A 56,897-nucleotide genomic window follows, 5' to 3' on the forward strand; every position below is an offset into this window, starting at 1 on the left:
GCCTTTCGTCGAACTTCACCCGCGCGATGCGATGGAGGCGGGGATCAGACACGCCGATCTGGTGGAGGTGGAAAGCCCCTTGGGTAAAGTCATCCTTCGCGCGCTGGTCACTGACCGGCAGGCGCGCGGCAGCGTCTTTGCACCCATGCACTGGAATGACCAGTTCGCCGCGAATGCCCGCATCGACCGGCTCGTTCCTTCGGTTACCGACCCGTTTTCCGGCCAGCCAGCCTCAAAAAATGTCGGCGTCAGCGCGAGACGTTTCAACGCCAAGGCCTATGCTTTCGCGGTCAGCGCTCAAGTGCCGCAGACACCGGATTGCGCCTATTGGGCGCTGGCAAAAGGTGACGGTGGCTACCGGCTGGAACTTGCATTCGACGAAACCCCGGAAAACTGGATCGATTGGGCGCGCGCACTCTTTGGAGCTCCTCCAGACATCGAACCACTGGGTTACGCCGATACGCGCTCCGGCGATGTTCGGCTTGCCTTTTTCGATGGTGACAGATTGCTCGGCGCGCTTTTCATTGCATCCAGCCCCGTGGCCGTTGCCAGAAACTGGGCCATTTCGCAGCTTTCCGTCGAACACGCGGATTTGCGAACCCGCTATGCTCTCGTGGCCGGACGTCCCGGCGCGGATAAGCCGGACCCGGGCGCAACGGTCTGCTCCTGCTTCAGTGTCGGCATCAACCAGATCACGGCGGCCATCCGTGACGGGTGCCACACGGTGGAGGCGGTGGGAAAATGCCTGAATGCCGGAACGAATTGCGGTTCCTGTCGCGCAGAAATCCGCGCCATCATCGACGGCTGTCTCAAGACTGCGGCAGAATAGGCTTTTACGTTTCATGCTTTGCATCCGAACCGAACAATCCGATTATCACGTCGTATCGGGTTCATAAATCGACTTGCCTCCCAATCATAATATGAATTTAATGTGAGCTATTATCAGTTAGCCGCGTCTAAACTGGCGTGGATGCTGAACACGTAAAGGGAAGAGACGTGAAAATAGCGATTGTTGGGTGCGGATCCCGCCACAAGATGTTCCGCGATTCCGTGACGGAAGATTATCCGGACAAGCATGAAATCGTTGCGCTTTGCGACAGCAACGCCCACCGCTTGGGAGAAGCGGCGCGGGCAATTTCCAAGCCGGGCACCAATGGTGTCGCCACTTATCTGGCAGAAAATTTCGACCAGCTGATCGAGGAGCAGCGCCCGGATACTGTCGTGGTAGCGACACCGGATTTTCTTCACTCGGAATACATCGTACGAGCGTTCGAAGCCGGTTGTGACGTCATCTGCGAGAAGCCACTGACCATCGATCTTTCCAGACTGAAGCAGATTGTCGATGCTCAGGCCCGCACGGGCCGCAAGGTCATGGTCACGTTCAATTACCGTTATTCCCCCGCCCGCACGCAGATCAAGGAAATGCTGGCCTCCGGCGTGATAGGCACCATAACCGCCGTCGATTTTCGCTGGCATCTGGATCGCGTCCATGGTGCGGATTACTTTCGCCGCTGGCACCGCCAGAAAGAAAATTCAGGCGGCCTTCTGGTGCACAAATCCACGCATCATTTCGATCTTCTCAACTGGTGGCTCGCCTCCGCCCCGACAGATGTCTATGCCTCAGGCAAGCGCGCCTTCTATCGCCCGGAGACGGCGGTTGAACTGGGGCTGGCCGAGCACGGCCCACGTTGCGCAGACTGTCCGGTGGCGGAGAGATGCGCGTTTCGTCTCGATCTTTCCGCCGATGAACAGCTCCGTGCGCTTTATCTGGACGCGGAAGATGAGGACGGCTATTTCCGCGACCGCTGCGTCTTCGATGCGGAGATCGGCATCGAAGACACGATGCAGGCCCATATTCGCTACGCCTCCGGCGCAACGGCCAATTACACCCTGACCGCCTATTCCCCATGGGAAGGTCTGGAAATTCGCTTTCAGGGCACGAAAGGCGAGATCACCCACAAGCACATCGAAGTCCACGGCGTATTCGGCGGCGTTCGCGACCATGCGGATGAGGAAGCGATTACGACGGAGCTTCATCTCGCAGGCGAGGTTCCGCGAATGATCGACGTCGCGCGCGGAAAAGGCAGCCATGGCGGCGCTGACCCCGTTATGCTGGGTTACATTTTCGACCCGGATTCAATGGAGCCGGACCGTTACAACCGTGCATCCGACCACGTCTCCGGCGCATGGTCCATCCTCACCGGCATCGCGGCCAATGCTTCCATCGAAACAGGTTCGGCGGTGAATATTCAGACCATGTTGAGATCGCGAGACATCAGGATTTAATCGGACGCGCTGACAGTCAGCGATAGCTAGAGCGCTTCCTTGTTAAAGGGAAACAATTATGTTGGTTCAAACGGCTCACCTGCTTGTGCGGGCGGCGCGTGTCGCAGCCATAGCATACGGCCAAGCCGTCCGTGCAAGCAGGTGAGCCGTTTCAACCAACAGAATGTTTCCATTTAACAAGGAAACGCTCTAACAGGCGCGAGACTTAATCTCGCGTCACGCCGCTTCTGCAAAATCATGTCGGGGAAAAACAAGGTCGCTAAAAAGGAAAAAGCCTGCCGCGGGAGGAGGTGCGGCAGGCTTTAAACTTGATCGACAACTGGGAGGAGGAGTGTTGCCGATCCACATCTCGCGACGCTGGGAGGAGGAGTGCGTCGCTTCGATGATTTGAATATAGCGATCCTGACGATTTTTAACAGAGCAACTCTCGCAATGCAGCAATGCAGATTTGCATAGCTTGAAAGAGACTGCCCTGTTTTTCAGCACTCGCGCATTATCGGCGACTCAAACGTCGCGATGTACCTGAAAGCCTGCAAAGGACTGGTTCACCGGCATCATCTCGATGCTATTGATATTCACGTGCTTCGGCTGCGACACGACCCAGTGAATGGTGTTGGCAATGTCTTCCGGAACGATTGGGTTGACGCCTTTGTAGAGATTGTCGGATGCATTCTGATCGCCGCCGGTGCGAACGACGGTAAACTCCGTTTCGCACATGCCCGGTTCGATCGAGGTAATGCGAACGCCTTTTCCGTGCAGATCTGCCCGCAAGCCCAGCGAGAACTGATGGAGAAACGCCTTCGTGCCAGCATAGACATTGCCGCCTGCATAGGGCCAATGTGCCGCAACAGACGAGAGATTGACGACGATACCGCGACGCTCGATGAGCGTTGGAAGCAGATGATGCGTGATGTTCAACAGGCCGGTAATGTTGGTGTTGACCATGGTGTGCCAGTCGCTCAGCGGCACATCGGGTGCGGGCTTGGTGCCAAGCGCAAGGCCTGCATTGTTAACCAGCACATCGATATTCCTGAATTCCGCAGGAAGCGCCGCGAAAGCCGCACGCATGCCGGTTTCATCGGTGATATCGAACACCATGCCGTGGAAGGATGCACCGAGCTCCTCTTTTAAAGCGTCCAGACGCTCCGCACGCCGACCCGTGCCAATCACCTTCCAGCCATGGCTTGCGAAAAGCTTCGCGGTGGAAAATCCAAAGCCGGATGTGGCGCCCGTGATGAGAATCGTACCTGTCATGTCAAATGCTCCGCTCGTATTTCATGTTCAAAGAAGCTTTGCCGCGGCCAAGACCAGGCATTCCCTGAATGCCGTGAGGACCGTATATAGGTCCTGTGGCTGCGCATCGCCAACCACGACACTGCCGCCGCGGCGAAGAATGCCACCATGCAGCATCAGATTGTCGACCATGTCGAAATTTTCCACGGAAAGCCCATCTGGACCGCGATAACGACCATCCTCGCCCAGGGTGACTGCGCCCACATAATGGTCGCGGATGCGCGAAAAGTGGTTCGCGGCGATATTGGTATAGGCAAAAACGGGCTTGCCTAGCGCGCACATAAAGCCAAGTTCGTAGCTCGTGCCGGTATCGGCAGCTATTCCCCGGAAAGGCGTCAGATTGGCAATAACCGCGTCTGCCTCCAGCATCATCTGCTCATCGATGGCGTTGATGTTGCAGCCATGGCCCACCTTGGTATCTGCCGGCGGAATTTGCAAATCCCCCGGAGAGAGCGGGATGAAACCGGCTTCACGAGCGAGTAAGGCCTTGGCATCGAGCATTTCACGGGCGTTCGGGAGAAAAACTTCCGGTCCGGCGAGATAAATTTTCTTTGTCATGAATAATTGGCATTCGGTTAAGAGAATTTCGTGTCCGCCAACGTAGACCGTCATTATCGCGCAAGGCAAGGCCACAGCGTGGCGAAAGCGGTATCGCCGGAAGAGACTTTGCGCTATAGCCGGGGAAGTAAAACGCGTAACCGGAGTACCCGATGGCTGCCAAGATCCGTTATCACGAAGGCGATATTTCCGCGAGCGATGCCGCTCGCTACACGGGCGCCATCGCGGTCGATACGGAGACATTGGGGCTGGTGCCGCGGCGCGACAGGCTTTGCGTGGTCCAGCTTTCTCCCGGTGACGGGACAGCCGATGTCGTGCGCATCGCAGCCGGTCAGAAGGCAGCGCCGAACCTGACCGCCATGTTAGAGGACCCGGCGCGAGAGAAGATTTTCCACTATGGGCGCTTCGATATCGCCGTCCTGTTTTACACTTTCGGCGTTACCACCACGCCCGTCTTCTGCACCAAGATCGCCTCGCGGCTGTGCCGCACCTATACGGATCGCCACGGGCTGAAGGACAATTTGAAGGAGATGCTGGAAATCGATATCTCCAAGGCGCAGCAATCTTCCGACTGGGCGGCGGAAACGCTTTCGCAGGCGCAATTGGAATATGCGGCGTCCGACGTTCTGCATCTACACGCGTTGCGCGACAAGCTTACCCAGCGCCTGATCCGCGATGGTCGCTACGATCACGCGACAGCCTGTTTCGCCTTCCTTCCCACCCGCTCGAAGCTTGATCTTCTTGGCTGGGAAGATACGGATATTTTTGCTCATAGCTAAATTGAGAAGTGCTGCCAGACGCGGAACATGTTTAACAGCCCGCTAAACATGGTTAGCGGTGCGTTAATCTTTAGCCGCCATTCTTGTTGTCGATGATTCTATTGTCGCTGCTGCCTTGTTGCTTGCAGCCACGATCATCCGCCGCATGAGCGGACGAAATAGCACCTGTGTCGTCATGGGCTCTACCTGAGGAACGTGAGCCATTTCAAACCCGATGAAGCGCTGAGATGTGAGCAGCACGCACCGGGTGAAAGGGATCGTTTCATGCTGCCGCCTGTCACTGCCGTCTCAGCGGGGGATTTCTCCTTTTCGGCTGCGGCTCCGCGTTCGGAGCCGACGAACACTGCCGTCACTGTGCCGAGCCTCCCTCAAGTCACACAGGATACATCTGCCTCCTCTCCCGCGGCTGTGGCGCGTGCCCTATCCGGCGAGCTGCAACTTCAGCAGGGCGGCACGATTTTGGCCGAGACGCTCGGCAAGCTGTTGAACATCGCGCGTATGGATGGCGAAACCGCAGACGCCTATGTGGGCCGCCTTGTGGCAACCATGCAGGCGCTGCCCGCCGACCAGTTGGCCTCACTTGAAAAGCAGCTCGGCTCACTTCTCAAGGGGATGACGGTTTCAATTCTGATAGAGGCGCTGAAAAATGCCTCCGGGCCGGATGCCGCCAGACTGGCCGCGCTGTTTGAAATCGCGCGCGCCACACAAACCGGCGATGGCGCGAAACCAGCCCTGCCCGCCTATTTGCAGGACATCCAGCCGGATGAGCCAGCCCTCATTTTCCGCCCCGCCACCGCAGGTCAACCGCAGGCACCAGCATCAAGCCCACTGAGCGTTGCACCAGCTGCCCAGCAAGTTGAGCAAGCACAAGGCAATAGTGTTGCGGCAGCAGCAAAACCGCCCATTACGCCGATTGAGGGTGAAACACACAAGCCAAGCCCGCAGCTGACAACATCGGCAGCTCAACCGAATACCACCGCTCAAAACCTCGCAAAGCCACTTGCACCTGCGCTCCCCGTACAGACGACGAGCTTACCGGAAAAAATGCCGCTGCCGGCTGGCAGTCCAGCTGGTTCCGGCGTGTACAAAGCCGCTGAACCAGCCGCACCTGTACCGACTGCTCCAATTGCGGCGCAGGCAAAGCCAGCTGTCATTGTTCAAAACACCGCATTGCCCGCAGCTGAGATCGATGAGGCCAATCCCATTGCAGCGAAGCTCATCGCGGCGGGCGCGCCACTGGCTGCGGCGAACGCCTTTATCACCGCCGAGCAGTTTCGCGGTGCAAGCCCGCAGGACATGGAAAAGCTGTTGCTGGCCGTTCTGCTTGGCAAGCTGCCGCAAAGCGCAGAGACGCCGCCTACCGCTTCCCCATTGACATCACAGCTTCCGCAACCGGAACCCCATGCCGAGCAGGCGCCCAAGCACAATCCCGCATCTGCCTCTCCGGCTCCGGCAGGCGCCGATGCCGCGCAGGCCGAGACACAAGAGGCGGCATCGGCATTGCGGCAGGACATGCATCTCGCCGCAAGAGCAGCGACGGCGGCGGACGCCAAAACGGCGATCCTCGACCAGCCGCTATTGCAATCAGCCGTCGCATCCCTTGTGACTAAGGAAGCCACGCCACTTCCTTTCGTCAACTACCCAATCGAGAAGGAAGAGGAAGAGTCCGACGCTCCGCACCGTGGCAGATGGCCTTCTTCTGAAAGCGAAGCCGAGGGCGAGCAGGGCTATCCTGAAGATCAGCATGCCGAAGACGAGGCACAACAGGAAGAACGAACCGCTGCCAATGATGCGAATGTCGATCAGTCGCTCTCAGACGGGGCACACGAGGATGGCCGCGTGGGTGACGCCGAATCCTATTATCTGCGAATGAGCAACTTCGCCTGAAGTGTCGCACTTCCACAATATCAAATAAAAAACCCGCCGGATCGCTCCGGCGGGTTCTTCAATTCATAGAGGCTGACGATTACTCTCCGCGGTTCTTCAGAGCCGCGCCAAGGATATCGCCGAGGGAAGCGCCGCTGTCGGACGAACCGAACTGAGCAACAGCTTCCTTCTCTTCTGCGATTTCCAGAGCCTTGATCGAAAGCATGACCTTGCGATCCTTCTTGGAGAAGTTGACGACGCGTGCGTCGACAGTCTGGCCAACCGAGAAGCGCTCAGGACGCTGCTCATCACGGTCGCGAGACAGGTCAGCGCGACGGATGAACGAGGTCAGGTCTTCGTGGTTGACGAGCTTCACTTCGATACCGCCTTCGTTCACGCCGATAACTTCAGCGGAAACAACGGCGTTCTTGCGCAGTTCGCCAGATGTTGCGGCTTCGCCGACAGCATCCTTGCCGAGCTGCTTGATACCGAGCGAGATACGCTCCTTCTCGACGTCAACATCCAGAACGACAGCCTTGACGACATCGCCCTTGTTGTACTCTTCGATGACCTGTTCGCCCGGACGGTTCCAGTCCAGATCGGACAGGTGAACCATGCCGTCGACATCGCCTTCGAGGCCAATGAACAGGCCGAATTCGGTCTTGTTCTTGACTTCGCCTTCAACTTCAGTGCCGGCCGGATGGCTGTAGGCAAATGCCTGCCATGGGTTTTCCAGCGTCTGCTTGAGGCCGAGCGAGATACGGCGCTTGGACGGATCGACTTCGAGAACGACAACGTCGACTTCCTGGCTCGTGGACAGGATCTTGCCGGGATGTACGTTCTTCTTGGTCCAGGACATTTCGGAAATGTGGATCAGGCCTTCGATGCCCGGCTCCAGCTCTACGAATGCACCGTAGTCGGTGATGTTCGTAACGGTACCGGAGATCTTCTTGCCAACCGGGTACTTGGCGGAGATGCCATCCCATGGATCCGACTCGAGCTGCTTCATGCCGAGCGAGATGCGGTGGGTTTCCTGGTTGATGCGGATGATCTGAACCTTGACCTGCTGGCCAATGTTGAGGATTTCCGAAGGATGGTTGACGCGGCGCCATGCCATGTCGGTAACGTGCAGCAGGCCGTCGATGCCGCCGAGGTCAACGAACGCACCGTAATCGGTGATGTTCTTGACGACGCCGTCAACAACCTGACCTTCTTCCAGGTTCTGAACGATTTCAGAACGCTGTTCTGCACGGGACTCTTCCAGAACCGTACGACGGGAAACGACGATGTTGCCACGGCGCTTGTCCATCTTGAGGATTTCGAAGGGCTGCGGGTTGTGCATCAGAGGCGTTACGTCGCGGATCGGGCGGATGTCCACCTGAGAGCGCGGAAGGAAGGCAACAGCGCCGTCCAGATCGACGGTGAAACCACCCTTGACCTGGTTGAAGATAACGCCTTCGACGCGCTCGCCAGCTTCGAACTTGGCTTCGAGCTTGACCCAGCTCTCTTCGCGGCGAGCCTTCTCGCGCGACAGAACGGCTTCGCCCAGAGCGTTTTCGATGCGCTCGACATAGACTTCGACTTCGTCGCCGACTTTCAGCGTGCCGTCCTTGGACTTGGCACCGAATTCCTTCAGCGGAACGCGGCCTTCGACCTTGAGGCCAACGTCAACGATCGCGACATCCTTTTCGATGGCCGTTACGATGCCCTTGGCAACGTAGCCTTCGGCCAGATCGTTGGAAGCAAAGGACTCTTCGAGCAGGGCTGCGAAATCGTCGCGCGTGGGGGTAGCTACTGACATTAAATCTCCTGAAGTGTTCACGAAGGAACACACAAGCGCCGGGGTTTGCGTTGATCACTCCCAAAATCCATGCCCGCCTCATATTTCAGGAGGCTTTCGGCGCAGGGCATGCTTTCGGGATATTCCAAAACGAAAACCGGATCGACCGGTTCCCGAGAATTCTCATTTCTTCAAGGCAGCGTCGATAATGGCTTTCGCTGCCTGAAACGCCGCCTCTATACTCATTTCCGACGTATCAAGCAAGTGCGCGTCTTCTGCTGGTTTCAAAGGACTATCAGCACGACCCATATCGCGCTCATCACGCTTCTTCACATCTGCGAAAACCGCCTCGTAATCCGCCTGCCCGCCACCGGCGATAATCTCATCGAAACGACGTCTCGCGCGAACCTCGGGCGAGGCCGTCACATAGAGCTTCACCGGAGCATCCGGGCACACCACCGTTCCGATATCGCGGCCATCCAGCACCGAACCGGGCTCGCGCTGGGAAAATTTGCGCTGCGCCTCCACCAGTGCCCGTCGCACCGCGGGCATGACAGCGACTTTCGAGGCGGCCTCACCGACCTCATGTCTGGCAAGAACAGTGCGGTCAAGCCCGCCGAGATCGAGGTGACGCGCTGTCGCCTCGGCAATGTCTTCATCATCCAGCGGCTGCCCTGCATCGAGCAAGGCGTTTGCCGTGGCGCGATAGGTCAGGCCGGTATCGAGGTGATGAAAGCCGTAGACTTCGGCAAGTCTCCGCGAAAGCGTGCCTTTTCCTGCGGCTGCCGGACCATCGATGGCGATAATAAATGTCATGGGAACGAAATCTCGAATGGACGTTGCCTTAGGTGCGGGGCATTATCATAAAGAATGCGCGCATTCACCCCGCAGGCGGCAAAAACTTCAACGCCGCCCTTCATTGCAGTTTATCTTTGACAGGCAACACCGCAACGATTAAGGGGACCGGCTAGAAATTTACCGTCTACTGCCGGTTTCACGGCGTTAAGACCGAACTCATTCAAAAATTCGAGGCTTTGACAGTGGCAAAAGCGGAACTTGGAACCAAGCGTACCGACCCGGATACCGGCAAGAAATTCTACGACCTGAACCGCGATCCGGTCGTTTCCCCTTACACCGGCAAATCCTGGCCGCTTTCCTTCTTCGAGGAAACCACGGCTCAGGCCAAGATGGAACAGGCCGAGGAAGAGGACGTCCAGGAAGTCGATACCGAAAACACGGACGTCGAACTCGTTTCGCTGGAAGACGCTGACGGCGACAACAGCGGCGACGACATTCCGGACATGGGCGATGACGACGACGTCGAAATCGACGATGACGACGACACCTTCCTCGAAGCAGACGAAGATGAAGACGACGACGACGTTTCCGGCATCATCGGCGTCGGCGGCGACGACGACGAGTCCTGATTTCGTTACATTTTTTCGCCCGGCCACAAAAAAATGTCGCCGGGCGAATTTTTCGGCTTGCCATCTTCATCCTGCAGAAGTATCAAGCCGCCACCGAACGGAACAACCGCTTCGGTTCCCGGAACCGGATCAAGAAATACCGGAACCCTTTATGGGGCTATAGCTCAGCTGGGAGAGCGCTTGCATGGCATGCAAGAGGTCAGCGGTTCGATCCCGCTTAGCTCCACCAAATCTTCTTCACTCATATTCTTGATGATACATCAATAATTTGATGCTTAGATGACGACCCGTCACAGCGTGTACTTCTGCTTTTAAGGACATGTCGACAGGCGTGCCGTCGCGGAAATCCCCAGGTCCCTCGGAGTGCTGATTCGTCGCTACGCTCGAAACTCCCCGACTTTCCACACCCTCCGGGCCGTTCCGATGCGTCATCTCTTGCATCCTGCGCACAGCAAGGGCAAATAGCGTTCAGCTTCCACGCGCCCGGTCGATTATCGATCACGGCTACAGAACAAAACGGTACTGCAAATCATGAAAGATTTTCCAGAATACCTTCTCAACGGCTACAAGAACTTCATGAATGGCCGCTATGTCGATGAGCGCGAAAGATATCGCGTTCTGGCGGAGACGGGCCAGAAGCCGCAAACGCTTTTCATTGCCTGTTGTGATTCCCGCTCCGCGCCGGAGACGATCTTCGATTGCGGTCCGGGTGAGCTTTTCGTGGTGAGAAACGTGGCCAACATGGTGCCGCCTTTCGAGCCGGATGGACAGTTCCACGCCACCTCAGCGGCTATTGAATATGCCGTTCAGGTTCTGAAGGTGAAGGACATCGTGGTCATGGGCCATGGCCGCTGTGGCGGTATTCAGGCAGCGCTCGATCCGAATTTCGAATCGCTCTCTCCGGGCGATTTCATCGGTCGCTGGATGAACCTCGTAAAGTCGGCCGCGGAACAAATCCAGAGCAATGATGTGATGACGGCTGGAGAGCGCCAGACCGCGCTGGAGCGCGTTTCCATCCGCAACTCCATCAACAACCTGCGCGGCTTCCCCTTCGTCAAGGCGCAGGAGGCCGCAGGCAAGGTCAAGCTGCACGGCGCGTGGTTCGATATTTCGACCGGCGAATTGTGGGTGATGGACAAGTCCGGCGATTTCCGCCGCCCCACAGTGTAAGCTTACGCATCATCGGTAGATGAAAAAGACAAAGCCCGAAGATCGGTTTCGATCTTCGGGCTTTTGCTTGAATTAGAGCGTAATGCGCCGTGACGGCACGCCGAGCTTATTGGCCGTCGATTGCCTTGCCGATGTAAGCGATGGACTGCTGGTAGACGCTTGCCGCGTTCCAGCCCTGAATGGCTGAAAAATTCGTCTGGCCCTGCTGGTAGCCTGCACCGCGCTGCCAGCCGTGACCGACGAGGAAGTTCGCCGTCGAAGCAAGTGCATCGGCGCGCGAACCGACGAGATCGATACGTCCATCGCGGTCGAAGTCCACACCGTAACGAACTACGTTGAGAGGCAGGAACTGCGTCTGGCCGATTTCGCCATGGGCAGCACCCTTGGCGTTGACGTTGAGCGAGCCGTTACCGACGAGCTTCAGAGCGGCATAGAGCTGCTCGGTGAAATAATCCGAACGACGGCAATCGTAAGACAGCGTTGCGACGGCGGAGAGCGTATGCTGGTTGCCCATGAAGCCGCCAAAGCCGGTTTCCATGCCCCAGATCGCAAGCAGCGGACCGGCAGGAACACCGTAAGCGCGTTCGATATTGGCAAACAGCGCGGCGTTGTTCTTCTTCATTGCCTTGCCGCGCGAAATGATGGCCTGGCCACCGCGCTTCTGCATGAACTGGTCGAAGGAGAGCTTGAAGCTGTGCTGACCACGGTCGGCGCGAATGGTTGCCTGATTATAGGAGACACCAGAGAAGGCACGATCCAGAACCGAAGCGCTGACGCCGCGACCGACGGCCTCCTGCTTGAACGACTGCAACCAGTTGCCAAAACCTGCCGAGGTATTGCCGCACTGGGCTGCCATAACCGGCGCTGCCGCCAGAAATGCACTCGCTGCCGCGCCGATGGATAATGCCTTTATTGCCCGCATCAGAGTCTGCCTTTGATATATTGAGGGGGTTTGCCCTAGCCCTATTCGCCTTGTCAGCGAGAATTGAAGAGGCTCAAATTGCCTATCGTCTCTATAACCAGCAAATAAACTGGCCGTGATAAGCATCAAAATTATAAACCCGTCCATTCTCGAATGTAACGGACGGGTTATAGTTAAGTTTTGTTAAAAAAGCGTATCAGGCAGCAGCCTTGCGCGGCTTGATGAGGCCACGATTGACGAGCAGCTCTGCAATCTGGATGGCGTTCAGCGCGGCACCCTTGCGCAGGTTGTCGGAAACCACCCAGATGTTGAGACCGTTTTCGACAGTCGCGTCTTCGCGGATACGCGAAATATAGGTCGCATCTTCACCAGCGGATTCGACCGGCGTGATGTAGCCACCGTTTTCATGCTTGTCGATGACGAGGCAGCCCGGTGCTTCGCGAAGGATATCGCGCGCCTGATCCGCGGTGATCTCGTTTTCGAACTCGATGTTGACGGATTCAGAGTGGCCGATGAAAACCGGAACGCGAACAGCCGTGCAGGTTACCTTGATCTTCGGGTCCAGCATCTTCTTGGTTTCTGCCAGAACCTTCCACTCTTCCTTCGTGTAGCCGTCTTCCATGAACACGTCGATGTGCGGAATGACGTTGAAGGCGATGCGCTTGGTGAACTTCTTGGATTCGACCGGGTCAGCCACGAAGACGGCGCGGGTCTGCTGGAACAGCTCGTCCATGCCTTCCTTGCCGGCACCGGACACGGACTGGTAGGTGGAAACGACGACGCGCTTGATCTTGGCGGCATCATGCAGCGGCTTGAGCGCTACAACGAGCTGCGCCGTGGAGCAATTCGGGTTGGCAATGATGTTCTTCTTGGTGAAGCCTTCGACGGCATCAGCATTGACTTCCGGCACGATCAGCGGAACGTCCTGATCGTAGCGCCATGCAGACGAGTTATCGATGACGACGCAGCCCTGCGCGCCGATCTTCGGGGACCACTTCTTGGAGACATCGCCACCAGCCGACATCAGGCAGATATCGGTATCGGAGAAATCGTAATTCTCCATGTTGGAGACCTTCAGCGTGCGGTCGCCGTAAGAAACTTCCGTGCCCTGGCTGCGGGCAGAGGCCAGCGCTACGACTTCGTCGGCGGGAAAGCCGCGTTCAGCCAGAATGTTCAGCATTTCGCGACCGACATTACCGGTGGCGCCTGCGATTGCTACTTTGAAACCCATGATCAAGCTCTCTTTCTGCCTCTCCTCTTTTTGGTGAGGGGAACCCGCAAGACTGCGGCTTCCTTCTTCCCCGACCATACCGGGGAGAGAGCGGCGGGCCAGAGACGTTAGACGGTTTTAATCGTCGTTTTGGCCGTAATTCGGGTAAAATGAGAAAAGCACGATGGCTCACCGGCACGCTCTGCCGGATTATGCATGACAACCATGTCCTGGACATGTCCGATCAAGATCGTGCTCCTTTTCAGGCGAAAGCTATTATGGTGTTTGGCTTTTCTGTCAAGCGCAAAGGCGAGGGAAATCCGTACTGCTTCCCCCGAATGTCGCGCGCGCGTGAAATTTCCGGCATCGAAAACATTAGACTAAAGTCATAAGCCGAAAGCATCGCTCTTCCTTTCGTTAATTTTCTGTCACTCTGCCATCAGGTGCATCGCGCCTTTTTGCATGGTCCGGGGGGAGCTGGGCCGTTGCGATGTGTCATCTCGATATCTGTGGAGGACAGACAATGGCAAACATAGCAGCGACGGGAGCGGAAAAAGCCCGCCCCATGACGGGGGAGGAGAAGAAGGTCATCTTCGCGTCTTCCCTCGGTACGGTTTTCGAGTGGTACGATTTCTATCTCTACGGTTCGCTGGCCATCTATATCGGCGCGAACTTCTTCAGCCAGTATCCTGAAACGACGCGAAACATCTTCGCGCTTCTCGCTTTTGCAGCGGGCTTCCTCGTTCGCCCGTTCGGCGCGCTGGTTTTCGGTCGTCTCGGCGATATCGTCGGTCGTAAATATACCTTCCTCGTCACCATTCTGATCATGGGCTTTTCGACCTTCGTGGTCGGCATTCTGCCCGGTGCCCAGCAGATCGGCATCGCGGCCCCGATCATCCTCATCATCCTGCGCATGCTTCAGGGCCTTGCACTCGGTGGTGAATATGGCGGTGCGGCAACCTATGTAGCCGAACATGCCCCGAATGGCCGTCGCGGTTATTACACCTCATGGATCCAGACCACGGCAACGCTCGGTCTGTTCCTGTCGCTCGTCGTCATTCTCGGTGTTCAGTTTGCCGTCGGCAAGGAAGCATTCGCTGCCTGGGGCTGGCGCATTCCGTTCCTGCTGTCCGTGATTCTGCTCGGCGTTTCCGTCTGGATTCGTCTGAAGATGAACGAATCCCCTGCCTTCAAGAAGATGAAGGAAGAAGGCAAAACCTCCAAGGCGCCGCTCAGCGAAGCTTTCGGCCAGTGGAAAAATGCCAAGATCGCGATCATCGCGCTCGTCGGCGCCGTCATTGGTCAGGCTGTCGTCTGGTACACGGGCCAGTTCTACGCGCTGTTCTTCCTGCAGAGCATTCTGAAGGTGGATGGTCAGTCGGCCAACATCATGGTTGCCTGCGCGCTTCTGCTCGGCACCGGCTTCTTTCTTCTCTTCGGCTGGCTCTCCGATAAGGTCGGTCGCAAGCCGATCATCATGGCCGGCCTCGTACTAGCGATGCTGACCTATTTCCCGCTGTTCAAGGCGCTGACATGGGCAGGTAACCCTGCTCTTGCGCAGGCTCAGGCTTCGGTTCGTGCGACCGTGACTGCGGCACCGGGCGATTGCAAATTCCAGTTCAACCCGACAGGCACGGCGAAATTCACTACGTCCTGCGATATCGCTACATCCTTCCTGACCAGAAACTCCGTTCCTTACGACGTCGTCGAAGGCCCGGCAGGACAGCCAGCAACGGTGAAAATCGGTAACGACACCGTCACCAGCTATGACGCTACGACCGCAGGCGCGGACGCAGCCGCCAAGGATCGCGCTTTCCAGAAGCAGATCAACATTGCCCTGCATGATGGGGGTTATCCGCTGGTGCGCGGTGCGGCCCAGGTGCCTGCCGCGAAACTCGATGCGTTCGTCGCGGCTAACCCGGAACTTGGCCTCAATGCCGATGCGGTTCGTGCCACGCCAGCCAAGACAGTTCCGGTGGACAAGCTGGTGGCAGACAAGCTGCTGACACCTGCCGAGGCCAATGGCGCAACGGAAATGGCAGTCTACACGGTTGCAGGCGGCGGCACCTTCGCCATGGTTGCCGACCCGGCAGCCGTGAACTGGATCGTCATCATCGCCGTGCTCACCGTTCTCGTCATCTATGTGACGATGGTCTACGGCCCGATAGCAGCGCTTCTGGTCGAATTGTTCCCGACCCGTATCCGCTACTCCGGCATGTCCCTGCCCTACCACATCGGTAACGGCTGGTTCGGCGGCCTTCTGCCTGCAACGGCCTTCGCGATGAGCGCCGCCAAGGGCGATATCTATTACGGCCTCTGGTACCCGATCATCTTCGCAGGCATCACGCTGGTCATCGGCCTGCTGTTCCTGCCGGAAACGAAGGACCGGGACATCCATAAGATGGACTGAGGTTCGACACTATAAAAATGAAAAACCCGGCGAGATGATCGCCGGGTTTTTTGTTACGTTTCTAGACAAAGGTCAGAAGCGAAGTCGCTTGAGCTCCTTATTCACCAGATCGCGCCACGCTCTGTTCTGAACAAGGGCAGGAAGAAACAGCCCATCGACTTCAAAGAATGCCGCCGAAGGATCTTTCGAATCCACCCTGCCTGCCGCCGCCAGTATTTCATCCCGGCGTGGGTCGTTTAAATCGCCCCGCTTATGAATAGAGGCGATCCAGAGTGCGACAGCGTAGGCGAATTCCGCCGCATCCCCTCCCGCTTCCAGCGTTTCCGCAGTCGCAGCCAGAATGCGCTGGGGCACCTTCTGGCTGGTGTCCATGGCGATTTGTACCGTGCGATGCGCAATGGTCGGGTTGGCGAAACGCTCGATCAACTCATCCATATAGGCTGGCAAGTCGATGCCCGGAACTGGATCGAGCGTCTTCACCGCCGCCTGCATGTGGCGCTTCACCTTGGCGACGAAATCCGGGACGGCCATGACATCGCGGACGAACTCCAGATCGTGCAGAATGCCGAGATGGGCGATCATCGTGTGCGGACCGTTGAGAAGCCGCAGCTTCATCTTCTCATAGGGCTCGACGGCCTCCGCAAAAACCGCACCGCCCGCTTCCCATGCTGGACGACCGGACACGAAATCGTCCTCGATCACCCACTGCATGAAGGGTTCCGTTTCGATGGACAAAGTATCGTCCACACCAAGCAGAGCCTTGGCGCGCGCGCGGCTCTCATTCGCCGCAGCCGGTACGATACGGTCCACCATGCTGCATGGGAATTTTCCGTTCTCGGCAATCCAATGCGCAAGGTCCGGGTCGCGCCGCTCTGCCATCTCAAGCACCAGCCTGCGCACCACATGGCCGTTTGACGGCAGATTATCGCAGCATAGAACCGTGTAAGGCGGCAGACCGTTCTCACGACGCCGCGCCAGACCTTCTACCAGAAAACCCACGGCACCTACGGGCGCATGCGGATTTGCAAGGTCGGCGGCAATGGATGGATGTTTGAGATCGAGGCCGCCCGTTACGGGGTCGAGCCCGTAGGCTTTTTCGCTGACCGTCAGCGTCACGATACGGATATCTTCGCGCCCAAGATAATCCAGAACATCTGCGCCACGCTCTGCTGCGCAAAGCCAATCGACGGTTGAGCCAATGACTTCCGCCGTATCCCCATCGGCGCTTCTGACGATGACGGAATAGAGCCCGTCCTGTTCGGCAAGCGCCTGCACCGGCTCCGGCGAGCGGAGATTGACCGCGACGATGCCCCAAGCGCCGAAGTTCTGCGACAGTGCCCGCTGCGTATAGACCGCCTGATGCGCGCGGTGAAACGCACCGAGCCCCATATGCAGGATGCCGGGCTTCAGCTGGCTCCGTTCATAGCTTGGGCGCGCAACATGGTCAGGCAGCACGGTGGAGGAAGACAATCTGCTCATAATCAAACACGTCCATATTGCGGATGAAGAAGTGCGCGTTCGATACCGCGAAGCTCGGCCAGGCCCTTGAGACGTCCGATAGCCGGGTAACCCGGCTGCGCTCCGCGTGTAATATCGTCAAGAATTTCCTGTCCGTGATCGGGACGCATGGGTATCTGGTGATCGGAGAGGCCAGCCTCCTTACGGCGCTTTTCCTCTGCCAGAAGCGCCGCAATAACAGCGACCATATCCGTACCGCCCTCCAAATGCTCGTCCTCGAAGAAGGAGCACGGCACCGTGTCCGTGTCACGCGTGACATTGCGCAGGTGAACGAAATGAATGCGTTCGGCAAAACGCTTGGCGATGAAAGGCAGGTCATTATCCTGTCGCGCGCCGAGCGAGCCGGTGCACAGCGTTACGCCATTGGCGCGGCTATCGACCTGGCTCAGCATATGCGCATAGTCCTCTTCCGTGGAGAGAATGCGCGGCAGGCCGAGCAGCGGCCAGGGCGGATCGTCTCCATGGGCGCAGAGATTGATGCCCACCTCTTCCGCCACCGGCACGACTTCGCTCAGAAAATCCACGAGGTTCTGCTGAAGTCTGGCGCGGTCGATGCCGTGATAGGTTCGGAGCTTTTCCAGTAGTTGATCGAGCGTATATCCATCGGCGGAGCCCGGCAGGCCAGCGCCGATATTCCGGCCAAGTGCCGCAATCTTCGCATCCGGCATTTCGGCAAAACGCCTCGCGGCCTCCTCCACCAGCCATTCGGGATAATCCGATGCTGCATCGGGCCGTTTCAGGATGTGAATATCGAAAGCCACAAAGTCCGTCAGATCGAAGCGCATGGCTTTTGCGCCATGGCGGGTTTCCCAGCGCAGATCGGTGCGCGTCCAATCCAGCACCGGCATGAAATTGTAGCAGACGGTGCGAATACCGCTGGCGGAGAGGCGGCGCAGCGTCTCTTTCCAGTTGGTGATGTGCTGTTTCCAGTCCCCAGTCTGCGTCTTGATGTCCTCCGACATCCACGCGCTCTCCACCACATCCCAGTAGAGGCCGCCCGCCTCGATTTCCTCATGCCGTTTCTGGATTTCATCGACCGGCCAGACATCGCCTGTCGGGATATGGTGCAGCGCGCTGACGATGCCAACCGCACCAGCCTGCGCCGCATCCCGAACCGTTACCCTGTCCACCGGCCCGAACCAGCGCCATGTATGTCTCATGCTTTTATCCTCTGAAAATCAATTCTGATCGCCGAAGGTGATCTGCACCTTGCAGGCCACGGAGCGATCTCCGGCCTGCTCGAAGGCTGCGACTGCATCTTCAAGCGGGAAATGGTGGGAGATAATCGGGCGCACATCGATGGCCCGCGATGAAATCAGCGAAACGGCCTCGCCAAATTCCGTGTCGAAACGCTGCGAACCGCGCCAGATGATTTCTTTGCCGACCAGCATATTGAGCGGAATGGTCATATCGCCTGTCACGCCCACCTGTACCACGGTTCCGCGCGGCTTGACGGCAGCGAAGGCCGCACGAAGCGCCGGGCCTGCCGCCGAGCAATCGAACACCACATCGAAAGTGCCTTTGGCTTGCTGATAGGGCGCGAGCCCCTGCACATCGGTCGCGACATTGATCGTCCTGGCTGCGCCCATGGCAGGGGCGCGTGCCAATGCGGCATCCGCCAGGTCGGTCACGACGATTTCTCCGGCACCTGCTTGACGCGCGGCAGCGACGGTCAAAAGTCCGATTGGGCCCGCCCCCGTCACCAGCACGCTTTTGCCGTCGAGATCGCCAGCCTGAGCAACCGCGTGAAGGCACACCGCCAACGGCTCCGCGCAGGCAGCCTCATGAGGTGTTACACCTTCTGCAAAGCTGAAGCATTGCTTCGCAGGAACGACGAGATGATCGCGAAACATGCCCTGTTCGTGCGGCAGGCGCATCGCGCTTCCCATGAAACGCATGTCGAGGCAATGGATCGGCTGGCCGATCTGGCAGTAATGGCACTTTCCGCAGGGCTGCGAAGGATTGACGGCGACGAGCGCCCCAAGCGTCAACCCACTCACCCCTGCCCCCAGCTTCTCCACATAACCGGATGCCTCATGGCCAGAGATGATCGGCTCGCGCACCTGAACTGGCCCGAAACCGCCGTCCTGATAATAATGCAGGTCCGAGCCGCAAATGCCGCCGGATGCCATGCGCAGCAAAACCTCGCCTTCATCCGGCTCCGAGTAATTCTGGCTTTCGACCTTGAGGTCCCGTTTGCCGTAAAGACGCGCGACGCGTGTCAGCATTTTCAAATCGGCTTTCTGTTTTATTGAGATCAAGTAGGTCCGCGCGACATCCGCCGCGCGGACTGGTGTGGCTTAGCGGATCAGTCCCATTTGTGCGGGAAGCCACATGGTCAGCGCCGGAATGAAGGTGATCAGAATGAGCGCGATGAACAGGGGTATCATCCATGGCAGGATTGCGAGTGTCGTTCGTTCCACCGACATTTTCGAAATGCGGGAGAGGACGAAGAGCACCATGCCGACCGGCGGCGTCAGAAGCCCGATCATCAGGTTCAGCGTCACGATGATACCGAGATGGACCGGATCGATGCCATAACGCGCGGCGACCGGCATCAGGATAGGCACAAGAATGCTGATGGCCGCAATCGTATCCAGAAACGCACCGACGATCAGCAGCAGGACATTGACGAGGATGAGGAAGGTCCACCAATTGTCGGTCAGGCTAAAGATGAAGTCGGAGAAGAGCTGCGCCGCCTGACTGACCGTCAGCAACCAGGCGAAAATCGATGCTGCCGTTACGATGAACAGCACCGAGGCCGTCGTTTCAATCGTGTCGAAGGACGCTTTGGCCAGCGTCTTCATCGTCATGGTGCGGTAGCGCACAAGACCGAGGAACATCGACCACATAACGGCAGCGACAGCCGCCTCGGTCGGTGTAAACCAGCCCATCGTCATGCCGCCAATCAACAGGACGGGCGTCATAAGCGCCATCACTGCCGAGAAATCGAAGTACCAATCCAGAGCGACGAGCGCGACGAGGCCGATGAGAACGGCGACATTGATTGACAGTCCTGCCAGCACGAGCAGATAAACGGCAGCGGGAAAGCAGAGGACGATAACCACTTCTAGCGAAGCGCCCATCAGTTGCTTCAGCTCGAAAGGCGTGTCCGAACCCCAGCCTTTTCGGCGTGCAAAGACGTAGACCGTCATCATCATCAGCACTGTCATGACGACGCCTGGAATGATGCCCGCCATGAACAGTGCGCCGATGGAGGCATTGGCCATCATGCCGTAAATCACGAATGGCAGGGACGGCGGAAAGATTGGGCCAAGCGTGGCAGATGCGGCGGTGACGCCGACTGCGGCCTCCACCGGGTAACCATGGTCCTTCATCGCCTTGATTTCGATGGTGCCGATACCGGCGGCATCGGCTAGTGCGGTGCCGGACATGCCGGAAAAGACGACGGAGCCGATGATGTTGACCTGCGCCAGACCACCCCTCATCCAGCCGACGAGGGAGAGCGCGAAATGGTAGATACGCCCCGTCACCCCGGCAATATTCATGAGATTGCCAGCGAGAATGAAGAAGGGAACGGCAATCAGCGGAAAGCTTTCCACACCGGCAATCATGCGCTGTGCAGCAATGATATCAGGCGCGACGCCGTAAAGAACGAGGTAAAGAAGCGAAGAGACCGCCATGGAAACGGCAACAGGCGTGCCGATAATCATGAGCAGCAGAAACGAACCGATCAAAAGCAGCATGCTCAAATTCCCTGTGTATTGATGGCTTCGCTCGCCTGTTCACGCACCGTCTGCTTGCCCGTCATGTCCTTGATGAAGTTCTGCACTGCACGAAGGAACATCAGGACGAAACCAGCAAACACGGTGTAGAACACGATGCCGCGTGGAAGATCGACGGTGACCATGCGCTCATCGCCGACGATTTCGAGATACCGCCACATTAGCCAAGTGATGTAGGCAAAGAAGCTGATGTTGATGAGGTCCACGATCATTTCCAGCACGCGGCCTACGCGTTTTGAGAGGAAGCGATAGATCAGGTCCACCTGAATGTGGCGCATCTGGCGCACGCACATGACGGAGCCCAGAAACACCACCACGACGAGGCAGTTCGCCGCAATTTCTTCTGTCCAGGCCAGACTGTTATTAAGGGCATAGCGGGTGAAGAATTGGAGAAAAACGCTCGCCGCCATTCCCCAGAACACCAGCAACGTCAGCCAGTCCTCGAAGGAATAATTGGAAAGATCGACCTCTACGACCTCATCCTCGAAGGCATGCGCCATCTCATCCACGCTGATGGGCGCGTTCTTTTGGTCTGTCATGCAGATAGCTCCAGTAAACAGGGCAGAGTAACCCGGCGCCATCCCGGCGCCGGGTGGATGCGGGATGGTTACTGGATAGCGCGGATCGCTTCCCAATCGGCCTTGTCGTAGCCGAAGTCCTCGAACTTCACCTTCTCGAGCACGTTCTTTTCGAAGTCCGCCTTGTCGACTTCCGTCACCGTCAGGCCACGCTTCTTGAAGTCCTCGACCAGCGCCTTTTCGCGCTCCTCGATGATCTTGGTGGTTTTGGTTGCCGCTTCCTGCATCACCTCCACGAAGATTTTCTTGTCTTCGTCAGACAGGCTCGCCCAGCGCGACTTGGAAATCACCGTGTTGAGATGGTCCACGATATGGCCGGTCAGGACGATGTTCTTCTGCACTTCGAAGAACTTCTTCGCCTCGATGGTCGTCAGCGGGTTTTCCTGCGCGTCCACGGTGCCGTTCTGAAGCGCGAGATAGACTTCCGCAAATGCAATCGGCGTCGTGTTCGCGCCGCAGGCGCGGGGCATCGCAAGATAGGCCGGAACATCCGGCACGCGCATCTTCACGCCCGCCAGATCGCTGCATTTTTCAATCGGCTTGTTGGATGTCGTGTGGCGTGTTCCGTAATAGCTGACGGCGGTGATGACATTGCCGGTCTTGTCTTCATACCCCTTGGCCAAACGCTTGAAGACATCGCTCTTGGTATAGGCGATCAGGTGTTCAGGATTGCGGAAGATATAGGGGAAATAGGTCACGCCAATCGGCTTGGAATCGCGCGCGGCGAAGCTGGAGCCGGAAATGATCATATCGACAGTGCCGAGTTTCAGTCCCTGATTGATATCGGCTTCCTTACCAAGCTGCGAAGCCGGGAACACGTCGATCTTGTAGCGGCCCTCGGTCCGCTTTTCGATTTCCTTTGCCGCCCAGACGGATTCTGTATGGAATGGCTCGGTCGTCTCGTAAACATGCGCCCATTTCAGCGCCGTCTGTGCCTGTGCGGAAAGCGCCGAGGCCACGATCATGGCCGTTGCGCCGAGCAGGCTGGTCAATCTGAACGTCATTTCTTATCTCCTCCCGAAATAGTGTCAGATTTTCATTCTCATCACCGCTCGTGGCTCAAGCGGCGCAGTCCCTCCCTCAAGCCTCCTCTCCGAAGCTTTCAGAAAATCTCTTTTGCGAAAGCGTCAGATGCCGCCGCATGGCCTCCCTTGCCGCTGCGGGATCGTTCTTAGCAATCGCATTGCGAATGGCGGTGTGCTCCTCCAGAGCAAGACGCCATGTGTGCGGTCCCTCGAAATGGCTGGCCAGACGCTCGAAATAAGGCGTCATGCGCCGGTCGAAGATGTGGCCGGTAAAGCGATGCAGCGTGGCGTTGCCGATGATATCGGTAATCGCCGTGTGAAAGGCGCGGTCATGCACCAGCATTTTCACCGCATCACCGATGGCCGCTTCCATACGGCCCAGATTCTCATCCAGCAGCACGATATGTTCAGGCTTTGCCAACCGCGCCGCTTCCTCTGCAATGGCGCTTTCGATGATGCTGCGGGCCTGAAGGATTTCGAACGGGCCATCGCTATCATCCACCGGAAGGATCGACGGCGACTTCGGGCGCTGGCTGACATAGACGCCGGAACCCATCCTGATCTGAATGTAGCCTTCCACTTCCAGCACGATCAGGGCTTCCCGAACGGTGGGGCGCGACACGGCAAAGCGCTCGGCAAGATCCCGTTCCGCCGGAAGCTTCGCGCCATCGCGCAGCTCACCCGTTTCGATCAATGCCCGGATCTGATCCGCAACCTGCCTGTGAAGGCGTCGCGGCTCCAATGCCACAAACATCAAGTTCCTCCCAAGATGCCGCATATTATTGGTAAAGTGGTCTTACCAGTTACTTTAGTAACGCTGATTATTTCTTGATGTCAATCGTGCACTCGGATTTGAGTGCAATTTCGTCTAGCGTCTCAGGCAAATGGCGCGGAAACTCCGAAACGCTCTGAAAGCGCGGCAAATGCCTCCCGTGTTGCCGGATCGAGTGAAACACCATTGCGCTCCCGCTCTGCGGCAACTTCCCACTCACGATCCCCGGGGGCCATAACGCGCGCATTTTCTCGCGGCGGAGAATCGCGCAGGACTTGCAGGTATCGCTTCATGCCAGCATCAAAGGCCCGCTTTTCCAGAAAGGCTTCGGGCTTCAAGGCCATAACGAAAGCGCCCATTCCTCGCGGCGTGGAAAAATCCGGCCCGCCCATGGGCGCGATATCGAAGCTGAGCTTCATGCCCGTCAGCACCGCGCTGAAGATTTCCGCAACGCCAGCAAGCGCCGCACCCTTGAAACCGAACTCGCCACCAAGCGGCGCCAGCATAGCGGCAGCGTCCGCATCACGCGTGTCCAGACCCGCCTCGTCGGAAGCCGTGGCCTGCGGCAGCGGCACTCCAAGGCTGCGATAAAGCAGGACGCGGTTATAGGGAATAGAACTTGTCGCCATATCCAGCAGCCATGGATCATCCCCATCCACTGGCACGCCGATGGCAATCGGGTTGGTGCCATGAAAGCGCATCGCGCCATCATGCAGGCGCACGAAGCTATCGGAATTACAGAATGTTATGCCGATGAAGCCCTGCTTTGCCGCTTCCAGAGAATAGGCTCCTGCCGGGCCGAAATGCGATGTATTGCGAATGGCGACGGCACCTATGCCGAAGGTTCCGGCAAGCTGCGTGGCATGGGACATAGCCGTATAGGCAGCAAGCGCGCCATGGGCGTTATCCGCATCCAGCGTTTCGATTGCACCGAACCCCGCGACTTTTCTGAGGTTCGGCGCGCGGTTTATGCGACCGCCCTGCATGGCTGTGACGTAATGATCCAGAAGACGAACGCCGTGGCTATCCACGCCGTAGCGCGTGCCATGCATCATGGCACGGGTCGCAGCATCTCCCGTTGCCGCGTCCGCACCACAGGCTGCGAATACGGCACGGCAAAACCGGTCAAGCGTGGTGAGAGGCACATTCGCATGTGCTTCATCCTGCAACATTCCGGCTCCTCCCTCCAAAAATGTCTTATGCATACACTAGACATCATTTTGCGGACGTGCAATCCCTGTCTCGACGAATAAGAGACATCCGTTCGAAACCGAACCTCGTGGGACATGGCATGAAGAGCGCAACGACCGGCATTGCTCCGCGTCTTTACAGGCGGGCCTGCGAAATTCTCGCCGCGGACATTGCCAATGGCGTCATTGCTCAGGGCGCACGCCTGACCGAAACCACGGTCGCCACGCGCTTCGGCATAAGCCGCGCTCCCGCACGCCAGGCGCTTGCAGAACTGGAGCGGCTCCACCTCGTGCGCAAATCAGAAACGCGCGGCTATGATGTGATTGGCAAAAGCAGATCGACGCTGGACGGCTTGAATGATGAGGGCCCCACAAGCATCGCCGAAACCCCGTATATTCAATCCCAATCCAGCTGGGAGCTGATCTACGACAATATCGAAATCGAGATCGTTTCGCGCACATCGCTTGCCAGCTGGCGGATCAACGAGGCGGTTCTTGCCAAGCACTATGGCGTCAGCCGCACGGTGGCGCGCGATGTGGTTGCCCGCCTTCAGCAACGCGGCATAGTGCGCAAGGATGATAGCGGACGCTGGTACGCTCCTGCTCTGACGGCAAGGCACATCGAAGAACTTTACGAGCTTCGCTGGCTGCTGGAGCCCGCAGCACTGGAAAAGGCGGCTCCAAATCTTCCCCCTGGGCTTCTGCAATCTCTGCGCAAGAACGTGGAGGACGCCATTCAAACCGTCGATACCATAGACGGGGAAACGCTGGATGCGCTGGAGCAGCAGCTGCATGTGCAGCTTCTGGGCTATTGCGGAAACGAGTCGCTGATGCGCGCCATCAGCCTGCCGCAGGCGCTGCTTGTCGCGCATCATTTTCTCTACCACTGGACCATGGGCCTGTTCGCCACCGAGCCATTTCTCCCGGAGCATCTGGCGATTTTCGATTGCCTTCTGGCAGGCGATATCGAAGGCGCGAAGGCCGAGCTGGTTCGCCATCTGCAGATTTCCAGAAGCCGCGCAATGATGCGCATTCAGGCGGTGGCAGAGGTCATTTCACCCGATGAACTGCCCTACCTCGAGAGGCTGGAGGGCTGACGAGGGGTCAGGAAAATCGATAATCGGAGGAGGATTATCCATCATGAAAATCGCATCTGTTCACCCATTCATTCTGCATCTGCCGCTGACATCGGACTCGATCTCCGATTCCACCCACAGCATCACCCATTGGGGCGTCGTCGGCACAAAAATCGTGACCACGGATGGGCTGGAAGGTTACGGCTTTACCGGAACGCACGCCCACCTTGCATCCGATAGGCTGATCACCGCCTGCATTCGCGATTGCTATGCACCGCTTCTGATCGGCGAGGATGCGAATGATCATACGCGGCTCTGGACAAAGCTTGCCCGTTATCCTTCGCTTCAATGGGTCGGGCGCGCAGGAATCACCCATCTGGCCCTCGCTGCCGTGGATGTCGCGCTTTGGGACTTGAAGGCGAAGAAGGCCGGATTGCCGCTCTGGAGCTATCTCGGCGGCGCGCGCACCGACAGGCTGGAAGCTTACAACACCGATATTGGCTGGCTGTCTTTTTCCAAACAGGCTCTGCTCGATGGCGCAGCTAAAGCCATCGAGGAGGATGGCTTTAGCCGGGTAAAGATCAAAGTCGGCCACGACGATCCGAATATCGACATCGAGCGCCTGAGCGCGACGCGCGAGCGCCTCGGCTCATCCATCCGCATCGCAATCGATGGCAATGGCAAGTGGGATTTGCCGACATGCCAGCGCTTCTGCGCTCTCGCCCGCGATCTCGATATATACTGGTTCGAAGAGCCGTTATGGTATGATGATGTCGCAAGCCACGCGACCCTTGCCCGCAACACATCGATCCCGATTGCGCTCGGCGAACAACTCTACACGCTCGATGCCTTCCGCTCCTTCATCTCCGCCGGAGCAGTGGCCTATGTGCAGCCCGACGTGACGCGGCTTGGCGGGATTACCGAATATATTCAGGTAGCCGATCTTGCGCTTGCACACCGGCTACCCGTCGTGCCCCATGCAGGCGAAATGAGCCAGGTGCATGTGCACCTAAGCTACTGGCATCCCGCCTCCACCATTCTCGAATATATCCCTTGGATCAAGGATCACTTCGAAGAACCGGCGGATGTGGAGGACGGCGTCTATAAGCGCCCACAGAAACCGGGCGCCGGAACGACAGTGCTTGAGGAAAGCTTCGCCCGCTTCGGCAAAAGCATCGATTGAGGATTAAAGCTTGCGGTAGCTACGCTTGAAGTAGATCAGCGCTTCTTCGCCTTCTCCAATAACAGTATCCACCACGTCGCAGATGATGATGTCGTGGGTGCTGCCATCATGGATGGTGCGCACGCGGCAATCGAAAGAGGCGAGCGCACCTTTCAGAACCGGTGCGCCGGTTTCCAGCGTCGACCATTCCGCAGCGGCAAAGCGCTCTTCGATAGGCGTCTTGCCACCAAAAAGCTGGCTGAGTTTTTCCTGGTCTCCGCCAAGCGTATTGACGCAGATGACGCCGTTTTCGAACAGAAAACGGTGAGCCGATGAACTACGGTTGATGCAGACGAGAAGTGTCGGCGGATTGTCCGAAACGCTGCAAACAGCCGTTGCGGCAAAGCCTGCCCTTCCGGCAGCACCATCCGTGGTGACGATATTGACCGCACCGGCAAGCTGCGACATCGCGTTTCTGTAGTCGAGGCTGCGTGTCTCCGCAGTCTTGATCTCCATTGCGGCTTCCTTTTCAAGACACATCATGTGCATCTAACTCTGCCTTTCCTAACAAGTCATCAAGCAAGCGCCCGGTTGCCTGCAACGAGAAACGCTTCCACCACGTCGTTGAACTGATCTGCATAGGTAATGTTCATTGCATGTGCGCCGAATTCGAAGACCGAAAGCTCTGCATTTCCCAATCCTTCGGCAAGGCGGATCGATCGCGTATAGGGCACCAGAAGATCGTCCTTCGCCGCGATTACCAGCGTTTCAGCTTTAATCTTTGCGAGATCAGCATCCACATCGAATGCCCTGAGCGCTGCGATGCGTCGCAACACATTCGTCTTCCCCTGAAAATGCGCCACACCATGCGCATCGTCCTTCGCAAGGCGTTCAGCATTTTCAGACATCCAGACAGCCGGGTAAAGAAAAAGCGGCTGCGCCTTGACGAAAGCCTGGACGCCCGAATTTTCAAGCAAGGCAATGCGCGCATCGAAGCACCGACCCGAATGCGGATCGGCCCTGCTCCAGGCGTTGATCAGCACGAGGCGGTCGATCAGCTCCGGTCGGCGCAATGCGATATCGAGGCCGATCAAGCCACCAAGCGCGTGGCCCATGAGGTGAAAACGGCTGACGCCAAGCGCCTCGGCGATGCGGATGACATCATCCGCCATGGCGGAGATCCCGCCATGTTCCGGCACCTCGCCCCCGGTTCTGCCCGTGCCCTGATGATCATAGGTCACCACCCGAAAATGCTTCTCGAGCATTTCCATTTGCGGTGCCCAATAGGCGCCGGAACCGCCAAGACCGGACGACAGGATAATCGTCTCGGCCCCGGCATCGCTTCTGCCAGTCACATCGAAATAGACCATGATCGCGCTCGATCACGCGCCGATATGGGCGACGGTGGCTATTTCCACCAGCGCATCCGGCTTTACCAGCCCGCACTGAATGCAATAGCGCGCGGGCTTGTCACCCGGAAAATACTCGGCATAGACCGTGTTGATCGCCTGATAGTTCGCCCAGTCGGTAATGAAGATGTGGTTCATCGTCACATCATCCATGGTGCCACCGGCCTTTTCGATCACGGATTTGATCGTATCCAACACGTGCCGGGTTTGCGCTGCCGCGTCACCCACATGCACCACGTCATTGTTCTTGTCGAAGGGCAGCGTGCCGGACACATAGACCACGCCGTCTGCCAGCGTGCCGGGCGAGAAAGGAGCGATGGGTTTGGCTGTGCCTTCAGGCACGATAATCGTCTTAGGCATTGTCGTTCTCCTCTGTAAAAATTGCTAGTCTTCAACCGGCGCAGCCTGAGAGATGACGGCACAGAAATCATTGACCGTCGCCACCCAGCCGAAGAACTTTTCGACATTGTAGACGGTGGCCTGCTGAATGAATTCCGGCCCCAGATGATGCGTCGCGTCTTCCAGCATCACGCCAAAATATTCGAGGTGAAAGGCATCGCGCAGCGAGCTTTCGACGCAGACATTGGTGGCAATGCCGACGAAGACCAGATTGCGGATGCCCCGCGCGCGCAAAACGCTATCCATATTGGTGTTGAAAAAGCCGCTATAGCGGGTCTTTGGCACCAGAATATCGCCCGGCTGTGGCTGCAACTCATCCACGATGGCATAATCCCATGTCCCCTTCGCCAGAAGCTTGCCCTGATGCTCCGGGTTGGCGCGCATATGCTTCAGCGCGTTGGATTTATGCCAGTTCGGCGAACCCGGACCACCTGCCTCGACATAGTCCTTATCCCAGCCATTCTGGAAATAGACGACGAGAACGCCTGCGGCTCGCGCCGCATCCAGCGTCTTTTTGATGTTGGAAATGGTGGATTTCGCGCCCGAAATATCGAACCCCGCCAGATCGACATATCCGCCTTCGGTGGAATAGGCGTTCTGCATATCCACCACCACGACTGCGGTCTCGGATGGTTTCAGCGAAATCGGTTCGGGGCGGGCGGGGAGTGTTACGCTTTCCGAACGGCTCTTGGGAGCCGTGTAACCTGCAACGATGGTATCGCTCATTCCGCAGCCTCCAGCGCCGGCTTTATGTGAGCGCGGCTTTTCATCAGCGGCTGAACGAACTTGCCGAACTTTTCCACACCCTCAAGGAAATCATCGAAGGTGAGCATTGCGCCGCCGGTTCCCGGCACCTCCGCCATCTCATCCAGCATCGCCGCCACTTCCTCATAGGAACCGATCAGCGTACCCATGTTAATGTTGACCGCGGAAACCGGATTGGACATGTGGCGGACATTGGTATCGGAGCCCGATTTCGTATCGACAGCGCTTTGCAGGCCGAGCCACTTGATGGCCTCCTGATCGGCACCGGCCTTGTAATGCTCCCATTTGGCCCACGCGTCTTCGGCTTTCTCCTCGGCAATCACCATTGTCAGCACGAAGGATTTCACATCGCGCCCGGTCTTTTCGGTTGCCGCCAAAAGCCGCTCATTCGTTGGTGCGAATGCCTTTGGCGTGTTGACGCCCACGCCGAAGCAGAAACTGTAATCGGCAAATTTCGCCGAAAACGCCATGCCCTTGTCGGATGAACCAGCGCAGATAAGCTTCACATGCCCTTCCGGCACAGGCTTCATGCGGCAGTCATCCATGGTGAAATATTTGCCCTTCAGGTCAGACTGACCCTCGGTCAGCAATTCCTGCAAAACCGTCGTATATTCCCCGAGATATTCGTAACGGTCGCCGAAATAATCATCTCCCGGCCACAGTCCCATCTGGCTGTATTCCGGTCGCTGCCATCCCGTTACCAGATTAACGCCGAAGCGGCCGCCGGAGATGCTGTCGATTGTCGTTGCCATGCGCGCGACAATGGCCGGAGGCATAACAATGGTTGCCGCCGTGGCGAAGAGCTTTATCTTGGACGTGACCGCCGCAAGACCGGCCATGAGGGTGAAGGACTCCAGATTATAATCCCAGAACTCCGTCTTGCCCCCGAAGCCCCGCAGCTTGATCATGGACAGCGCAAAATCGAAACCGTATTTCTCGGCCTTCAGCGTGATTTCCTTGTTCAGCTGAAAGCTCGGCTTGTATTGGGGCGAGTTTTCCGAAAGCAGCCAGCCATTGTTTCCGATTGGAATGAAAACACCAATTTCCATTTCATCCTCCAGTTCTGTTCCCTTGGTTGAACCTTTTGAGGGAATGGAAGCAGCTTTCGTGCCACTCTGAAAATGCAAATGAAATCAATAGGTCTGGTATATCGGCGCTTCAATTATTTTATCAAACGATAAAAATTTTATCGTTTGATAAAATTTTGCTTCTTTTCTCGGCAGTCCTAGTGAGATGTTTATATGCAGCCTTTGCCCTTCGCGCCTGTGCGGCTAAGGTCTGTTGGAATCGCATATGAGGAGGAGACATGTCCGTTCAACTATTCAATTTTATCCGGCAAGACCGCACTGATCACCGGGTCTTCTCAAGGCATCGGCTTTGCATTGGCGCGCGGGCTTGCAGCCGCAGGCGCAAAGGTCGTGCTGAACGGAAGAGACAAGGCCAAGCTTGAGGCCGCTACGAAGGAAATCGACGGCGCGACGTTTCTGGCCTTCGATGCAACGGATTATGACGGTGTGAAAGCAGCTGTCGATGGTTTTGAAAGCGAGCATGGCCCGATCGACGTTCTGGTCAACAATGCCGGTATGCAGCACCGGGCGCCGCTGGAGGAATTTCCTGCGCAGGCCTTCGAGACACTTCTGAGAGCCAATATTTCGACCGTCTTCAATGTCGGTCAGGCGGTCGCACGTCACATGATACAGCGCGGAAAGGGAAAGATCGTCAACATTGCCAGCGTGCAATCCGCACTCGCCCGGCCCGGAATCGCGCCCTACACAACCACCAAAGGCGCGGTTGCCAATCTGACCAAGGGCATGGCCACCGACTGGGCCAGGCATGGCCTGCAATGCAATGCCATCGCGCCCGGTTATTTCGATACGCCTTTGAATGCCGCTCTTGTTGCCGACCCGAATTTTACCGATTGGCTGCAAAAGCGCACACCCGCCGGGCGCTGGGGCAATGTGGAAGAACTCGTCGGTGCCTGCATCTTTCTTGCGTCCGACGCGTCCTCCTTCGTCAACGGTCACGTGCTTTATGTGGATGGCGGCATCACCGTGTCGCTCTAAGGCGCCCCACCGCGTCGTCCCACGAGACGCGGTGAGTTTTGAAATGCCATCAGTCCATCTGGACGTTCGCGTCCTTTACCACCGGAGCCCATTTGGCGATTTCTTCCGACACATGGGTTTTCAGTTCTTCCGGCGAAGATGCCACGATCTTTGCGCTAAACTCCGCCATGCGTCCGGCAACACCCGGATCGGCAAGTGCCTTCTTTGCCGCCTCGTTGAGCTTGTTGACTGCTTCATCCGGCGTCCCCGCCGGTGCAAAAAGAGCGTTCCAGGTGTAGGTTTCATAGCCTGGTACCGTTTCGGCAATGGTCGGAACATCCGGGAAGGAGGAAGCGCGCTCCGCCGTCGTGACGCCCAACGCCTTCAATGTGCCCGACTTGATGTGACCGGAAGAGGACGGCAAGTTATCGAACATGATCGATATCTGGTTGCCCAGAAGATCATTTAAGGCAGGGCCCGAACCTTTGTAGGGCACATGCTGCATGTCGACACCCGCCATGCTTTTGAACAACTCTCCCGAAAGGTGAAGCGGCGTGCCGTTGCCGGATGAGGCATAGGCATGTTTCTCCGGCTCGGCCTTCAAAAGTGCGACAAGCTCCGCGACATTATTCACCGGAAGCTGCGGGTTTACGACCAGTACATTGGGCACCACCACGAGCAGCGAAACCGGTGCGAAATCCTTTTCCGGATCATAAGGCTTGGTCTTGAGGATCAAGGGGTTGAGCGCGTGTGTCGCGACCGTACCCATCAAGATCGTGTAGCCATCTGGCTCGGCGCGTGCCACGCGGTCTGCCCCCAGATTGCCGCCTGCGCCTGCAATATTTTCGACAACGATCTGTTGACCCAGCCCCTCGCCCATTTTCTGCGCAATCACGCGCGCAACGACATCCGTGGAGCCGCCAGCGGCAAACGGCACGACAAGTGTAATCGGTCGCTCAGGATAGGTCTGGGCGCTGGCAACTCCATTCATGGACAGGATAGCTGCAGCCGACGCTGCCAGCATGAGTGCTGCGCGGCGTTTGAAAAGTCGCATAGTCATAAAACCTCCTCCGGGCGGCCTCCGTGCCGCTTGCGGCATAGTACCGAAACCCGGATGGAGAGCAACCTGGACATGGTATTTCAGCTTGAAACAGACCCTTTCAGCAAAATGACACGCTCAGGTAGCTTTGATGCGATGTTTAGTTTTCGTTAATAAAAAACCCGCCTCGTGAGGCGGGTCTCATTTCTTATAAAGCCAATGAAACTGGCTTAAGCGCGCAGAACGCCACCGGTCGTTTTCTCGACATTGCCAACGATCTTCGCCGTCAGCGCTTCGAAATCCTCGTCCGTCAACGTTTTATCGAGCGGCTGGATTTGGACCTCGATGGCAACCGACTTCTTGTTTTCACCCAGCGATACACCTTCGAAGACGTCGAAGACATTAACGCCCGTGACCAGCTTTCGGTCGGCACTCGTCGCGGCCTTGATGATCGCGCCCGCTTCAACAGACTTGTCGACCACGAATGCGAAATCGCGCTTCACCGCCTGGAAAGGCGAAAGCTCAAGCGCTGGCTTGGTGCGTGTTGCCTTCTTCTTCGGTTCCGCCATGGCGTCGAGATAGATTTCGAAGCCGCAATAAGCACCGGAAACGTCGAGTTCACCAAGCGTCTTCGGATGAAACTCGCCGAAATAGCCGAGGATGACCTTCGGTCCCATCTTGATCGTGCCGGAGCGTCCAGGATGGTACCAGCCAGGGGCACCGGCTTCGATTTGGACGTTCGCCATCGGCAGGCCGCAGGCTTCGATCACGGCCAGAGCATCGGCCTTGGCATCATAGACATCGACCGCCTTGCCGCCACCCTTGGCAGCATTGGACCACATGCGACCGGAACCGGCAAGCGATGCCGTTCCACGGCGAACGCCACCAGCCACGCGACGCTGCGCTTCCGGGGTGTCACCTTCATAGGTTCCGGAAACCTCGAAGATCGCGACATCGCCGTAGCCCTTGTCGGCATTGCGCTGCGCCGCCGTCAAAAGGCCCGGCAGAAGCGAAGGCCGCATATCGGACATGTCGGCAGCGATGGGGTTCGCAAGCTTCAGCGCGGACGAACCACCGCCGAAAAGCTTGGCCTGCGCTTCGGGAATGAATGACCAGGTTACGGCTTCCAGCATACCACGGCTTGCGAGCGCGCGGCGCGCAATGCGCGTACGAATTTGCAGCGTCGTCAGAATACGACCATTGACGGCACCGAAGCTTTCCAGCGGTTCCGGCTTGATATTATCGACGCCATGGATGCGCATGACTTCTTCCACGAGATCGGCTTTGCCATCCACATCAGGACGCCACGATGGAACCGAGACGGAGACGCGTTCGCCCGAACCTTCCACGCCAAAGCCGAGACTCTTGAGGATGGAAAGGCTTTCCTCAGCGGAAATATCGATACCTGTCAGGCGCTTCACTTCGGACAGCGGGAAATCGATCCATTTCGGTTCGAAGCCCTTGTAACCGACAACCTTCGCTTCACCGGCAACACCGCCGCAAAGCTCCAGCACCAGTTCCGTCGTGCGCTGGAGGCCCGGCACCATATAGTCTGGATCGACGCCGCGCTCAAAGCGGTAGCGCGCATCTGTGATGATACCGAGCGAACGGCCGGTCTTGGCAATGTTGATCGGGTCCCACAAAGCGGATTCGATCAGCACATCGACCGTGCTTTCGTCGCAGCCGGAATGCTCGCCGCCCATGACGCCGCCAATGGATTCGACGCCGTTGTCGTCGGAAATGACAACGTTGTTCGGGCCGAGCTTGTACTCACGCTGGTCGAGCGCCAGAACGGTTTCACCGTCCTGCGCACGGCGAACCGTGAGATCGCCCTTGACCTTTGCCGCGTCGAAGACGTGCATCGGGCGACCCTGATCGAAGGTCATGTAATTGGTGATGTCCACCAGCGCATTGATGGGGCGAAGGCCGATGGCCATCAGGCGCTGCTGCATCCACTTCGGGCTCGGGCCGTTTTTCACGCCGCGCACGATGCGCAGCGAAAAGCCGGGGCAGAGCGCCGGATCGTCCAATTCCAGCTTCACGTCGACAGGCGTTGCGCCTTCGACCTTGAAGCTCGGCGCAGCCTTGGTCTTCAGCTTGCCGAGACCGGAGGCAGCGAGATCGCGGGCGATGCCATAGATCGAGGTGCAGTCGGGACGGTTCGGCGTCAGGTTGATCTCGATGACAGGATCATCCAGACCGGCATAGGATGCGAAGGACGTACCGACAGGAGCATCTTCCGGCAGGTCGATGATACCGTCATGGCTGTCGGAAATGTTCAGCTCCTTCTCGGAGCACATCATGCCATGGCTTTCGACACCGCGGATTTTGCCGACCGACAGCGTGACATCGATGCCCGGAACATAGGTGCCCGGACGCGCCAGCGCGCCGACGAGACCGGCGCGTGCATTCGGCGCACCACAGACGATCTGCACCGGCTTGCCGTCACCTGCATCAACGGACAGAACCTTCAGGCGGTCCGCCTCGGGATGCTTTTCAGCCGACAGGACCTTGGCGATAACGAACGGCTTGTACGCCGCCTTGTCATCTACATCTTCGACTTCGAGACCAATCGCGGTCAGGCGCTCGCAAATCTGGTCCAGAGACGCATCCGTATCGAGATGCTCTTTCAGCCAGGAGAGTGTGAATTTCATTTGTGTCTATTCCTAACGGTATTTTCTCTTCTGGACCGGCGATCTCAAGTAAATGCGATCCTACAGGTCACGCAGCTTTTGACGGCGCCTTGGCACCTGGTGCTTTCCAACCAAGAAGCATCGATTTCACGGAAACGCCATCATCCATGTCTGGCCACCAAACGCCCGAAAACTGCAACTCGACATTCGTTCGTTGCTCCGGTGCAGCGTTGCTCAAAAACGGATACCACCAAAGCGGGGCACGGATTTGCCGCCCGTCTGCCAAGGTCACATAGACGAAGTAAGCGTCGCACTCGGCAGCGACGGGTGACATTTCCTCGGTTTCAAATTCCAAAGAACTCATTCCACTTCTCCATCCAATCGGCGCGGCTTTCATCTATCTTAGCCAGAAACTCCGCAACTTCGCGGTTATTATACCCGTGATTATAGGCGATTTCCATGTTGATGAGCCACACTTTAGCCGACCGCTTATCCTTGACGATGTGGACATGGGGTGGCTCCCCTCCATCTGAAGAGTAGAACCGGAACTTGTACCCTTGCCAGATCAATAAGGTCGGCATGTTTAGCTGCTCAGACCGCCAAACAAAGTCGGCATGTCCAGCGGACGGAAGCCGTAATGGTTCATCCATCGGACATCGGCGTTGAAGAAATCGCGCAGGTCCGGCATGCCGTATTTCAGCATGGCGATGCGGTCGAGGCCCATGCCCCAGGCAAAGCCCTGATATTCATCCGGGTCCAGCCCGCCAGCGCGCAGCACATTTGGGTGCACCATGCCGCAGCCGAGGATTTCCATCCAGTCCTTGCCTTCGCCGAACTTCACGATCGGGCCGGAGCGGTCGCACTGGATATCCACCTCGAAGCTTGGCTCCGTGAAGGGGAAGAAGGACGGGCGGAAGCGCATGACGACACTGTCGACCTCGAAGAAGGTCTTGCAGAACTCTTCCAGGATCCAGCGCAGATTGCCGACATGCGCCTTCTTGTCGATGACGAGGCCTTCGACCTGATGGAACATGGGCGAATGCGTCGCGTCGCTATCCTGACGATAGGTCTTGCCGGGAATGACGATGCGGATCGGTGGCTTCTGCGCTTCCATCGTGCGGATCTGAACCGGCGACGTGTGGGTGCGCAGAACCTTCCGCTCACCCTTTTCATCCGGCTGGAAGAAGAACGTGTCGTGCATTTCACGCGCCGGATGTCCCTCGGGGAAATTCAGTGCGGTGAAGTTATAGTAATCGGTTTCGATATCCGGGCCTTCGGCAATGGAGAAGCCCATATCGGCGAAGATCGCGGTGATCTCGTCGACGATCTGGCTGATCGGATGGATGCGACCGCGCTCTGCCGGAGACTGGCGAACGGGCAGGCTGACATCGAGCGTCTCGGCCTTCAAACGCGCGTCGATAGCGGCGTCCTTGAGCTCCGTCTTGCGCGCCGTGATGACGTCCGTCACCTCGTTCTTCAACTGGTTGATCGCCGCACCACGCGTCTGGCGTTCTTCCGGCGTCATGGTGCCGAGCGTCTTCAGAAGTTCGGAAACGGAGCCCTTCTTGCCCAGCGCAGATACACGCACGGCCTCGATAGCGGCCTCATCTCCGGCTGCGGCGATGTCCGACATCAGTTGCGATTTCAAAGTGTCCAGTTCAGTCATCTTTTCCTGCCTCGCCGGGTGTCTTACCAGCGGCTTCGGTTTTAACAGCATTCTTTAGAAAGTCGGTCGCCAAGATAAAGCGTCGCAGATCACTACCCATCTGCACGCGCCCAATCAACCGGGCGAGCGGCAAAAATCGGCCAAGGACATGCACCAATCGACGCAATTCCGCGATTGCCGCTGCCGGAGCACGAGAAGCCCATGCATTATAGGCGGCAGGAAGTGTCATTTCGGCATCCTTGGCAAGCGTCGTCAGCGGCAGGAACAGCAGCCAGATATCCCGTGCCTGCGCTGTGGCCAGCGGCATGACGGACTGCGGCTCTTCCTCGAAATCCATGAAGCCGATCTGGCCATCCCGTATGAAGAAGTCCCTCACATGCGGCCTGCCATGACACAGACCTGCGGCGTGGAGGCTTCCAATCGCTGCGGCGGCATCGACGAGAAGAGGATCGTGGGCATTGCTTTCCTGCCCCTTAAACATCTTCAAAGTCCGCTGAACAGTAGGACCGACATCGGAAAGCACGATTGCGGTTTCTGAAGCGTAGATGATTTCGGGAACGGCAAATCCCGCCTGAGCGAATTCGATCATCCTGCGCTTTTCGCGCGCCATCATTTCGTTCGGCTTGAGAATGGGGGAGGGTTTGAGAAACTTGTATGGAAGCAGAGAGGCCAGGAAGGCCTGCAACTTCACCCACCACGGCGCTTTTTCCGTTCCCTGCCGCTTGATCCAGACCGAACCGACGGAAAGCTGCAATTGCTGAATGCGACGGTCGCTCGTCAGAAGGGTCTGCATGAGCGCAGCAATATCCGCGTCCTCAAGATGGACGTGGAAGCCTTTCTCCCTCTCTGTCGGATCGGCGGATTGCAGCATTCTCTTCCTGTCGGGTAGCGCATTGTGCGCCTCAAATGGCACGCGATGCTCTGGGTGCCATCAAAAGCAAAACCCGCACCGGTTGCCCGGCGCGGGTTTCAAATGAACAACAATTTGTCCGCGCCGTAATTACTTTACAGCGGATTCAAACTCGTTGGCCGTACCTGCATCCTTGAGGTACTCAAGAGCCTTCTTCGCGGCGTCTACGAGAGCGCCGAAAGCTGCCGGCTCATGGATAGCCATGTCGGACAGAACCTTACGGTCGACTTCGATGCCAGCCTTGTTCAGGCCGTCGATGAAGCGGCCATAGGTCAGGCCGAATTCGCGAACAGCAGCGTTGATACGCTGGATCCACAGAGCGCGGAAGTTGCGCTTGTTGACCTTGCGGTCGCGGTAAGCGTACTGCTTGGAACGATCCACCGCTGCCTTAGCTGCGCGGATGGTGTTCTTGCGACGGCCGTAGAAGCCCTTGGCTGCCTTGAGTGTCTTGGTGTGCTTGGCGCGGGAAGTTACGCCACGTTTTACGCGTGCCATGTCATGATCTCCTTAAAGTGTCCAAAAATGCGGAAAAGTCTTAGAGACCGTTCGGCAGGTAGTTCTTGACGACCTTTTTGCCGTCAGCTTCGGCCAGAACCATGGTTCCGCGCGCGTCGCGAATGAACTTGTTGGAACGCTTGATCATGCCGTGGCGCTTACCGGCGGCAGCTGCGAGAACCTTGCCGGTGCCAGTGATCTTGAACCGCTTCTTTGCAGCGGATTTCGTCTTCATCTTGGGCATTTTGCTACTCCGTTATTTTGTATCGAAACAGGCAGACGAAGCCTGTTTCAAGCTATTCAGGAACGGCCACGGCATGCCCTGCCGGACCGTTCGGACGCGCGCTTATAACCGCAGTTGATAAAAAGCGCAACGGGGAAGAAAAACTTCCCCTGCGAGAATGGGAAACCCCAGCTGGAAACGCGCATAAGCGCGCCCCCGCTTATGCCTTGGGTGCAAGCACCATCATCATCTGACGGCCTTCGAGCTTGGGCTCGGCTTCAACCTTGGCAATGGCCAGGGTGTCTTCCTTAACCTGCAGAAGAAGCTTCATGCCGAGTTCCTGGTGGGCCATTTCACGGCCACGGAACTTCAGCGTCACCTTTACCTTGTCGCCCTCATCGAAGAAACGGTTCATCGCCTTCATCTTCACCTCATAGTCATGGGTGTCGATGTTCGGACGCATCTTGATTTCTTTGACTTCGACGATCTTCTGCTTCTTGCGCGCTTCGGCCGCTTTTTTCTGGGTCGAGTATTTCAGCTTACCGAGATCGAGAATCTTGCAAACAGGCGGTTCTGCGTTCGGCGAAATCTCGACAAGATCAAGACCGGCCTCTTCCGCCATCTTTAGCGCCTGATCCGTCGGCATCACGCCGAGGTTCTGGCCTTCTTCATCAATCAGCTGAACTTTGGGAATTCTGATTTCCCTGTTTGAGCGCGGGCCTTCCTTAACGGGGGCATCGGCTTTGAACGGTCTGCGAATGGTCGTATTCTCCTGATCTGTTTCGGGATCGCGTCGGCAAAAACAGCTTGTCGGTGCAAATGGCGGAAATGTCGTGAATGCCGCCGCGAAGTCAATAGCACGTCCCAGCAAAAAAATCACCTCCTGTCGTGGTTTTTACGAATCTGTTCTACAGAGGGGAGAAAAAGCAGGAGAATGACATGACTAAGGCTGAGCAAAACATAGAGTATATAGCGGTCGGCACCGGCGAAGCCGCCCGTGAAATCGCCATCCTGTCACGCCCTGCGAAATTGCAGGATGACCGGCCCGCACTCGTCTGGCTTGGCGGTTATCGTTCGGACATGACAGGCACCAAGGCTGTCGAACTCGACCGTTTTGCCGATGAGGTCGGCCTCTCCTGCATTCGGCTGGATTACTCCGGCCACGGAGCATCGAAGGGCGATTTCGCCAAAGGCACGATTTCGCGCTGGCTGGAAGAAGCGCTTGCAGTCCTGAAATACAAGGCGCCGAAACGGGTGATCCTGATCGGCTCTTCCATGGGCGGGTGGATTGCGCTGAGACTGATCGAGGAGTTGCGCGCACAGGAAAACGGTCCTTCCGTTACCGGTCTCGTCCTGATTGCGCCCGCACCGGACTTTACCGCCGAACTGATCGAGCCGAACCTTTCCGACGCGGAAAAGACGTCGCTCATCGAACGCGGTTATTTCGAGGAGCCGTCCGAATATAGCCCCGAGCCGAACATCTTCACCCGAGACCTTCTGGAAGACGGTCGACAGAACCTCGTACTTAAAGGCGTGATCGAAACCGGTTGCCCGGTGCATATCCTTCAGGGAATGCGTGACGAAGATGTGCCATATCAGCACGCTCTGAGACTGGTGGAGCACCTGCCCGCTGACGATGTCGTCCTCAGCCTCATCCGCGATGGCGACCACCGCCTCTCGCGCCCACAGGATATAGATCGTATACTATCTGCGGTCAGAGGCCTTATTTCATAGGCAAATCGGCAACGCTCTTAACCATATTATTCATCTTGCATTCATCGAACCAGAGTTCCGATTGACACCCGACCCCTCTTTCTCTTAACACTTCGTTAAGACTTTTAGGGACGGGTTTCATGATGAACGCACCGCGGGCGCGTGCTCTGCTTGTAGCAGTTGCGGCCGGACTACTTTCTGCGGCCTCCGTGCAGGCAGAGAATAAGGGTAGCCCAGCCATGGTTACCGGAGGCATCACCTCTCAGCCTATTGGCCATTACGAGTTTTGCCAGCGTTACGCGTCCGAATGCGACATTCGCAGCAAATTGACACCCCCGCCGCGCGTCACGGAATATGGCTGGACGGTGGTCCGCGATATCAATACCGAGGTCAACACCACGATCGTCGCCATGACGGACCAGGAAGTCTATGGCAAGGACGAGTATTGGGAATATCCGAAAACCGCTGGTGACTGCGAAGACTTCGTTCTGCTGAAGCGCAAGAAGCTGATCGAAAAGGGCTTTGCCGTTTCCGACCTGCTGATCACCGTTGTCCGCAAGCCAGATGGCGAGGGCCATGCGGTTCTGACGCTGCGCACCAGCGATGGCGACTTCATCCTCGACAATCTGTCGAACGACGTGAAGCTCTGGACCGACACCAACTATACCTATCTGAAGCGTCAGGCGTCCTTCAACTCGGGTCGCTGGGTTTCCATCGAGGACGGTCGCGACGTTCTGGTTGGCGCGCTGCGCTGATCATTCCAAGGCATGATGGACGGCTTGCCGTCCATCTTAATTGTCGGTCAGTCTTTCCTGTTTGCCAGAAGGCCGGATGCGAGATGCCTGAAAGCATCTGCGGCTTTTGAGAATGCCGCTTTCGGCTCCTCCGCTGCTGCGATCCAAAGTGCTGCATTCAGCACCGCGCCGTTCAAAAGCCATGTCGCAGCTTTGGCGTCCATCGGCTTCAACGTACCGTCATCGATCAGGTCCTGCATTGTCTTCTCGATGCGCCTCAGGCACGCCGTCTGGTTCGGCCACTTCGCCGGGTCGCCAAGCACAGCCGGTCCATCCAGCAGCATGATGCGCTGAATCTCCGGTTCGAGCGCCATTTCGATATAGGCCATGCTTTCCGCCATCAGCCCGGCCCAAGGCGTATCGGCAGCATCTTGAACGACGCGCATTCGCTCTAGCATTTCGCCGTCGATCTGGTCGATGACTGCCTGTAAGAGACCCTTCTTATCCCCGAAATTGTGATAGAGCGCACCACGCGTCAGGCCCGCTTCGGCTGTCAGATCGTCCATTGACGAGGCAGCGTAACCTTTTGTCGCGAAAGCTTTTCGTCCGGCCAGTATAAGCTTCGCGCGCGTTTCTTCCACCATCTGCGCGCGTGTTTTCGCGACCATCTTCATCACTCCGAGATTAACATACGCTGCGTATGCTTATTGACATACGCAGCGTATGAACCATATTTGGCATACGGAACGTATATAAAACGTCCGGAACGCAAAGCAATAGGAATGGAGTTCGGCAAGCATTGGCCGAAGCGATGACCTGTTGCCGTCATTCAAGGAGACATGACATGACCAAGCGCGACGCAGTCTTTCCACCGGGCCGACATGCCCTTTATGACAATCACAAATACTCCGCCGCCATCCGCTCGGGCGACTTGCTGTTCGTTTCCGGCCAGGTCGGCAGCCGTGAAGACGGCTCGCCAGAACCGGAATTCGACGCGCAGGTGGCGCGCGCATTCGAAAATCTGAAGGCCGTCCTCGGTGCAGCAGGCGCAACGCTGGATGACGTCATCGACGTTACGACCTTCCACACCGATCCCGAAAAGCAGTTCGAAACCATCCTCGCCGTGAAGGACAGGAATTTCGATACAAAGCCCTATCCAAGCTGGACCGCCGTCGGCGTCAACTGGCTCGCAGGCTTCGATTTCGAGATCAAGGTCATCGCACGTCTTCCGCAGGCATAAATGCGATACAGTTTGAAGGCTCGTTGTCGTGACGAGCCTTCAAGAAACCGGCAATCTAAACACGCGAAAATACCCGATTTCCACTTGCCGACGCAGCCATTTGGTCCCTGATAAAGCAACATTTTCAACAGGCATTCGGGCGCTGAACCAAAATCAATTGTGCGCGTTACTTCGCCACCCATACGGAGTGGCAGGCATGATGATTTCTTATGTTCAACAGCTTGCCACGCGCTGCGCGCGCGTGTGCGGCATCGCAATTTCCAGCTTCTTAACATTACAGGCAAGCACGGCTTCCGCAGAGGACGCCGCCGCTGTGCCGGTGACCGCTTATATAGCCCGAACGGAAGTTCTGAACCGCGTAATCAACGGCATCGGCACCGTTGCCGCGCTTCAAAGCGTGACGGTACGACCGCGAATAGATGGTCAAGTGACGGAGATCAGCTTCGCCGAAGGGCAGATGGTCAAACAGGGCGATGTCCTGTTGAAGCTCGATGATCGCGAACTGGTGGCAGCACTTTCTTCCGCGAAAGCCAAGAAGGCACAGGATGAGGCCCAGCTGACCAGTGCGCGCACGGACGCGCAGCGTTACGGAGCGCTTGCGGAAAAAGGCGTCGCTTCCGCCTCCACGCTGGAGCAGAAAATTGCCTCAAGCCAGCAATATGCCGCTGCCGTTCAATATGACGACGCGATGATCAAGAGCGCCGAGACCCAGCTGGGCTTTGCCACAGTCGTCGCCCCGCTTTCAGGCCGTACCGGCTTCAAGCAGGTGGATGTGGGAAGCGTCATCAGCGCCAGCTCCACGGATGGCATCGTCACCATTACCCAGATCAATCCCATCGCCATCTCCTTCGTTGCGCCCGGCGACAGGTTCGGTGAAATCCGTGAAGCACTCAAAAAGGGCATCGCCGATGTGACGTTGATCACCACCGATGGCAGCAAGACGCTGGCCAAGGGCAAGCTGACGACGATGGACAATGTGGTCGATGCCTCCAACGGCTCGATTCACCTCAAAGCCACTGTCGATAACGCCGCCGAGAACCTCTGGCCGGGACTGCCCGTCGCCACCATTCTCACCGTCGAGCAGAAGTCCGGCGTCGTGGTTCCAGACAAGGCGCTGGCTCGCGGGCGTGACGGGCTTTATGCCTATGTCGTCGGCGCTGGCGACAAGGTGGAAAAGCGCAGCGTGAAAACGGCTTTCGTTACCGATGCACGCGCAATGGTGACGGAAGGCATCAAGGATGGCGAAAAGGTCGTCATGGACGGTCAGTCGAGGATAGGCGATGGTTCGCAGGTTTCCGTCACGCCATGGACGGGCTCTCCCACCGGTGAGCTTGCCGAGAAAGGGACGCCATGATGGAAGGTCCCGCACAGCAGGAAACCCAAAAACGCGGCTTTTTCGATTTCTTCATTCTGCATCCGGTCGCGACCGGGCTGATCATGAGCGGTATCTTTCTGGTCGGCGCAATCTGTTACCCCTTCATGCCGGTTTCGGCGCTGCCGCAGATCGATTTTCCGACGATCCAGATTGCCGCAAACCTTCCCGGCGCTTCGCCCGCAACAATGGCGTCCAGCGTGGCCCAGCCAATCGAGGAAGCGCTATCGCGCGTCAGCGGCATCACGGAGATGACGTCCAACAGTTCGCTTGGCACGACGAACATCACCGTTCAATTCGGATTGGATGAGGACATCCAGACGGCGGCAAGCGATGTGCAGACGGCGATCAGCGAGGCGGCGGGCCAGCTTCCGAAAGACATGACCTCTCTTCCGACCGTGCGCAAGGCCAACCCCGCCGATGCGCCGATCATGCAGCTTTCCGCCAGCTCCGATGTGCTGACGCTGCCGCAACTCGATGAATATATAGAGCGCAATGTCGCCTCCAAGATCGGACAGGTCTCTGGCGTTGCCTTCGTCAATATCGGCGGCAAGCAGAAGCCCGCAATCCGCATCGCGGTCGATCCGGGACGGCTGGCGCAGGCCGATGTGACGCTTGAAGATGTCAGAACCGCCATCGGCAATCTCAGTCTCAGCGCGCCGAAGGGCAATATAGACGACCCCACACGTACCTTCCCGATCTACACCAACGACCAGATCGGCAGCAGCCAGGAATGGAACGACGCCGTTATTGCCTACCGCAATGGCGGACCCGTGCGCATTCGCGATATCGGCCAGGCGACCGATGGCGCGGAAGACAACAAGATGGCGCATTGGACGAATGGCGAGCGCGGCATCGCGCTCGATGTGTTCCGCCAGCCGGGCGCTAACGTCATCGCGGTCGTGAACGCGGTGAAGGAACAGCTTCCCGCACTTCAGGCGTCGCTACCGAAATCCATCAAGCTCGAACTCGTCACCGACCGCACCACGACGATCCGCGCGTCCGTCAATGATGTGCAATTCACCCTGATGCTGACAATCGGGCTCGTCGTTGCGGTCATCTTTCTCTTTCTCAGAAATCTGCGCGCGACGATCATTCCCGTCCTTACGCTCCCAATCGCGCTTGCTGGCTCGCTTGCGCCCATGTGGCTGCTGGGTTTCAGCCTTGATAATCTTTCGCTCATGGCGCTGGTCGTCGCTGTTGGTTTCGTTGTGGATGACGCCATTGTCATGCTGGAAAACATCACGCGCCATATAGAAGAAGGCGTCCCTCCGCAGCAGGCGGCGCTGACTGGCGCGCGAGAGATCGGCTTCACCATAGTCTCGATCAGCCTTTCTCTTATTGCCGTGCTGATCCCAATCCTGCTGATGGGCGGCATCGTCGGGCGCCTGTTCCGCGAATTTGCCGTGACCCTGACGGTCGCGATCCTCATTTCCGCCGTGGTTTCGCTGACACTGACACCGATGCTGGCGGCAAAGTTCATCCGCCCCATTCCAGAAAACGAGCGCGGACGCTTTTACAAGGCCGGGGAAGTTTTCTTCAACAAGCTTTCCAGCCTCTATATCGACAGTCTGAAACCGGTCATCCACCATCGCTACATCACACTGACCGTATTCATCGCAACCATCGCGGCCACGGCCTATCTCTTCGTCATCGCGCCGAAAGGCTTCTTTCCGGAGCAGGACACGGGCTTCATCGCCGGTCTCTCGCAGGCATCGCCCGATATTTCATTCACCGAAATGGCAAAGCTTCAGGAGCGGGTAAGCGAGATCATCATGAAAGACCCCGCCGTCTATAGCGTCTTCATGGATATTGGCGGAGGCAATGGCGGCAATGCGCTTAATCAGGGTCACGTCAACATCACCCTGAAGCCGCTGGAGGAACGCGATGCGAGCGCCAGACAAGTGATCGACCGGCTGGGAACGGCTTTGAATGCGCAACAGGGCATCAAGCTGTTCATGCAGTCGGCGCAGGATATCAATATCGGTGCGCGTCCGGCCAAGACGCAATATCAGTTCACTTTGCAGGATGCCGACATAACTGAGCTCAGCGACTGGGCCAACAAAATCACGACGAAGCTTCAAACCGTTTCCGAACTGCGCGATGTTGGCAGCGACCAGCAGGCCGAGGCGCCAAACCTGACGATCAACATCGACCGCGCAGCAGCCACCCTCTATGGTGTGTTGCCTTCGGCCATCGATGACACGCTTTACGATGCCTTCGGCCAGAGACAGGTCGCATCCTTCTCGACCCAGACCGATACGTTCCGTGTCATTCTCGAGGTTCTTCCGAACCTGCAACGCGATATCGCAACCCTGGACCGGCTTTCGGTGCGTGCATCGAACGGAACTCTCGTGCCACTATCCGTCGTCGCAAAATGGTCGACGGATGGCACATCGCCCGTGTCGATTTCTCATCAAGGGCAATCGCCCGCCGTCACCGTTTCCTTCAACCTGGCTCCCAACGTCGCTTTGGGACAGGCAACACAGGTCATCGAGTCGACGGTCGCCAACATGCATCCGCCTGCGTCCTTGCAGACGACCTTCTCCGGCAGCGCCAAGGCTTTCAAGGATTCGCTCGGAACCATTCCGCTCCTCATCCTCGCTTCGCTTGTTGCCGTCTACATCATTCTCGGCGTGCTCTATGAAAGCCTCATTCACCCTCTGACGATCCTCTCCACCCTGCCCTCCGCCGGGCTTGGAGCGCTCATCGCCTTGCAATTTGCGGGCTTCGATTTCGGGCTCGTCGCCATGATTGGCGTCATACTGCTCATCGGCATCGTCAAGAAAAACGGCATCATGCTGGTGGATTTCGCCATTCAGGCGGAGCGCGAGGAAGGGTTGAACAGCGAGGACGCCATTCTCAAAGCCGCCCATATGCGCTTCCGGCCAATTCTCATGACGACGATGGCGGCACTTCTTGGCGGCATTCCGCTGGCTATCGGCCACGGTTCCGGCGCCGAACTGCGCCAGCCGCTCGGCTATGCCATCGTCGGCGGCCTCATCGTCAGCCAGTTGCTGACACTTTACACCACGCCGGTCATCTATCTTCTTCTGGATCGATTCCGCCGGGAGAAGGGCACGCCCGATGAGGCAGGCACATTGCCGGAGCCAAAAGCCGCATAGGTCGGATTTGATCGAACAACGACGGCTCGATCATCGCGAGCCGTCGTCATTATCTCTCACGCATTACCGATGAGAATACCGGCTGCAAGAACCAGAGATCCACCCAGAACAACCTGGAAAACGGCACGCAGGAACGGCGTTTCCATGAACTTGTTCTGTATGAAGGCAATCGCCCAAAGCTCCACGAACACTACGATGGCTGCAATGGCCGTCGCCGTCCAGAAGTGCGGAATGAGATAAGGCAGTGCGTGCCCGAGACCACCGACTGCCGTCATGATGCCCGACGCCAGACCGCGTTTCAGCGGTGAGCCACGACCGGAAAGCTTGCCATCATCGTGCGCTGCTTCGGTAAAGCCCATGGAAATACCGGCACCGACCGAGGCCGAAAGGCCGATGAGGAAGGTCTGCCATGTATCCTGCGTGGCAAAAGCAGCGGCGAAAATCGGCGCGAGCGTGGAAACCGAACCATCCATCAGACCGGCGAGACCCGGCTGAACATAGGTCAGCAGGAACTGGCGCTTGGCCGTTTCTTCCTCTTCCGATTTCGTTTCATCGGAGAGGTGCTTGTCTCCCAGCATACCGGCAATATCTTCATGGCCACGCTCGGCTTCGGCCAGATCGCCCAGCAGTTTGCGCGTTCCCGCATCCGTCACACGCTTCACCGCCTCGTCGTAGAAGCGAATGGCCTGCTGCTCCATCTCCTCCGCCTGCGCACGGATCTGCTCCAGCGGCAGGTTCTTGACCAGCCAGTCCGGCTTGCGCTCGTAGAAGCCACGCACATGTTCGCGCCGGATGAGCGGAATGACCTCGCCAAAGCGCTGGCGGTGCATGTCGATCAGGACATTCCGATGCGTCTGCTCGACCTCGGCCATATCCTCGAACACCTTGGCGGACTGTGGATACTGCGCCTTCAAATGCTCCGCATAGGACCGATAGATCCGCGCATCATCCTCTTCCGAAGAAATGGCAAGCGCCAGGATTTCCTGCTCGCTGAGAGATGAGAATGGGCGCTTGGACAGAGAAAACAGGCTACGGAACATCGAACTATCCTCTTTAGAATAATTCTAATTACTCCCAGCACTGAAGCGACGCAAGCCTGATTTAGATTGATTCTAAAAATATAACGAGTTTGCGAGCGGAATTTTTGCGCACCACCGGCTGGCTTCAAATTTCAAAAGCTCGGCGGCGTACAGGCGCTGATCACCTCGCAGGCAACGGGGCCGACGCACCGAAAGGTATGCGGCCTTCTGCTCTCGAAATAATAGGCATCTCCCGGCCCAAGTATGCGCCGTTCATCATCCACGGTTACTTCCAGCCGTCCCGACAGGACGATACCGCCCTCCTCTCCCTCATGAACGAGTGGAACACGCCCCGTGCTGGCCCCGGGCTGATAACACTCTTTCAAAATTTGCAGGCTGCGGCCAAAGAGGTTGTCTCCGATCTGACGATAGGAGATCGGCCCCTTGCCGATTTCCACCAGTTCTTCCGCCGCATAGAAAGCCTTGCGAGGCTTCTCGGGCTCGAACGCGAAAAACTCCGCGAGCCCAATCGGAATGCCGTCAAGTATACGCTTCAAGGCCCCGACCGAAGGATTGGCAGAGTTCGACTCGATCAGCGAAATAGTCGAGTTCGTCACGCCCGCCCGGCGCGCCAGTTCACGTTGCGACAGCTTGTGAATGGAGCGAAGATGCCGCAATCTGTTACCAATATCGACGCTCAACGAAACCTCCGCGTTTCACATGTTCGGTATAGCGCAAACATACACGTCTCCGTGCAATAATAACAGTAACTTAGCTTACTCAAGAAAAGGACTTGTTGAGCTGCCCAAAGTCGCGGATTGATGAGCGATCCAAATCAAGGGGAAACCGATGGACCATCAGAGCAAATCCAACATGCCCAATCTCGCCAATTTCTGGATGCCGTTCACGGCTAACCGCCAATTCAAGGCATCGCCGCGTCTTTTGGCCAGCGCGGAAGGCATGTATTACACCGATATCGATGGCAACAAGGTTCTCGATGGCACCGCTGGTCTCTGGTGCGTCAATGCGGGCCATGGTCGCAAGCGCATCACAGCTGCCGTCGAGCGGCAGCTTTCCACGATGGATTTTGCCCCCACATTTCAGATGGGTCACCCGATCGCCTTCGAATTCGCTGAGAAGCTCGCCGCCCATGCACCTGGCGGTGCCGCTGCCGAACTCGACCGTGTCTTCTTCACCGGCTCCGGCTCCGAATCTGTCGATACGGCGCTGAAGATTGCCATCGCCTATCAGCGCGCTATCGGCCAGGGAACGCGCACCCGCATCATCGGTCGTGAAAAAGGCTATCACGGGGTCGGCTTCGGCGGCATCTCCGTCGGCGGTCTCGTCAACAATCGCCGCGTCTTCCCGCAGATCCCAGCCGACCATATGCGTCATACGCTGGATGTGGAGCGTAATGCGTTTAGCAAGGGCCTGCCCGAACATGGCATCGAATTGGCCGAGGATCTGGAACGCCTCGTTGCCCTTCACGGCGCAGAAACGATTGCCGCCGTCATCGTCGAACCGATGTCCGGTTCCGCAGGCGTCATTCTGCCACCGAAGGGATATCTCGAGCGCCTGCGGGCGATTGCGGACAAGCACGGCATTCTCGTCATCTACGATGAAGTCATCACCGGCTTCGGTCGCCTGGGCACACCCTTTGCCACGGATTATTTCGGCGTCGTGCCGGATCTCGTCACCACGGCGAAAGGCATTACCAATGGTGCCATTCCCATGGGCGCCGTCTTCGCCAAGCGCTTCATCTACGACGCGCTGATGAACGGCCCGGACAACCAGATCGAGCTTTTCCACGGCTACACCTATTCAGGCCACCCCGTCGCCTGTGCAGCCGGTATCGCCACGCTGGAAATCTATGAAGAGGAAGGCCTGCTTACCCGCGCAGCCGGGCTGGCTAAGAAATGGGAAGACGCTCTGCATTCGCTTAAACGTGCACAGCATGTCGCAGATATCCGCAACCTCGGGCTTGTTGGCGCAATCGAGCTCACGCCGCGAGATGGCGCCCCGGGCACGCGCGCTTACGATGTGTTCGTGGACTGCTTCAAGAAGGGTCTTCTGGTCCGCGTCACCGGCGACATCATCGCCCTCTCCCCGCCCCTTATCGTGGAGGAGCACCAGATCGACACGATCGTTTCCACCATTGGCGATGCACTGAAGAGCGCAGCTTAAAGAGTTGCAAACGGATTTCCCAAGGCAGGCAGGTTCTTGCCTTGGGAACACCGGAAACATCCAGTTTTAGTCAAAATGTCCGCTTTCTCATCTCTTTGAAATCAAACGAGAAAAATATCGATAGCAAAGCCAAATAGTGCTTTGCTTTCCCTACTTCGTATGTACATTTTTGTGGGATTCTTGCAGACCGCTCGACGTCTCCTCACGTAGGAGACTGGCGATCTTTTCAGCGACATTGCGAGTCTGAACGCGTATGTCAGGCACAGCAGTAATTTCCCAAAACTGGCCCGCTGTCAAGGCTCCCACCGCAAACACCCCCTGCTTCGAGGCTCCATCGCAACTCATGACGTGAGACTCTGCGTCCACGCGAATGCCGAGCCCGAGCGCGTCCGTGTCGATCATATCCTGCTTCAGCATATGCTGCAGCAACGGCGAATGGCTGATCCCCGCCCGCTCCATTCCAGTGCAGTTGACCAGCCAGTCAAATGACACGCTCTGCTCTTCCTCTTTGCCTCTTTTGCGAAACGTCAGCAGATTGCCGTCAGCCGCCCGTCCAATTCTGGAGACGAAGCCCGCATGAACCTCCACGATACCCTGCTGAACAAGACCATCGAAAACCTCGTGAACCTGAGGGGCGACGCGGTGCCGGTGGATGTTCCACCAGGCAAGTGCATGGCGAAGGAAGCGCGACCGCTGGCTCTCGCCCAGTGACTGCCAGAGTTTCTGCGTGCGAGGACGCAGGCCGTCCATCACCGCACGCCACTCCGCCCCTGCCCTCACCTGTTGGCGAAGATCGAAAAGCATTTGGCTGATCTCGGCCCGCACAGGTTTGAGATTTGGCTCAACAGGATGAACCGGCGCGACGCTGTGCCCATGCGGGACCAGACCTCTGCGCGACACCACATGGATTTTTCCCCTATGCCCCATATTGCGCAGCGACAGAACCTGATCGATCATCGTCAGGCCCGATCCAAGAATACAGATCGTGTCATCCGGCTGAACCTTGGAAAGCCAACTCAGCCGCCATGGATTTCTCACCACCCGGCGAAGCAGAGCCGTATCCACCTCTCCAGTTAGCCGCGGCAAACTTGCTGTACCGACACCCAGACAGAGCACCGCATTTTTGGCTTCCAGCAACCGGCCATCATTCAGCCTAAAGACGGCGCCGGTGTCATCGCAGGTGTCGCAGGACACAGCCTTCGCCTTGATGAAGTCCACTCGCGCACGCTGGCGCTGATCTCGCAAAAGGGCAGCCAGGGTGTCGCGAAGATAAAGACCGTAATCATTACGGCTGGCAAAACCCGAGCCGCCGAGACTTCTCCCGCGCTTCTCTAGCCAGTCCAGAAAATCATTTGGCCGATCTGCAAACGCGCTCATGCGCGCTGCCGGAACATTCAGTCGGTGCAGGTGAAGCTCGGTGCGATACGCCGTCCCACGTCCGAAACCCGCGTCGTCGCCGACAATGGCAATCGAGGCGTTCGCCGGTAGCAACTGCAAAAGGTTCGTCACTAAGCTGATTGCCGAAAAACCAGAACCCACCACGGCAACGTCATAGATCATAATGACCTCCTTCTTTATTGCACCGTGCAAGAGAGCCCAGCCGAATGAGAAATGCAAATGGATTTCGATCCGCTTTATCCCCTCTCATTTTGACGGGGTGACGACACTTCCAATGGTGGCGTCGGCTGAAGTTAGCCGCGGCTAACAGGCTCGCTTCCACCAAGATAATAAGGAGCGCGAGAGCTTCATCACAGCAAATTACGCAAAAAACGTCTCTTAGCCCGCTGAAAAGATTCATGTTTGGGGCAGAATATTGCCTATTGCGCCAAAAAGAGAATCGGCGCTTATATCTCAGTTGCGGAAATTTCCGATTTCAGCGGTAAAAACCGCAACTGATCCAACAAGTGGAAAAGAGAGAGATGACACCAGGCGCCGATCCAAACACTGCTGAAAGAGCACCCGATCTGACGGGACTCATTTTACAGCATTCGGCTGCGTTGTCTGCACAGTTGCAAGCGCATAACGCAAATACATTTGCGCCGCTGGCTGAAAAGACAATGAGGCATTTCTCTCCGTCCGAGACGGCAAAGCTGATTGGCATCGGCGAGGCCTATCTGCGCCAGATCGCCGCTGAACTGCCTGACCTGAATGCGTCTCAGGGCGGTGGCCGTCGCAGCTATTCGGTGGAAGACATTCACGCCATCCGCAAGCATCTGGATCAGGGTGCGCGTGGTGGACGTCGCTATCTTCCGCATCGCCGTGAGGGCGAAGAGCTTCAGGTCATCGCAGTCATGAATTTCAAGGGTGGTTCCGGCAAGACCACCACCTCGGCGCATCTGGCGCAATATCTTGCCTTGCGCGGTTACCGCGTTCTGGCCATCGATCTCGATCCGCAGGCAAGTCTGTCTGCACTCTTCGGCCACCAGCCGGAACTCGATGTCGGTCCGAACGAGACGCTCTACGGCGCAATCCGTTATGATGAGGAACAGCGTTCCGTTGCCGAGATCGTGCGGGGAACTTACATTCCCGATCTGCACATCATTCCGGGTAATCTGGAACTGATGGAATTCGAGCACGATACCCCGCGCGCCCTCATGCGCCGTGCACCGGGGGATACGCTGTTCTTTGCCCGTATCGGCCAAGCTATCGCCCAAGTGCAAAACTTCTATGACGTGGTCGTTATCGATTGCCCTCCTCAACTTGGTTATCTCACGCTCTCGGCGCTGACAGCAGCGACCTCCGTTCTCGTCACCGTTCATCCGCAGATGCTCGATGTCATGTCGATGAACCAGTTTCTGGCCATGACCGGTGATCTGCTGGCGGAAATCGGCAGAGCCGGTGCGCGGTCGGATTATCACTGGATGCGTTATCTCGTCACCCGTTTCGAGCCAAGCGACGGCCCGCAGAACCAGATGGTCGCTTTCCTTCGTTCGATCTTCGGAGAAAACGTTCTCAATTATCCGATGCTGAAGAGCACTGCCGTCTCGGATGCTGGCCTGACAAACCAGACTCTCTTTGAAGTGGAGCGCACGCAATTTACCCGCTCCACCTATGACCGTGCGTTGGAATCCATGACTAATGTGAATGCCGAAATCGAAGGCCTGATTAAAAAAGCGTGGGGTAGAACCGCATGAGCAGAAAGCAAATCTTCGCCAATCTGGGCGGCTCCAACCCTGAGAATACAGAGGCACCCGTCGAGCGTGCCCGCCCGCGCATCCGCCCTATTCTCGGTTCGCCAGAGTTAGTCACGGATATCGTCAATTCGCCCGTTGGAATGATCGGTCAGTCGCTCAGCGAAGTGTCCGAACGCAGCAAGCGTGCCGAGGAAATCGAGAAGAAGCTTGCCGAAGGCCTAGCAATCGTTGCGCTCGATCCAACCGATATCGATCCGTCTTTCATTCCCGACCGCATGCCCGCCTCTCGCGAAGCCGATGTCGGTCTGGTGGAAGCAATTCGCGAACAGGGTCAGCAGGTGCCGATCCTCGTTCGTCCCCATCCCGACAAGCCCGGTCGTTATCAGGTCGCCTTCGGTCATCGCCGTCTGCGCGCCGTGGCCGAGATCGGCATACCCGTTCGGGCCGTCGTTCGAGAGTTGACCGATGAGCAGCTTGTCGTTGCTCAAGGCCAGGAGAACAACGAACGCCGTGACCTGAGCTATATCGAAAAAGCCCGCTTTGCCCAGAAGCTTCAGCTGCGCTTTTCCCGTGATACGATCATGGCGGCGATGTCCCTCTATAAGAGCGATCTTTCCAACATGCTGTCGGTCGTAGGGCGCATCCCGGATGATATTGTCGATATGATCGGCCCGGCACCGGGTGTCGGACGGCGCAACTGGATGGATCTTGCGGACCAGCTGGCCTCTTCGAAGGAGAATGAAGCTGCACGGTCTTTCCTTCAGGAAGAGCGCGTCGAAAAGCTGCCGTCCGAAGAACGCTTCAAGGTCTTGCTCGAATATCTCAAGCCGAAAGTTGAGCCGAAGCGTAGCGGCGTGTTGTCATCCACAAGCGGACAGAAGCTCGCCAAGATCGTCGAGACGGACCGGAAGATCGATATATCCATCGACCGTAAGGAAGCGCCTGAATTCGCATCCTTCGTTCTGGAACATCTGCAATCGCTGTTTGAAGAGTACCGCTCGAAGCAGTGATGCCGACTTGAACCCTCAACTGAAATCGTAACAGGAGCAGCAAGCCCAAAAGAAAAAAGCCCCCGAACGTTGCCGCGCGGAAGCCTTTCTTTGATTTAAGCACCCGAAGAATCTCATTTCCGCGAATCATAGTCAAGAGTCTTGGCATCGAATTCTCTTCGGTGAGCGATTTTCTTTTGCCTTTTTGAAGGTGAAAGACATGAATAGCGATATTGTAGCGACGCCTTTCGGGCGGCGAGGGGTTAGCTATGCCCAACTCGCACGTCAGTTTGCGTCGCAGAAGGTCGATCCGCATCAATCGGTCGACAAATGGAAATTGTTTCGCCGCATCTGCGAAGCCCGCACCACACTCGGCGTTTCGGATCGTTCTCTCAGTGTGCTCAACGCATTGCTGAGTTTCTATCCCAAAACCGAGCTTAGCGAAGAACATGGATTGATCGTCTTTCCATCCAACGAGCAACTCTCGCTTCGCGCCCACGGCATGTCAGAACAAACGCTGCGTAGGCATCTCGCTGCCTTGGTGGATGCAGGACTGATCCTGCGCAAGGACAGCCCTAATGGAAAACGCTATGCCCGCAAAAGCAGGGCAGGCAGCATCAGCGATGCTTACGGTTTTTCGCTCGCACCTCTCTTGTCCCGGTCTGCCGAGATAGAAGACATTGCGGAGACTTTGGCGGAAGAACGTTTGCAGCTTCAGCGTCTGCGCGAAAAGGTCAGCCTTTGCCGTCGCGATATTCTGAAATTCATCGAACTGATGGCAGCCGAAGGCGAAGATGGTGCATTCGACATGCTTCAGGCTCGCTACTGCGTCATCACCTCGCAGCTTGATCGCAAAACCAAGGCTCCTTATTTGGCCCTCATTCTGGAACAACTGGTCGAAATCCGCGATGAACTGGCTAAGTTTTTGAAAAATCAGCTAGAAAAGCAAAAACCAAGCGCCAATGCCTATCAAAATGAGCGGCTTATACAGAGTTCAGAATCCGAATCTCATCTTGAAACGCAAAATCATTTTGACGACGAGGATCAGCAAGCAGCCACGGCTTTCGTAGAGCCGCAGGCGTTAACAAACCCTTCTCCCGCTTCCCACATCCACAGGCACCAGAACGGCACAGCTTCAGAAGAAAGCTACGATCTCCAGACGGTTCTAAGAGCATGCCCGGAAATATCATTCTATGGACCGAATGGGTCGGTCAGGAGCTGGAATGACCTCAAGAACGCTGCAAATGTCGTGAAAAACATGCTCTCGATCAGCCAATCGGCCTATGATGAGGCACAGATGGCGATAGGTCCGGAAGCAACTTACGCAATCATAGCGTGTATTCTCGAGCGATCGGAACAGATAACGTCGGCTGGCGGTTATCTCCGCAGCCTGACGAATAAGAAGAAAGCAAACGCATTCTCCATCAAGCCCATGCTCATGGCACTGCTGCGAGCCAGAATGTCCGCACAGATGCAAGCGAAACCGTTACTATGCTAAGAAGGGGCTGCCACATTTAAATTTGACTTTAAAAGGAAAGATTTTTATGTGCGGACTGAATGATCCACGAGGAAGCTTAAAAGATGACGACCGCAGGCCTTGCAATTGATGTGACAGAGATCGAGCCCAGCCGCACCAAGCGTCTGAAAGCGGCAACGCGGCAAGCCCATCAGGCACTGGATAGCTTCATCATGTCGGCAAAGCCGTTCGAAACCCGCGAGAACTTCGGCACCTTCCTCAAGACACAGTATCTCTTCCATAGAGACCTCGATGCATTCTTCTTCAACCATACGCTGGACGGCCTGCTTCCGGACCTTCACGGTCGTCGCCGACTGGATTTGATCGCTCAGGACCTCGCTGATTTGTCGCTGGAAATTCCCGGAGAAGAAAACATTCGCTTCAAGAAGGACGATGCAGAATTCGATCTGCCTGAGGCTATGGGCTGGCTTTACGTCGTTGAGGGCTCCAATCTCGGTGCCGCGTTCCTGCTCAAGGATGCTGCCAAGCTTGGTCTCGATGAAAACTTCGGCGCAAGACATTTGGCAGGCGCTCCAGAGGGCAGGGGATTGCATTGGCGCACCTTTACCGCGGCTCTTGATGACATCGATCTGTCCGAAGAAGAGGAAGCCCGCGCGATTGCAGGGGCCGAAGCAGCCTTCGTTTCCGTGCATGAATACGCCAAGCGAATGATGGCTTAGAACATCTGTCACGCCAGAACATCGACCTTGAAGCGGACTGGTCCGAGCTCGCAAGAGATGCTTCAATAAAACTCATAACTCACGGGTTGAGCAGCAGTTGCCTTTGAAGGGCCGCTATCCTAAATCAGACGGGCTTTTGAAAAGGAACTGCTCATGGCGAAGATCAAGAACGTCGCGATCCAGATGGATCATGTTTCCGGAATCAACATTGCTGGAGACTCGACATTCGCGATCAGTCTTGAAGCGCAGGCTCGGGGTTACCGCCTGTTTCATTACACGCCGGATCGCCTCTCCATGCGCGACGGCAAGATTTACGCGACCGTCGAACAGATGGAATTGCGTGACATAAAGGGTGATCATTACTCCCTGTCCGAGCCGGAGCGGATCGATCTTTCGACGATGGATGTCATTCATCTTCGCCAGGATCCACCCTTCGATATGGCCTACATTACCTCCACGCATCTGCTGGAGCGTATTCACCCAAAGACCCTCGTCGTGAACGACCCGGCATGGGTGCGCAATTCGCCTGAAAAGATTTTCGTCACCGAATTCGCAGACCTGATGCCAGCGACGCTGATCACGAAGGATATCAGCGAAATTGCGCGGTTCCGCGAGGAAATGGGCGATATCATCCTGAAGCCGCTCTACGGAAATGGCGGGGCAGGGGTATTCCATTCCGCCCGTGATGACCGCAATTTCTCTTCGCTTCTGGAAATGTTCGGCCAGATGTTCCGTGAACCTTACATCGCACAGCAATATCTGCCGGATGTTCGAAAGGGCGATAAGCGTATTCTGCTTGTCGATGGCGAGCCGGTTGGCGCAATCAACCGCGTTCCTGCGGA

The 56,897-nt window shown here is 57.1% G+C and carries 53 protein-coding genes and 1 tRNA gene (2 of these 54 only partly in view); 22 read left to right on the forward strand and 32 right to left on the reverse strand.

Annotation, left to right across the window (positions count from 1 at the left end):
• A protein-coding gene (locus tag CFBP5473_RS18935; protein WP_027674757.1) for a nitrate reductase crosses the window boundary here: on the forward strand, nucleotides 1-829 show its final stretch. The gene continues 1,829 nt to the left of window position 1, outside the view; 829 of the gene's 2,658 nt are visible here — the last part of the coding sequence; its start codon lies beyond the left edge, outside the window; the stop codon is at nucleotides 827-829.
• Nucleotides 830-996: 167 nt separating this feature from the next.
• On the forward strand, nucleotides 997-2,286 hold the full coding sequence (locus CFBP5473_RS18940; RefSeq protein WP_027674756.1) for a Gfo/Idh/MocA family protein: 1,290 nt from the start codon (nucleotides 997-999) through the stop codon (nucleotides 2,284-2,286).
• A gap of 504 nt (nucleotides 2,287-2,790) precedes the next feature.
• Here the strand turns inward: CFBP5473_RS18940 and CFBP5473_RS18950 are convergent.
• Entirely contained in the window at nucleotides 2,791-3,540 is a 750-nt protein-coding gene (locus CFBP5473_RS18950; protein WP_027674755.1) for an SDR family oxidoreductase, read from the reverse strand.
• Between the two features lie 27 nt (nucleotides 3,541-3,567).
• Nucleotides 3,568-4,137 carry a nucleoside 2-deoxyribosyltransferase gene (locus CFBP5473_RS18955; protein ID WP_027674754.1) on the reverse strand — a complete coding sequence of 190 codons (570 nt, stop codon included), beginning with the start codon at nucleotides 4,135-4,137 and terminating at the stop codon, nucleotides 3,568-3,570.
• 152 nt (nucleotides 4,138-4,289) lie between these two features.
• On the opposite strand from CFBP5473_RS18955, the gene CFBP5473_RS18960 reads away from it, so the two are divergent.
• Together CFBP5473_RS18960 and CFBP5473_RS18965 are read left to right on the forward strand one after the other, a co-directional pair.
• The gene (locus CFBP5473_RS18960) at nucleotides 4,290-4,916 is read left to right on the forward strand and encodes a ribonuclease D (RefSeq protein ID WP_027674753.1); all 627 of its coding nucleotides are present in this window, start codon (nucleotides 4,290-4,292) and stop codon (nucleotides 4,914-4,916) included.
• A 264-nt stretch (nucleotides 4,917-5,180) separates the two neighbouring features.
• Complete coding sequence (locus CFBP5473_RS18965) at nucleotides 5,181-6,803, forward strand: hypothetical protein (protein ID WP_027674752.1); 1,623 nt, start codon at nucleotides 5,181-5,183, stop codon at nucleotides 6,801-6,803.
• A 79-nt stretch (nucleotides 6,804-6,882) separates the two neighbouring features.
• On the opposite strand, the gene rpsA is transcribed toward CFBP5473_RS18965, so the two are convergent.
• A complete protein-coding gene (gene rpsA, locus CFBP5473_RS18970) occupies nucleotides 6,883-8,583 on the reverse strand; it encodes a 30S ribosomal protein S1 (protein ID WP_027674751.1) in 1,701 nt (566 codons plus the stop codon).
• A 162-nt stretch (nucleotides 8,584-8,745) separates the two neighbouring features.
• A complete protein-coding gene (gene cmk, locus CFBP5473_RS18975; protein WP_027674750.1) occupies nucleotides 8,746-9,378 on the reverse strand; it encodes a (d)CMP kinase in 633 nt (210 codons plus the stop codon).
• A 224-nt stretch (nucleotides 9,379-9,602) separates the two neighbouring features.
• On the opposite strand from cmk, the gene CFBP5473_RS18980 reads away from it, so the two are divergent.
• The 3 genes from CFBP5473_RS18980 to CFBP5473_RS18990 all read left to right on the forward strand — a co-directional run bounded on the left by CFBP5473_RS18980 (nucleotide 9,603) and on the right by CFBP5473_RS18990 (nucleotide 11,159).
• Nucleotides 9,603-9,989: a TIGR02300 family protein gene (locus CFBP5473_RS18980; RefSeq protein ID WP_027674749.1), complete on the forward strand. Its 387-nt coding sequence runs from the start codon at nucleotides 9,603-9,605 to the stop codon at nucleotides 9,987-9,989.
• Between the two features lie 153 nt (nucleotides 9,990-10,142).
• A tRNA-Ala gene (locus tag CFBP5473_RS18985) sits at nucleotides 10,143-10,218 on the forward strand.
• Nucleotides 10,219-10,520: 302 nt separating this feature from the next.
• Nucleotides 10,521-11,159 carry a carbonic anhydrase gene (locus CFBP5473_RS18990; protein ID WP_027674748.1) on the forward strand — a complete coding sequence of 213 codons (639 nt, stop codon included), beginning with the start codon at nucleotides 10,521-10,523 and terminating at the stop codon, nucleotides 11,157-11,159.
• 106 nt (nucleotides 11,160-11,265) lie between these two features.
• Here the strand turns inward: CFBP5473_RS18990 and CFBP5473_RS18995 are convergent, their stop codons facing one another.
• Entirely contained in the window at nucleotides 11,266-12,081 is an 816-nt protein-coding gene (locus tag CFBP5473_RS18995; RefSeq protein WP_027674747.1) for a lytic murein transglycosylase, read from the reverse strand.
• 196 nt (nucleotides 12,082-12,277) lie between these two features.
• Nucleotides 12,278-13,312, reverse strand: coding sequence for an aspartate-semialdehyde dehydrogenase (locus CFBP5473_RS19000; RefSeq protein ID WP_027674746.1), 1,035 nt, complete (start codon nucleotides 13,310-13,312; stop codon nucleotides 12,278-12,280).
• A gap of 502 nt (nucleotides 13,313-13,814) precedes the next feature.
• On the opposite strand from CFBP5473_RS19000, the gene CFBP5473_RS19010 reads away from it, so the two are divergent.
• Nucleotides 13,815-15,701, forward strand: a complete 1,887-nt coding sequence (locus CFBP5473_RS19010; RefSeq protein WP_027674745.1) for an MFS transporter — start codon at nucleotides 13,815-13,817, stop codon at nucleotides 15,699-15,701.
• A 72-nt stretch (nucleotides 15,702-15,773) separates the two neighbouring features.
• On the opposite strand, the gene CFBP5473_RS19015 is transcribed toward CFBP5473_RS19010, so the two are convergent.
• The 8 genes from CFBP5473_RS19015 to CFBP5473_RS19050 form a co-directional block, all read right to left on the reverse strand.
• Nucleotides 15,774-17,183: a mannitol dehydrogenase family protein gene (locus tag CFBP5473_RS19015; RefSeq protein ID WP_413228982.1), complete on the reverse strand. Its 1,410-nt coding sequence runs from the start codon at nucleotides 17,181-17,183 to the stop codon at nucleotides 15,774-15,776.
• Nucleotides 17,183-18,379, reverse strand: a complete 1,197-nt coding sequence (gene uxuA, locus CFBP5473_RS19020) for a mannonate dehydratase (RefSeq protein ID WP_027674743.1) — start codon at nucleotides 18,377-18,379, stop codon at nucleotides 17,183-17,185. The genes CFBP5473_RS19015 and uxuA overlap by 1 nt, the downstream gene beginning before the upstream one ends.
• 18 nt (nucleotides 18,380-18,397) lie before the next feature.
• Nucleotides 18,398-19,447, reverse strand: coding sequence for an L-idonate 5-dehydrogenase (locus CFBP5473_RS19025; protein WP_027674742.1), 1,050 nt, complete (start codon nucleotides 19,445-19,447; stop codon nucleotides 18,398-18,400).
• 72 nt (nucleotides 19,448-19,519) lie between these two features.
• Nucleotides 19,520-20,926, reverse strand: a complete 1,407-nt coding sequence (locus CFBP5473_RS19030; RefSeq protein WP_027674741.1) for a TRAP transporter large permease — start codon at nucleotides 20,924-20,926, stop codon at nucleotides 19,520-19,522.
• Nucleotides 20,927-20,928: 2 nt separating this feature from the next.
• On the reverse strand, nucleotides 20,929-21,504 hold the full coding sequence (locus CFBP5473_RS19035) for a TRAP transporter small permease (RefSeq protein ID WP_027674740.1): 576 nt from the start codon (nucleotides 21,502-21,504) through the stop codon (nucleotides 20,929-20,931).
• Nucleotides 21,505-21,572: 68 nt separating this feature from the next.
• Complete coding sequence (locus tag CFBP5473_RS19040) at nucleotides 21,573-22,547, reverse strand: sialic acid TRAP transporter substrate-binding protein SiaP (protein ID WP_027674739.1); 975 nt, start codon at nucleotides 22,545-22,547, stop codon at nucleotides 21,573-21,575.
• Nucleotides 22,548-22,623: 76 nt separating this feature from the next.
• Entirely contained in the window at nucleotides 22,624-23,322 is a 699-nt protein-coding gene (locus CFBP5473_RS19045) for a FadR/GntR family transcriptional regulator (RefSeq protein WP_027674738.1), read from the reverse strand.
• A gap of 122 nt (nucleotides 23,323-23,444) precedes the next feature.
• Nucleotides 23,445-24,512, reverse strand: a complete 1,068-nt coding sequence (locus CFBP5473_RS19050) for an Ldh family oxidoreductase (protein ID WP_037170848.1) — start codon at nucleotides 24,510-24,512, stop codon at nucleotides 23,445-23,447.
• A gap of 119 nt (nucleotides 24,513-24,631) precedes the next feature.
• Between CFBP5473_RS19050 and CFBP5473_RS19055 the strand changes: the two genes are divergently transcribed.
• Both CFBP5473_RS19055 and CFBP5473_RS19060 read left to right on the forward strand, forming a co-directional pair.
• The gene (locus tag CFBP5473_RS19055; protein WP_051441222.1) at nucleotides 24,632-25,627 is read left to right on the forward strand and encodes a GntR family transcriptional regulator; all 996 of its coding nucleotides are present in this window, start codon (nucleotides 24,632-24,634) and stop codon (nucleotides 25,625-25,627) included.
• A gap of 43 nt (nucleotides 25,628-25,670) precedes the next feature.
• Entirely contained in the window at nucleotides 25,671-26,789 is a 1,119-nt protein-coding gene (locus CFBP5473_RS19060) for a mandelate racemase/muconate lactonizing enzyme family protein (protein ID WP_027674736.1), read from the forward strand.
• Between the two features lie 3 nt (nucleotides 26,790-26,792).
• Here the strand turns inward: CFBP5473_RS19060 and CFBP5473_RS19065 are convergent, their stop codons facing one another.
• The 5 genes from CFBP5473_RS19065 to rutA are packed head-to-tail and all read right to left on the reverse strand — an operon-like array spanning nucleotide 26,793 to nucleotide 30,390.
• A complete protein-coding gene (locus CFBP5473_RS19065) occupies nucleotides 26,793-27,317 on the reverse strand; it encodes a flavin reductase (RefSeq protein WP_027674735.1) in 525 nt (174 codons plus the stop codon).
• Nucleotides 27,318-27,343: 26 nt separating this feature from the next.
• Entirely contained in the window at nucleotides 27,344-28,138 is a 795-nt protein-coding gene (rutD, locus tag CFBP5473_RS19070) for a pyrimidine utilization protein D (protein WP_027674734.1), read from the reverse strand.
• A 12-nt stretch (nucleotides 28,139-28,150) separates the two neighbouring features.
• On the reverse strand, nucleotides 28,151-28,537 hold the full coding sequence (gene rutC / locus CFBP5473_RS19075) for a pyrimidine utilization protein C (RefSeq protein ID WP_027674733.1): 387 nt from the start codon (nucleotides 28,535-28,537) through the stop codon (nucleotides 28,151-28,153).
• A gap of 24 nt (nucleotides 28,538-28,561) precedes the next feature.
• A complete protein-coding gene (gene rutB, locus CFBP5473_RS19080) occupies nucleotides 28,562-29,302 on the reverse strand; it encodes a pyrimidine utilization protein B (RefSeq protein ID WP_027674732.1) in 741 nt (246 codons plus the stop codon).
• Nucleotides 29,299-30,390 carry a pyrimidine utilization protein A gene (gene rutA, locus CFBP5473_RS19085; protein WP_027674731.1) on the reverse strand — a complete coding sequence of 364 codons (1,092 nt, stop codon included), beginning with the start codon at nucleotides 30,388-30,390 and terminating at the stop codon, nucleotides 29,299-29,301. The genes rutB and rutA overlap by 4 nt, the downstream gene beginning before the upstream one ends.
• A 192-nt stretch (nucleotides 30,391-30,582) precedes the next feature.
• Between rutA and CFBP5473_RS19090 the strand changes: the two genes are divergently transcribed.
• Nucleotides 30,583-31,404, forward strand: a complete 822-nt coding sequence (locus CFBP5473_RS19090) for an SDR family oxidoreductase (protein WP_084631553.1) — start codon at nucleotides 30,583-30,585, stop codon at nucleotides 31,402-31,404.
• A 49-nt stretch (nucleotides 31,405-31,453) separates the two neighbouring features.
• Here the strand turns inward: CFBP5473_RS19090 and CFBP5473_RS19095 are convergent, their stop codons facing one another.
• The 9 genes from CFBP5473_RS19095 to infC form a co-directional block, all read right to left on the reverse strand.
• Nucleotides 31,454-32,443, reverse strand: coding sequence for a Bug family tripartite tricarboxylate transporter substrate binding protein (locus CFBP5473_RS19095; RefSeq protein ID WP_027674729.1), 990 nt, complete (start codon nucleotides 32,441-32,443; stop codon nucleotides 31,454-31,456).
• Nucleotides 32,444-32,652: 209 nt separating this feature from the next.
• On the reverse strand, nucleotides 32,653-35,076 hold the full coding sequence (gene pheT, locus CFBP5473_RS19100; protein WP_027674728.1) for a phenylalanine--tRNA ligase subunit beta: 2,424 nt from the start codon (nucleotides 35,074-35,076) through the stop codon (nucleotides 32,653-32,655).
• 67 nt (nucleotides 35,077-35,143) lie between these two features.
• On the reverse strand, nucleotides 35,144-35,419 hold the full coding sequence (locus CFBP5473_RS19105) for a DUF2442 domain-containing protein (RefSeq protein ID WP_027674727.1): 276 nt from the start codon (nucleotides 35,417-35,419) through the stop codon (nucleotides 35,144-35,146).
• Entirely contained in the window at nucleotides 35,400-35,636 is a 237-nt protein-coding gene (locus tag CFBP5473_RS19110) for a DUF4160 domain-containing protein (protein WP_027674726.1), read from the reverse strand. Before CFBP5473_RS19110 ends, CFBP5473_RS19105 begins: the two co-directional genes overlap by 20 nt.
• 2 nt (nucleotides 35,637-35,638) lie before the next feature.
• A complete protein-coding gene (pheS, locus tag CFBP5473_RS19115; protein WP_027674725.1) occupies nucleotides 35,639-36,721 on the reverse strand; it encodes a phenylalanine--tRNA ligase subunit alpha in 1,083 nt (360 codons plus the stop codon).
• Complete coding sequence (locus CFBP5473_RS19120) at nucleotides 36,714-37,592, reverse strand: BUD32 family EKC/KEOPS complex subunit (RefSeq protein WP_027674724.1); 879 nt, start codon at nucleotides 37,590-37,592, stop codon at nucleotides 36,714-36,716. The genes pheS and CFBP5473_RS19120 overlap by 8 nt, the downstream gene beginning before the upstream one ends.
• Nucleotides 37,593-37,721: 129 nt before the next feature.
• Entirely contained in the window at nucleotides 37,722-38,126 is a 405-nt protein-coding gene (gene rplT, locus CFBP5473_RS19125; protein WP_027674723.1) for a 50S ribosomal protein L20, read from the reverse strand.
• A 40-nt stretch (nucleotides 38,127-38,166) separates the two neighbouring features.
• On the reverse strand, nucleotides 38,167-38,370 hold the full coding sequence (gene rpmI / locus CFBP5473_RS19130) for a 50S ribosomal protein L35 (protein ID WP_027674722.1): 204 nt from the start codon (nucleotides 38,368-38,370) through the stop codon (nucleotides 38,167-38,169).
• 199 nt (nucleotides 38,371-38,569) lie between these two features.
• Nucleotides 38,570-39,109, reverse strand: a complete 540-nt coding sequence (infC, locus tag CFBP5473_RS19135) for a translation initiation factor IF-3 (protein ID WP_027674721.1) — start codon at nucleotides 39,107-39,109, stop codon at nucleotides 38,570-38,572.
• Nucleotides 39,110-39,288: 179 nt separating this feature from the next.
• Here infC and CFBP5473_RS19140 point away from each other — a divergent pair, with 179 nt between their 5' ends.
• Complete coding sequence (locus CFBP5473_RS19140) at nucleotides 39,289-40,083, forward strand: alpha/beta hydrolase (protein ID WP_027674720.1); 795 nt, start codon at nucleotides 39,289-39,291, stop codon at nucleotides 40,081-40,083.
• Between the two features lie 119 nt (nucleotides 40,084-40,202).
• Nucleotides 40,203-40,817, forward strand: coding sequence for a transglutaminase-like cysteine peptidase (locus tag CFBP5473_RS19145; RefSeq protein WP_027674719.1), 615 nt, complete (start codon nucleotides 40,203-40,205; stop codon nucleotides 40,815-40,817).
• 47 nt (nucleotides 40,818-40,864) lie between these two features.
• Here CFBP5473_RS19145 and CFBP5473_RS19150 read toward each other — a convergent pair whose 3' ends face one another.
• A complete protein-coding gene (locus CFBP5473_RS19150) occupies nucleotides 40,865-41,464 on the reverse strand; it encodes a TetR/AcrR family transcriptional regulator (protein WP_027674718.1) in 600 nt (199 codons plus the stop codon).
• A gap of 176 nt (nucleotides 41,465-41,640) precedes the next feature.
• On the opposite strand from CFBP5473_RS19150, the gene CFBP5473_RS19155 reads away from it, so the two are divergent.
• The 3 genes from CFBP5473_RS19155 (at nucleotide 41,641) to CFBP5473_RS19165 (ending at nucleotide 46,533) form a co-directional block, all read left to right on the forward strand.
• Nucleotides 41,641-42,036: a RidA family protein gene (locus CFBP5473_RS19155; protein ID WP_027674717.1), complete on the forward strand. Its 396-nt coding sequence runs from the start codon at nucleotides 41,641-41,643 to the stop codon at nucleotides 42,034-42,036.
• Nucleotides 42,037-42,232: 196 nt separating this feature from the next.
• Complete coding sequence (locus CFBP5473_RS19160; RefSeq protein ID WP_234881856.1) at nucleotides 42,233-43,390, forward strand: efflux RND transporter periplasmic adaptor subunit; 1,158 nt, start codon at nucleotides 42,233-42,235, stop codon at nucleotides 43,388-43,390.
• Nucleotides 43,387-46,533 (forward strand): efflux RND transporter permease subunit, encoded by a 3,147-nt coding sequence (locus CFBP5473_RS19165; protein ID WP_051441221.1) that lies wholly within the window; start codon nucleotides 43,387-43,389, stop codon nucleotides 46,531-46,533. The genes CFBP5473_RS19160 and CFBP5473_RS19165 overlap by 4 nt, the downstream gene beginning before the upstream one ends.
• Nucleotides 46,534-46,589: 56 nt before the next feature.
• Here CFBP5473_RS19165 and mbfA read toward each other — a convergent pair whose 3' ends face one another.
• Nucleotides 46,590-47,573, reverse strand: coding sequence for an iron exporter MbfA (gene mbfA / locus CFBP5473_RS19170; protein ID WP_027674715.1), 984 nt, complete (start codon nucleotides 47,571-47,573; stop codon nucleotides 46,590-46,592).
• A gap of 131 nt (nucleotides 47,574-47,704) precedes the next feature.
• A complete protein-coding gene (locus tag CFBP5473_RS19175; protein WP_027674714.1) occupies nucleotides 47,705-48,253 on the reverse strand; it encodes a cupin domain-containing protein in 549 nt (182 codons plus the stop codon).
• Between the two features lie 148 nt (nucleotides 48,254-48,401).
• On the opposite strand from CFBP5473_RS19175, the gene aptA reads away from it, so the two are divergent.
• A complete protein-coding gene (gene aptA / locus CFBP5473_RS19180) occupies nucleotides 48,402-49,736 on the forward strand; it encodes an omega-aminotransferase AptA (protein WP_027674713.1) in 1,335 nt (444 codons plus the stop codon).
• A 150-nt stretch (nucleotides 49,737-49,886) separates the two neighbouring features.
• Here aptA and CFBP5473_RS19185 read toward each other — a convergent pair whose 3' ends face one another.
• The gene (locus CFBP5473_RS19185) at nucleotides 49,887-51,296 is read right to left on the reverse strand and encodes an FAD/NAD(P)-binding protein (protein ID WP_051441225.1); all 1,410 of its coding nucleotides are present in this window, start codon (nucleotides 51,294-51,296) and stop codon (nucleotides 49,887-49,889) included.
• 359 nt (nucleotides 51,297-51,655) lie between these two features.
• Between CFBP5473_RS19185 and repA the strand changes: the two genes are divergently transcribed.
• The 5 genes from repA to gshB form a co-directional block, all read left to right on the forward strand.
• On the forward strand, nucleotides 51,656-52,870 hold the full coding sequence (gene repA / locus CFBP5473_RS19190; RefSeq protein ID WP_084631550.1) for a plasmid partitioning protein RepA: 1,215 nt from the start codon (nucleotides 51,656-51,658) through the stop codon (nucleotides 52,868-52,870).
• The gene (gene repB / locus CFBP5473_RS19195) at nucleotides 52,867-53,880 is read left to right on the forward strand and encodes a plasmid partitioning protein RepB (RefSeq protein WP_027674712.1); all 1,014 of its coding nucleotides are present in this window, start codon (nucleotides 52,867-52,869) and stop codon (nucleotides 53,878-53,880) included. Before repA ends, repB begins: the two co-directional genes overlap by 4 nt.
• A gap of 199 nt (nucleotides 53,881-54,079) precedes the next feature.
• Nucleotides 54,080-55,357 carry a plasmid replication protein RepC gene (gene repC / locus CFBP5473_RS19200; protein WP_027674711.1) on the forward strand — a complete coding sequence of 426 codons (1,278 nt, stop codon included), beginning with the start codon at nucleotides 54,080-54,082 and terminating at the stop codon, nucleotides 55,355-55,357.
• Between the two features lie 83 nt (nucleotides 55,358-55,440).
• Nucleotides 55,441-56,055 (forward strand): biliverdin-producing heme oxygenase, encoded by a 615-nt coding sequence (locus CFBP5473_RS19205; RefSeq protein WP_027674710.1) that lies wholly within the window; start codon nucleotides 55,441-55,443, stop codon nucleotides 56,053-56,055.
• 153 nt (nucleotides 56,056-56,208) lie between these two features.
• On the forward strand, nucleotides 56,209-56,897 hold the 5' portion of the coding sequence (gene gshB / locus CFBP5473_RS19210; RefSeq protein ID WP_027674709.1) for a glutathione synthase. Its footprint extends 268 nt past the window's final position; 689 of the gene's 957 nt are visible here — the first part of the coding sequence; its start codon is at nucleotides 56,209-56,211; its stop codon lies off the right edge, out of view.

It is taken from the genome of Agrobacterium larrymoorei (assembly GCF_005145045.1).
GTDB lineage: Bacteria > Pseudomonadota > Alphaproteobacteria > Rhizobiales > Rhizobiaceae > Agrobacterium > Agrobacterium larrymoorei.

What these genes read in the sequence shown, in the direction of transcription:
- CFBP5473_RS18950 (WP_027674755.1), bottom strand. Translation starts at nt 3,540, where the DNA reads ATGACAGGTACGATTCTCATCACGGGCGCCACATCCGGCTTTGGATTT.
- CFBP5473_RS19035 (WP_027674740.1), bottom strand. Translation starts at nt 21,504, where the DNA reads ATGACAGACCAAAAGAACGCGCCCATCAGCGTGGATGAGATGGCGCAT.
- CFBP5473_RS19160 (WP_234881856.1), top strand. Translation starts at nt 42,233, where the DNA reads ATGATGATTTCTTATGTTCAACAGCTTGCCACGCGCTGCGCGCGCGTG.
- rpsA (WP_027674751.1), bottom strand. Translation starts at nt 8,583, where the DNA reads ATGTCAGTAGCTACCCCCACGCGCGACGATTTCGCAGCCCTGCTCGAA.
- CFBP5473_RS19145 (WP_027674719.1), top strand. Translation starts at nt 40,203, where the DNA reads ATGATGAACGCACCGCGGGCGCGTGCTCTGCTTGTAGCAGTTGCGGCC.
- rpmI (WP_027674722.1), bottom strand. Translation starts at nt 38,370, where the DNA reads ATGCCCAAGATGAAGACGAAATCCGCTGCAAAGAAGCGGTTCAAGATC.
- CFBP5473_RS19010 (WP_027674745.1), top strand. Translation starts at nt 13,815, where the DNA reads ATGGCAAACATAGCAGCGACGGGAGCGGAAAAAGCCCGCCCCATGACG.
- repB (WP_027674712.1), top strand. Translation starts at nt 52,867, where the DNA reads ATGAGCAGAAAGCAAATCTTCGCCAATCTGGGCGGCTCCAACCCTGAG.
- CFBP5473_RS19000 (WP_027674746.1), bottom strand. Translation starts at nt 13,312, where the DNA reads ATGGGTTTCAAAGTAGCAATCGCAGGCGCCACCGGTAATGTCGGTCGC.
- rplT (WP_027674723.1), bottom strand. Translation starts at nt 38,126, where the DNA reads ATGGCACGCGTAAAACGTGGCGTAACTTCCCGCGCCAAGCACACCAAG.
- CFBP5473_RS18955 (WP_027674754.1), bottom strand. Translation starts at nt 4,137, where the DNA reads ATGACAAAGAAAATTTATCTCGCCGGACCGGAAGTTTTTCTCCCGAAC.
- CFBP5473_RS19025 (WP_027674742.1), bottom strand. Translation starts at nt 19,447, where the DNA reads ATGCTGACACGCGTCGCGCGTCTTTACGGCAAACGGGACCTCAAGGTC.
- CFBP5473_RS19105 (WP_027674727.1), bottom strand. Translation starts at nt 35,419, where the DNA reads ATGAGTTCTTTGGAATTTGAAACCGAGGAAATGTCACCCGTCGCTGCC.
- uxuA (WP_027674743.1), bottom strand. Translation starts at nt 18,379, where the DNA reads ATGAGACATACATGGCGCTGGTTCGGGCCGGTGGACAGGGTAACGGTT.
- mbfA (WP_027674715.1), bottom strand. Translation starts at nt 47,573, where the DNA reads ATGTTCCGTAGCCTGTTTTCTCTGTCCAAGCGCCCATTCTCATCTCTC.
- cmk (WP_027674750.1), bottom strand. Translation starts at nt 9,378, where the DNA reads ATGACATTTATTATCGCCATCGATGGTCCGGCAGCCGCAGGAAAAGGC.
- CFBP5473_RS19165 (WP_051441221.1), top strand. Translation starts at nt 43,387, where the DNA reads ATGATGGAAGGTCCCGCACAGCAGGAAACCCAAAAACGCGGCTTTTTC.
- CFBP5473_RS18965 (WP_027674752.1), top strand. Translation starts at nt 5,181, where the DNA reads ATGCTGCCGCCTGTCACTGCCGTCTCAGCGGGGGATTTCTCCTTTTCG.
- CFBP5473_RS19045 (WP_027674738.1), bottom strand. Translation starts at nt 23,322, where the DNA reads ATGTTTGTGGCATTGGAGCCGCGACGCCTTCACAGGCAGGTTGCGGAT.
- CFBP5473_RS19030 (WP_027674741.1), bottom strand. Translation starts at nt 20,926, where the DNA reads ATGCTGCTTTTGATCGGTTCGTTTCTGCTGCTCATGATTATCGGCACG.
- CFBP5473_RS19205 (WP_027674710.1), top strand. Translation starts at nt 55,441, where the DNA reads ATGACGACCGCAGGCCTTGCAATTGATGTGACAGAGATCGAGCCCAGC.
- CFBP5473_RS19090 (WP_084631553.1), top strand. Translation starts at nt 30,583, where the DNA reads ATGCAGCCTTTGCCCTTCGCGCCTGTGCGGCTAAGGTCTGTTGGAATC.
- pheS (WP_027674725.1), bottom strand. Translation starts at nt 36,721, where the DNA reads ATGACTGAACTGGACACTTTGAAATCGCAACTGATGTCGGACATCGCC.
- repA (WP_084631550.1), top strand. Translation starts at nt 51,656, where the DNA reads ATGACACCAGGCGCCGATCCAAACACTGCTGAAAGAGCACCCGATCTG.
- pheT (WP_027674728.1), bottom strand. Translation starts at nt 35,076, where the DNA reads ATGAAATTCACACTCTCCTGGCTGAAAGAGCATCTCGATACGGATGCG.
- CFBP5473_RS18995 (WP_027674747.1), bottom strand. Translation starts at nt 12,081, where the DNA reads ATGCGGGCAATAAAGGCATTATCCATCGGCGCGGCAGCGAGTGCATTT.
- rutB (WP_027674732.1), bottom strand. Translation starts at nt 29,302, where the DNA reads ATGAGCGATACCATCGTTGCAGGTTACACGGCTCCCAAGAGCCGTTCG.
- rutD (WP_027674734.1), bottom strand. Translation starts at nt 28,138, where the DNA reads ATGGTCTATTTCGATGTGACTGGCAGAAGCGATGCCGGGGCCGAGACG.
- CFBP5473_RS19185 (WP_051441225.1), bottom strand. Translation starts at nt 51,296, where the DNA reads ATGATCTATGACGTTGCCGTGGTGGGTTCTGGTTTTTCGGCAATCAGC.
- CFBP5473_RS18990 (WP_027674748.1), top strand. Translation starts at nt 10,521, where the DNA reads ATGAAAGATTTTCCAGAATACCTTCTCAACGGCTACAAGAACTTCATG.
- CFBP5473_RS19095 (WP_027674729.1), bottom strand. Translation starts at nt 32,443, where the DNA reads ATGACTATGCGACTTTTCAAACGCCGCGCAGCACTCATGCTGGCAGCG.
- CFBP5473_RS19110 (WP_027674726.1), bottom strand. Translation starts at nt 35,636, where the DNA reads ATGCCGACCTTATTGATCTGGCAAGGGTACAAGTTCCGGTTCTACTCT.
- CFBP5473_RS18960 (WP_027674753.1), top strand. Translation starts at nt 4,290, where the DNA reads ATGGCTGCCAAGATCCGTTATCACGAAGGCGATATTTCCGCGAGCGAT.
- CFBP5473_RS19060 (WP_027674736.1), top strand. Translation starts at nt 25,671, where the DNA reads ATGAAAATCGCATCTGTTCACCCATTCATTCTGCATCTGCCGCTGACA.
- CFBP5473_RS19150 (WP_027674718.1), bottom strand. Translation starts at nt 41,464, where the DNA reads ATGGTCGCGAAAACACGCGCGCAGATGGTGGAAGAAACGCGCGCGAAG.
- rutA (WP_027674731.1), bottom strand. Translation starts at nt 30,390, where the DNA reads ATGGAAATTGGTGTTTTCATTCCAATCGGAAACAATGGCTGGCTGCTT.
- CFBP5473_RS19040 (WP_027674739.1), bottom strand. Translation starts at nt 22,547, where the DNA reads ATGACGTTCAGATTGACCAGCCTGCTCGGCGCAACGGCCATGATCGTG.
- CFBP5473_RS19140 (WP_027674720.1), top strand. Translation starts at nt 39,289, where the DNA reads ATGACTAAGGCTGAGCAAAACATAGAGTATATAGCGGTCGGCACCGGC.
- CFBP5473_RS19050 (WP_037170848.1), bottom strand. Translation starts at nt 24,512, where the DNA reads ATGTTGCAGGATGAAGCACATGCGAATGTGCCTCTCACCACGCTTGAC.
- CFBP5473_RS19055 (WP_051441222.1), top strand. Translation starts at nt 24,632, where the DNA reads ATGAAGAGCGCAACGACCGGCATTGCTCCGCGTCTTTACAGGCGGGCC.
- repC (WP_027674711.1), top strand. Translation starts at nt 54,080, where the DNA reads ATGAATAGCGATATTGTAGCGACGCCTTTCGGGCGGCGAGGGGTTAGC.
- aptA (WP_027674713.1), top strand. Translation starts at nt 48,402, where the DNA reads ATGGACCATCAGAGCAAATCCAACATGCCCAATCTCGCCAATTTCTGG.
- CFBP5473_RS19065 (WP_027674735.1), bottom strand. Translation starts at nt 27,317, where the DNA reads ATGCACATGATGTGTCTTGAAAAGGAAGCCGCAATGGAGATCAAGACT.
- CFBP5473_RS19120 (WP_027674724.1), bottom strand. Translation starts at nt 37,592, where the DNA reads ATGCTGCAATCCGCCGATCCGACAGAGAGGGAGAAAGGCTTCCACGTC.
- rutC (WP_027674733.1), bottom strand. Translation starts at nt 28,537, where the DNA reads ATGCCTAAGACGATTATCGTGCCTGAAGGCACAGCCAAACCCATCGCT.
- CFBP5473_RS19155 (WP_027674717.1), top strand. Translation starts at nt 41,641, where the DNA reads ATGACCAAGCGCGACGCAGTCTTTCCACCGGGCCGACATGCCCTTTAT.